The sequence below is a fragment of the Gordonia sp. GONU genome (assembly GCF_024733855.1).
Taxonomy (GTDB): domain Bacteria; phylum Actinomycetota; class Actinomycetes; order Mycobacteriales; family Mycobacteriaceae; genus Gordonia; species Gordonia amicalis.
The window spans coordinates 1-57,215 of sequence record NZ_JANRHB010000024.1 but is presented as its reverse complement, the minus strand read 5'-3'; the positions used below and the strand labels follow the sequence as shown (position 1 = coordinate 57,215).

At 67.3% G+C, this 57,215-nt stretch carries 52 protein-coding genes, 4 tRNA genes and 1 riboswitch (1 of these 57 running past the window's edge); of the genes, 38 read left to right on the top strand and 18 right to left on the bottom strand.

Annotated features, from left to right (window positions below; all coding sequences use genetic code 11):
- Both menD and NWF34_RS18495 read left to right on the top strand, forming a co-directional pair.
- Positions 1-1,652: the 3' portion of a 2-succinyl-5-enolpyruvyl-6-hydroxy-3-cyclohexene-1-carboxylic-acid synthase gene (gene menD, locus NWF34_RS18500; protein ID WP_258325737.1), read on the top strand. The gene continues 25 nt to the left of window position 1, outside the view; 1,652 of the gene's 1,677 nt are visible here — the last part of the coding sequence; its start codon lies beyond the left edge, outside the window; it ends in the stop codon at positions 1,650-1,652.
- A gap of 53 nt (positions 1,653-1,705) precedes the next feature.
- Positions 1,706-2,311, top strand: a complete 606-nt coding sequence (locus NWF34_RS18495) for a hypothetical protein (RefSeq protein ID WP_006435283.1) — start codon at positions 1,706-1,708, stop codon at positions 2,309-2,311.
- Here NWF34_RS18495 and NWF34_RS18490 read toward each other — a convergent pair.
- Entirely contained in the window at positions 2,298-2,915 is a 618-nt protein-coding gene (locus NWF34_RS18490) for a Type 1 glutamine amidotransferase-like domain-containing protein (RefSeq protein ID WP_006435284.1), read from the bottom strand. The genes NWF34_RS18495 and NWF34_RS18490 overlap by 14 nt on opposite strands.
- A gap of 113 nt (positions 2,916-3,028) precedes the next feature.
- Here NWF34_RS18490 and NWF34_RS18485 point away from each other — a divergent pair, with 113 nt between their 5' ends.
- Together NWF34_RS18485 and NWF34_RS18480 are read left to right on the top strand one after the other, a co-directional pair.
- Positions 3,029-4,183, top strand: a complete 1,155-nt coding sequence (locus NWF34_RS18485) for a glycosyltransferase family 1 protein (RefSeq protein WP_258325736.1) — start codon at positions 3,029-3,031, stop codon at positions 4,181-4,183.
- 81 nt (positions 4,184-4,264) lie between these two features.
- Complete coding sequence (locus tag NWF34_RS18480) at positions 4,265-4,972, top strand: demethylmenaquinone methyltransferase (RefSeq protein ID WP_258325735.1); 708 nt, start codon at positions 4,265-4,267, stop codon at positions 4,970-4,972.
- 231 nt (positions 4,973-5,203) lie between these two features.
- Here the strand turns inward: NWF34_RS18480 and NWF34_RS18475 are convergent, their stop codons facing one another.
- Together NWF34_RS18475 and NWF34_RS18470 are read right to left on the bottom strand one after the other, a co-directional pair.
- Positions 5,204-6,238, bottom strand: coding sequence for an oxygenase MpaB family protein (locus NWF34_RS18475; protein WP_258325734.1), 1,035 nt, complete (start codon positions 6,236-6,238; stop codon positions 5,204-5,206).
- A gap of 162 nt (positions 6,239-6,400) precedes the next feature.
- A complete protein-coding gene (locus NWF34_RS18470) occupies positions 6,401-7,675 on the bottom strand; it encodes a geranylgeranyl reductase family protein (protein WP_258325733.1) in 1,275 nt (424 codons plus the stop codon).
- 119 nt (positions 7,676-7,794) lie between these two features.
- Between NWF34_RS18470 and NWF34_RS18465 the strand changes: the two genes are divergently transcribed.
- Positions 7,795-8,811, top strand: a complete 1,017-nt coding sequence (locus tag NWF34_RS18465; RefSeq protein WP_258325732.1) for a polyprenyl synthetase family protein — start codon at positions 7,795-7,797, stop codon at positions 8,809-8,811.
- 199 nt (positions 8,812-9,010) lie between these two features.
- Here NWF34_RS18465 and htpX read toward each other — a convergent pair whose 3' ends face one another.
- Both htpX and NWF34_RS18455 read right to left on the bottom strand, forming a co-directional pair.
- On the bottom strand, positions 9,011-9,868 hold the full coding sequence (gene htpX / locus NWF34_RS18460) for a zinc metalloprotease HtpX (protein ID WP_258325731.1): 858 nt from the start codon (positions 9,866-9,868) through the stop codon (positions 9,011-9,013).
- 199 nt (positions 9,869-10,067) lie between these two features.
- On the bottom strand, positions 10,068-10,559 hold the full coding sequence (locus NWF34_RS18455) for a YajQ family cyclic di-GMP-binding protein (RefSeq protein WP_006435294.1): 492 nt from the start codon (positions 10,557-10,559) through the stop codon (positions 10,068-10,070).
- 150 nt (positions 10,560-10,709) lie between these two features.
- Between NWF34_RS18455 and NWF34_RS18450 the strand changes: the two genes are divergently transcribed.
- From NWF34_RS18450 to NWF34_RS18385, 14 genes are all read left to right on the top strand, one after another.
- Positions 10,710-10,790, top strand: a tRNA-Tyr gene (locus NWF34_RS18450).
- Positions 10,791-10,908: 118 nt separating this feature from the next.
- Positions 10,909-10,981, top strand: a tRNA-Thr gene (locus NWF34_RS18445).
- A gap of 21 nt (positions 10,982-11,002) precedes the next feature.
- Positions 11,003-11,076: transfer RNA gene (locus NWF34_RS18440), tRNA-Met, on the top strand.
- 93 nt (positions 11,077-11,169) lie between these two features.
- Positions 11,170-11,337, top strand: a complete 168-nt coding sequence (gene rpmG / locus NWF34_RS18435; protein ID WP_003929651.1) for a 50S ribosomal protein L33 — start codon at positions 11,170-11,172, stop codon at positions 11,335-11,337.
- A gap of 239 nt (positions 11,338-11,576) precedes the next feature.
- Entirely contained in the window at positions 11,577-12,674 is a 1,098-nt protein-coding gene (locus NWF34_RS18430; RefSeq protein WP_258325730.1) for a fused (3R)-hydroxyacyl-ACP dehydratase subunits HadA/HadB, read from the top strand.
- A gap of 378 nt (positions 12,675-13,052) precedes the next feature.
- Positions 13,053-13,125: transfer RNA gene (locus NWF34_RS18425), tRNA-Trp, on the top strand.
- Between the two features lie 39 nt (positions 13,126-13,164).
- Entirely contained in the window at positions 13,165-13,647 is a 483-nt protein-coding gene (gene secE / locus NWF34_RS18420) for a preprotein translocase subunit SecE (protein WP_258325729.1), read from the top strand.
- Between the two features lie 67 nt (positions 13,648-13,714).
- Positions 13,715-14,563, top strand: coding sequence for a transcription termination/antitermination protein NusG (gene nusG, locus NWF34_RS18415; RefSeq protein ID WP_258325728.1), 849 nt, complete (start codon positions 13,715-13,717; stop codon positions 14,561-14,563).
- Between the two features lie 178 nt (positions 14,564-14,741).
- Positions 14,742-15,176 carry a 50S ribosomal protein L11 gene (gene rplK, locus NWF34_RS18410; RefSeq protein ID WP_258325727.1) on the top strand — a complete coding sequence of 145 codons (435 nt, stop codon included), beginning with the start codon at positions 14,742-14,744 and terminating at the stop codon, positions 15,174-15,176.
- Positions 15,177-15,276: 100 nt separating this feature from the next.
- Entirely contained in the window at positions 15,277-15,993 is a 717-nt protein-coding gene (gene rplA / locus NWF34_RS18405; RefSeq protein WP_006358216.1) for a 50S ribosomal protein L1, read from the top strand.
- A 108-nt stretch (positions 15,994-16,101) separates the two neighbouring features.
- On the top strand, positions 16,102-17,001 hold the full coding sequence (locus NWF34_RS18400) for an ABC transporter substrate-binding protein (protein ID WP_258325726.1): 900 nt from the start codon (positions 16,102-16,104) through the stop codon (positions 16,999-17,001).
- A gap of 1 nt (position 17,002) precedes the next feature.
- Positions 17,003-18,025 carry an iron ABC transporter permease gene (locus NWF34_RS18395; RefSeq protein ID WP_258325725.1) on the top strand — a complete coding sequence of 341 codons (1,023 nt, stop codon included), beginning with the start codon at positions 17,003-17,005 and terminating at the stop codon, positions 18,023-18,025.
- The gene (locus NWF34_RS18390) at positions 18,022-18,810 is read left to right on the top strand and encodes an ABC transporter ATP-binding protein (RefSeq protein ID WP_258325724.1); all 789 of its coding nucleotides are present in this window, start codon (positions 18,022-18,024) and stop codon (positions 18,808-18,810) included. Before NWF34_RS18395 ends, NWF34_RS18390 begins: the two co-directional genes overlap by 4 nt.
- Positions 18,807-20,138, top strand: a complete 1,332-nt coding sequence (locus NWF34_RS18385) for a bifunctional adenosylcobinamide kinase/adenosylcobinamide-phosphate guanylyltransferase (protein ID WP_258325723.1) — start codon at positions 18,807-18,809, stop codon at positions 20,136-20,138. The genes NWF34_RS18390 and NWF34_RS18385 overlap by 4 nt, the downstream gene beginning before the upstream one ends.
- Before the next feature lie 40 nt (positions 20,139-20,178).
- On the opposite strand, the gene NWF34_RS18380 is transcribed toward NWF34_RS18385, so the two are convergent.
- Genes NWF34_RS18380 through NWF34_RS18370 form a run of 3 tightly spaced genes read right to left on the bottom strand, consistent with a single transcriptional unit; the run spans position 20,179 to position 23,125 of the window.
- Entirely contained in the window at positions 20,179-21,252 is a 1,074-nt protein-coding gene (locus NWF34_RS18380; RefSeq protein ID WP_258325722.1) for an ABC transporter substrate-binding protein, read from the bottom strand.
- Positions 21,249-22,073 carry an ABC transporter ATP-binding protein gene (locus NWF34_RS18375; RefSeq protein WP_258325721.1) on the bottom strand — a complete coding sequence of 275 codons (825 nt, stop codon included), beginning with the start codon at positions 22,071-22,073 and terminating at the stop codon, positions 21,249-21,251. The genes NWF34_RS18380 and NWF34_RS18375 overlap by 4 nt, the downstream gene beginning before the upstream one ends.
- Positions 22,073-23,125, bottom strand: coding sequence for an iron ABC transporter permease (locus tag NWF34_RS18370; RefSeq protein ID WP_258325751.1), 1,053 nt, complete (start codon positions 23,123-23,125; stop codon positions 22,073-22,075). Before NWF34_RS18370 ends, NWF34_RS18375 begins: the two co-directional genes overlap by 1 nt.
- Positions 23,126-23,196: 71 nt before the next feature.
- Positions 23,197-23,379: riboswitch (cobalamin riboswitch) on the bottom strand.
- A gap of 120 nt (positions 23,380-23,499) precedes the next feature.
- Here NWF34_RS18370 and NWF34_RS18365 point away from each other — a divergent pair.
- The 4 genes from NWF34_RS18365 (at position 23,500) to NWF34_RS18350 (ending at position 26,918) form a co-directional block, all read left to right on the top strand.
- Entirely contained in the window at positions 23,500-24,453 is a 954-nt protein-coding gene (locus NWF34_RS18365; RefSeq protein WP_258325720.1) for an L-lactate dehydrogenase, read from the top strand.
- Between the two features lie 137 nt (positions 24,454-24,590).
- Complete coding sequence (locus NWF34_RS18360; RefSeq protein ID WP_096273232.1) at positions 24,591-24,863, top strand: excalibur calcium-binding domain-containing protein; 273 nt, start codon at positions 24,591-24,593, stop codon at positions 24,861-24,863.
- Between the two features lie 161 nt (positions 24,864-25,024).
- On the top strand, positions 25,025-25,855 hold the full coding sequence (locus NWF34_RS18355) for a DUF2786 domain-containing protein (RefSeq protein ID WP_258325719.1): 831 nt from the start codon (positions 25,025-25,027) through the stop codon (positions 25,853-25,855).
- Between the two features lie 145 nt (positions 25,856-26,000).
- Positions 26,001-26,918, top strand: a complete 918-nt coding sequence (locus NWF34_RS18350; RefSeq protein WP_159405520.1) for a LysR family transcriptional regulator — start codon at positions 26,001-26,003, stop codon at positions 26,916-26,918.
- Between the two features lie 64 nt (positions 26,919-26,982).
- Here NWF34_RS18350 and NWF34_RS18345 read toward each other — a convergent pair whose 3' ends face one another.
- The 6 genes from NWF34_RS18345 to NWF34_RS18320 form a co-directional block, all read right to left on the bottom strand.
- Entirely contained in the window at positions 26,983-27,897 is a 915-nt protein-coding gene (locus NWF34_RS18345) for a carbohydrate ABC transporter permease (protein ID WP_258325718.1), read from the bottom strand.
- The gene (locus NWF34_RS18340) at positions 27,884-28,852 is read right to left on the bottom strand and encodes a carbohydrate ABC transporter permease (RefSeq protein ID WP_375295686.1); all 969 of its coding nucleotides are present in this window, start codon (positions 28,850-28,852) and stop codon (positions 27,884-27,886) included. The genes NWF34_RS18345 and NWF34_RS18340 overlap by 14 nt, the downstream gene beginning before the upstream one ends.
- A 3-nt stretch (positions 28,853-28,855) precedes the next feature.
- Complete coding sequence (locus NWF34_RS18335) at positions 28,856-29,710, bottom strand: metallophosphoesterase (RefSeq protein WP_258325717.1); 855 nt, start codon at positions 29,708-29,710, stop codon at positions 28,856-28,858.
- Positions 29,707-31,089, bottom strand: coding sequence for an ABC transporter substrate-binding protein (locus NWF34_RS18330; RefSeq protein ID WP_258325716.1), 1,383 nt, complete (start codon positions 31,087-31,089; stop codon positions 29,707-29,709). The genes NWF34_RS18335 and NWF34_RS18330 overlap by 4 nt, the downstream gene beginning before the upstream one ends.
- On the bottom strand, positions 31,086-32,216 hold the full coding sequence (locus NWF34_RS18325; RefSeq protein ID WP_258325715.1) for an ABC transporter ATP-binding protein: 1,131 nt from the start codon (positions 32,214-32,216) through the stop codon (positions 31,086-31,088). The genes NWF34_RS18330 and NWF34_RS18325 overlap by 4 nt, the downstream gene beginning before the upstream one ends.
- Before the next feature lie 179 nt (positions 32,217-32,395).
- On the bottom strand, positions 32,396-33,295 hold the full coding sequence (locus NWF34_RS18320) for a YhjD/YihY/BrkB family envelope integrity protein (RefSeq protein WP_258325714.1): 900 nt from the start codon (positions 33,293-33,295) through the stop codon (positions 32,396-32,398).
- 48 nt (positions 33,296-33,343) lie between these two features.
- On the opposite strand from NWF34_RS18320, the gene NWF34_RS18315 reads away from it, so the two are divergent.
- The gene (locus NWF34_RS18315; protein WP_258325713.1) at positions 33,344-33,862 is read left to right on the top strand and encodes a TIGR04338 family metallohydrolase; all 519 of its coding nucleotides are present in this window, start codon (positions 33,344-33,346) and stop codon (positions 33,860-33,862) included.
- A 6-nt stretch (positions 33,863-33,868) separates the two neighbouring features.
- Here NWF34_RS18315 and NWF34_RS18310 read toward each other — a convergent pair whose 3' ends face one another.
- The 3 genes from NWF34_RS18310 to NWF34_RS18300 form a co-directional block, all read right to left on the bottom strand.
- The gene (locus tag NWF34_RS18310) at positions 33,869-35,173 is read right to left on the bottom strand and encodes an oxygenase MpaB family protein (RefSeq protein ID WP_258325712.1); all 1,305 of its coding nucleotides are present in this window, start codon (positions 35,171-35,173) and stop codon (positions 33,869-33,871) included.
- Between the two features lie 127 nt (positions 35,174-35,300).
- Entirely contained in the window at positions 35,301-37,358 is a 2,058-nt protein-coding gene (locus NWF34_RS18305) for a CocE/NonD family hydrolase (RefSeq protein ID WP_258325711.1), read from the bottom strand.
- 221 nt (positions 37,359-37,579) lie between these two features.
- Positions 37,580-38,755: a glycoside hydrolase family 76 protein gene (locus NWF34_RS18300; RefSeq protein WP_258325710.1), complete on the bottom strand. Its 1,176-nt coding sequence runs from the start codon at positions 38,753-38,755 to the stop codon at positions 37,580-37,582.
- 276 nt (positions 38,756-39,031) lie between these two features.
- Between NWF34_RS18300 and rplJ the strand changes: the two genes are divergently transcribed.
- Positions 39,032-39,556, top strand: coding sequence for a 50S ribosomal protein L10 (gene rplJ, locus NWF34_RS18295; protein ID WP_006435322.1), 525 nt, complete (start codon positions 39,032-39,034; stop codon positions 39,554-39,556).
- 80 nt (positions 39,557-39,636) lie between these two features.
- The gene (gene rplL, locus NWF34_RS18290; RefSeq protein ID WP_005199657.1) at positions 39,637-40,026 is read left to right on the top strand and encodes a 50S ribosomal protein L7/L12; all 390 of its coding nucleotides are present in this window, start codon (positions 39,637-39,639) and stop codon (positions 40,024-40,026) included.
- Between the two features lie 144 nt (positions 40,027-40,170).
- Here rplL and NWF34_RS18285 read toward each other — a convergent pair whose 3' ends face one another.
- Positions 40,171-41,097: a type IV toxin-antitoxin system AbiEi family antitoxin domain-containing protein gene (locus tag NWF34_RS18285; RefSeq protein WP_258325709.1), complete on the bottom strand. Its 927-nt coding sequence runs from the start codon at positions 41,095-41,097 to the stop codon at positions 40,171-40,173.
- Between the two features lie 314 nt (positions 41,098-41,411).
- On the opposite strand from NWF34_RS18285, the gene NWF34_RS18280 reads away from it, so the two are divergent.
- The 12 genes from NWF34_RS18280 (at position 41,412) to NWF34_RS18225 (ending at position 57,148) form a co-directional block, all read left to right on the top strand.
- Complete coding sequence (locus NWF34_RS18280) at positions 41,412-42,641, top strand: ABC transporter ATP-binding protein (RefSeq protein ID WP_258325749.1); 1,230 nt, start codon at positions 41,412-41,414, stop codon at positions 42,639-42,641.
- On the top strand, positions 42,638-43,444 hold the full coding sequence (locus tag NWF34_RS18275; protein WP_005199661.1) for an ABC transporter permease: 807 nt from the start codon (positions 42,638-42,640) through the stop codon (positions 43,442-43,444). Before NWF34_RS18280 ends, NWF34_RS18275 begins: the two co-directional genes overlap by 4 nt.
- Positions 43,445-43,446: 2 nt before the next feature.
- Positions 43,447-44,328 (top strand): ABC transporter permease, encoded by an 882-nt coding sequence (locus NWF34_RS18270; RefSeq protein ID WP_258325708.1) that lies wholly within the window; start codon positions 43,447-43,449, stop codon positions 44,326-44,328.
- A gap of 2 nt (positions 44,329-44,330) precedes the next feature.
- Complete coding sequence (locus NWF34_RS18265; RefSeq protein ID WP_005199664.1) at positions 44,331-45,668, top strand: MCE family protein; 1,338 nt, start codon at positions 44,331-44,333, stop codon at positions 45,666-45,668.
- On the top strand, positions 45,665-46,747 hold the full coding sequence (locus tag NWF34_RS18260; protein ID WP_005199666.1) for an MCE family protein: 1,083 nt from the start codon (positions 45,665-45,667) through the stop codon (positions 46,745-46,747). Before NWF34_RS18265 ends, NWF34_RS18260 begins: the two co-directional genes overlap by 4 nt.
- 5 nt (positions 46,748-46,752) lie before the next feature.
- Entirely contained in the window at positions 46,753-47,844 is a 1,092-nt protein-coding gene (locus NWF34_RS18255) for an MCE family protein (RefSeq protein WP_024499808.1), read from the top strand.
- Positions 47,844-49,193 (top strand): MCE family protein, encoded by a 1,350-nt coding sequence (locus NWF34_RS18250; RefSeq protein ID WP_005199668.1) that lies wholly within the window; start codon positions 47,844-47,846, stop codon positions 49,191-49,193. The genes NWF34_RS18255 and NWF34_RS18250 overlap by 1 nt, the downstream gene beginning before the upstream one ends.
- Positions 49,193-50,497, top strand: coding sequence for an MCE family protein (locus tag NWF34_RS18245; RefSeq protein WP_024499809.1), 1,305 nt, complete (start codon positions 49,193-49,195; stop codon positions 50,495-50,497). Before NWF34_RS18250 ends, NWF34_RS18245 begins: the two co-directional genes overlap by 1 nt.
- Complete coding sequence (locus NWF34_RS18240) at positions 50,494-51,735, top strand: MCE family protein (protein ID WP_137809769.1); 1,242 nt, start codon at positions 50,494-50,496, stop codon at positions 51,733-51,735. Before NWF34_RS18245 ends, NWF34_RS18240 begins: the two co-directional genes overlap by 4 nt.
- Positions 51,736-51,829: 94 nt before the next feature.
- Entirely contained in the window at positions 51,830-52,474 is a 645-nt protein-coding gene (locus tag NWF34_RS18235; protein WP_210735179.1) for a hypothetical protein, read from the top strand.
- On the top strand, positions 52,474-53,313 hold the full coding sequence (locus NWF34_RS18230; RefSeq protein ID WP_024499810.1) for a hypothetical protein: 840 nt from the start codon (positions 52,474-52,476) through the stop codon (positions 53,311-53,313). Before NWF34_RS18235 ends, NWF34_RS18230 begins: the two co-directional genes overlap by 1 nt.
- A 346-nt stretch (positions 53,314-53,659) precedes the next feature.
- Positions 53,660-57,148: a DNA-directed RNA polymerase subunit beta gene (locus tag NWF34_RS18225; protein ID WP_024499811.1), complete on the top strand. Its 3,489-nt coding sequence runs from the start codon at positions 53,660-53,662 to the stop codon at positions 57,146-57,148.
- Positions 57,149-57,215 lie beyond the last annotated feature (67 nt).

Sequence of the window (57,215 nt, the reverse complement as noted above, 5' to 3'; positions counted from 1 at the left end):
CGACGCTGCAGGCGCGGGTCATCGTCGACGAGTTGATCCGGGGTGGCGTGCGGGAAGCCGTGCTGTGCCCGGGGTCCCGGAACGCGCCGCTGGCCTTCGCGCTGCACGCCGCCGACGTCGCGGGCCGACTGCGGCTGCACGTCCGCATCGACGAACGATCGGCGGGTTACCTGGCACTGGGACTGGCGGTGTCGTCGAAGGAGCCGGTGCCGATCGTCATGACGAGCGGCACCGCCGTGGCGAACATGGGGCCGGCGGTCTTCGAGGCCAACTACGCCCGCGTGCCACTCGTGGTGATCAGCGCCAATCGGCCCTATGAGCTGCTCGGATCCGGCGCCAACCAGACCGTCGAGCAGTTCGGCATCTTCGGCACCCAGGTGCGTGCCGCGATCAGCCTCGGCCTCGCCGAGCAGGACCTGGACACCAACAGCCAGTGGCGGTCGGCCGTCGGACGCGTGCTCGCCGCCGCGCGCGGTGCACGTACCGGAAACGCCGGACCGGTCCAGTTCGACATCCCGCTGCGTGAGCCCCTCGTGCCCGATCCGGACGAGGTCGGTGACGATGACCTGGGCTCGTTCGCCGGACGACCCGGCGGACTGCCCTGGACGCAGGCGCCGGTCGGCAAGCTCGACGTCCCGCTGTCCATCGACCTGTCGCTGGACACCGTGGTGGTGTCCGGTCACGGTTCCGGTGAACATCCCGCGCTCGCCGGTGTGCCGACGGTCGCCGAACCGACCGCCCCGCATCCGGCGACCCCGCTGCATCCCCTCGCCCTCGACTCGGTGCGTCCCCGCCAGGCGATCATCTGCGGTCGTCCGACCCTTCATCGCGGGGTCTCCCGGCTGCTCGCCGACCCCGAGGTCCGGGTCTACGCGCTGACCACCGGCCCGCGATGGCCCGACGTGTCGGGCAACGTCTATGCGACCGGTACCCGCATCGAGGTGGCCGGTGAACCCCGTGAGGACTGGCTCAAGGAATGTGCCGCGGTGCAGGAGCGGGTGGTCGGGGCGGTCGCCGCGGAACTCGACGAACCGGGTCCGACGACCGGCCTCCACGTCGCCCGTGCCGTCAGCGACGCGATGGCGCCGGGCGACCAACTCGTCGTCGGCGCGTCGAATCCGATCCGCGACATCGCGCTGGCCGGGCGGGTCGCCGAGCGCGTGCGCGTCCTGTCCAACCGTGGCGTCGCCGGCATCGACGGGACCAACTCGACGGCCATCGGCGCCGCGCTGGCCCTCGACCACGAACGTCCCGGGGCCCGGACCATCGCCCTCATGGGTGACCTCACCTTCGTCCACGACGCCACCGGCCTGGTCATCGGGCCGGGGGAGCCGCGGCCCGACTCGCTGCGGATCGTCGTCGCGAACGACGACGGCGGTGGGATCTTCGGTCTGCTCGAGCAGGGCGACCCGCGCTACAACACCGGGCAGTACGCCGGCGCCTACGAGCGTGTCTTCGGAACCCCGCATCACACGGACATCGCGTCGATGTGCGCGGGATTCCGCATCCCACACCGGCGGGTCGGCGTCGACGAATTACGCGCCGTACTGGCCGAGGAACCGGCGGCCGGCGGAATAGAGGTGATCGAGGTCGCCACCGATCGCGATCGGCTGCGGTCGGTGCACGCGGCGATCGCCGCCCGGCTGCGGTAGTCCCCGCGACGGCGGTCCCGTCGCGGCCGACGCCGCCGGTTACCCTGAACGGCATGAATCCGGTGATCCAGCGGCGCGTGCAGCTCGGGCTGCTCGTCGTCGGTCTGACCATCACCGCGATGGCGCTGTCGCTGATCGCCGGCTGTTTCAAGAACGACTCGGCGATCGAGGCCAGCAAGGCCACCGTGATGGCCGAGGTGGTCTCGGTGGACGCACTGCACGCCGCGGTCGACTTCCAAACCCCCGACGGCTCGTTCCACAGCCCGCGCTTCGGTCTGCTGTATCCCACCGAGCTCAGCGAGGGGCAGCGCATCAGCGTCGAATATGCCGCGTACAACCCGGATCTCGCGCGACCGACCGGGCGTACCGCGATGCTCTCGATCATCCCGGGGCTGTCGGTGGCCGTCGTCGGGTGGCTGGTCGTCGGCCTGCTGATGGTCGGGGTTGCGGAGTTCAGCCGACGCCTGGCTCGCCGGAATGCGGAGAAGTCCGGCGGTGACGATTCGGCCGGTGCCGATTCGGGCAGTGACGATTCGGCCGATGCCGACCTGGTCGGCGAGAACGCGGACTCGGCGGCTGCCGCCGAGGACCCGGTTGTCGACGTTGTCGAGGACCCCGGTCCGGGCGCGACCGACGCGGAGTCCCTCAGCCCGCGATGACCGTGGTGGTTCCTCCGGAGACCACGAGTGCCTCGTCGTCGCGCAGGAAGTGCAGCGGATGGTCGGCGAACTCCTGACGCGTCCGGTCGATCGGTCCGCGCCCTCCGACGGTTCCCTCCGCATGCGGTACGACCGTGACGTCGATCAGTTCCAGGCCGGTGGTCGAGGCCAGGGGCGCCGCCTCGGCCGGGTTGTCGAGTAGCGCGAGCGGCGCGATGTCGGGACCGGTGACGGCCGCGCCGGCACTGACCCCGATGTAGGGCAGACCGAGCCGGACCGCTGCGACGAGAGGACGGTCGGCCCCGGCGTGGCGGAGAGCACCCAGGAGATGGAAGACATTGCCGCCCGCGACGAACACCGCGTCGACCTCGCCGAGCGCGCGGGTGAACGTGGCCGCCGGGATGAGTTCCGGATCGATGTCGACGACCTCGAATCCCTGCTCGCGCAGGGAACCGCGGTCGAGGTCGAGCCAGGCCTGGTCGGGATAGATCGACGACGCGGTCGGGATGAAGCCGATGCGCGCACCGGTGCCGACGCGCGGCACGAGGAAGTCGTGCACCGGGGTCAGCCATCGGCTCAGCAGGAGTAGGTCGGTGTCGGGCACACGTCCACTGTGCATCACGCCCGGGATTCGGGTCGTCGGGTGTTCACCGGGTGTTGCGGGACGTGTCACGCACTGCGTCACTGCCCGTCAGGTCGACGGGTCAGGGTCGGGGCATGCGCGTCGCGATCGTCGCCGAGAGCTTCCTCCCGCAGATGAACGGGGTGGTCAACTCCGTCCTGCGGGTCGTCGAGCATCTGGAATCCACCGGCCACGAGGTGGTCGTCATCGCCCCGGACACACCGCGGAGATGTTCTTCTGCGCCGCGGATCGTGGGGCGGCGGACCGCGGTGCACCTGGTGCCGTCGGTGCGGGTTCCGCGGGTGACGTCGCTGCCGGTCGGGGTTCCGATGCCGCTGCTGTACCGGGTGCTGCGCGACTTCGGGCCCGACGTCGTGCACCTGGCCTCCCCGTTCGTGGTGGGCGCGGCGGGCGCGGTCGCCGCGCGCGCGCTGGGCGTGCCGGTGGTCGCGGTCTTCCAGACCGATGTGGCCGGGTTCGCGGCGTCGTACCGGCTGGGTGCGGTGGAGAAGGCGGCCTGGCGATACACCCGCCTGTTGCACGAGATGTGCGATCTGACGCTGGCGCCGTCGAGCGAGACGATGACCGCCCTCGCCGTGCGCGGCGTGCCGCGGCTCCGGAAGTGGGGGCGCGGCGTCGACCTCGACCTGTTCGCGCCGGACCGTCGGGACGAGGCTCTGCGCGCGCAGTGGCGGCAGGACCGCGACCACGCGCTGGTGTGCGGATTCGTGGGTCGGCTGGCGCCGGAGAAGCATGTCGAACGGTTGGCCGGGCTGTCCGGGGACCCGCGGGTGCGGTTGGTGATCGTCGGCGACGGTCCCGAACGCGCTCGCCTCGAACGCTTGATGCCGGATGCGGTGTTCACCGGCGAGCTCCGCGGCGACGCGCTGGCCCGGGCGTACGCCTCGTTCGACGTCTTCGTGCACGCGGGCGAACACGAGACGTTCTGTCAGACGATCCAGGAGGCGATGGCCAGCGGCCTGCCGGTCATCGCCCCCGCTGCCGGCGGACCGTGCGATCTGGTGACGCCGTTCCGCACCGGGTACCTGCTCGAGGTCGCGCGATTCGAGGCCGCCCTGCCGGCAATCGTCGACTCCCTGCACGACGACGCGGTGCGTGCCGCATTCGGCCGTGCGGCCGTGCAGGCGGTGCGGTCCCGGACGTGGCCGGCGGTGTGTGCCGAACTCGTCGAGCACTACCGCTCGGTGACCGGCGTGGGCGTCGCGGCCGAGTTCGACCGGCCCGCCTGATCACCGGGACACCGGCCGCGGTGGCGGCGTGCGGCGTACCTCACGCTCGTCGTGGCGCCGGCGCGCGGTAGCGTGAGCGGCATGGCATCGACGGGCGCGAACCCACCTCAGCGAGCAAGTCTGGAGAAGGATCCGGCCGAGGTCGCGGCCATGTTCGACGGCGTCGCCCGACGCTACGACATCACCAACACGGTGCTGTCCTTCGGGCAGGATCGCGGGTGGCGCAAGAAGACCCGCAAGGCGCTCGACCTGCGTCCGGGTGACATCGTGCTCGACCTCGCGGCCGGGACCGCGGTGTCGACGGTCGAACTGGCGTCGTCGGGCGCCCACTGTGTGGCCGCCGACTTCTCACTCGGCATGCTCAAGGCCGGCGCCCACCGCGACGTGCCCAAGGTCGCGGCCGACGCGCTCTCGCTCCCGTTCGCCGACGACTCCTTCGACGCGGCCACCATCTCCTTCGGGCTGCGCAACGTCAACGATGTCCCGACTGCGCTCGCCGAGCTGCGTCGTGTGCTCAAACCCGGTGGGCGACTGGTGGTCTGCGAGTTCTCCACGCCGACGTTCAAGCCGTTCCGCACCGTGTACATGGAGTACCTGATGAAGGCGCTGCCGGCGGTGGCGACGAAGGTGTCGAGCAGCCCGGCCGCGTATGTCTACCTGGCCGAATCGATCCGGGCCTGGCCCGACCAGTTCGCGCTGGGCGACCTGATCCGCGACGCCGGCTTCGACCAGGTGCGCTGGGAGAACATGACCGGCGGGATCGCGGCGATCCACTCCGCGCGAGCCTGATCCGGATCGGTGTCGCGTGCGACATCAATCCGGTTCCGCGACAACAGCTGACGTCGCGCTTCCCGACTGAAGTCGCGCGCGACTTCGTTTCGGCTCCCTGAGGTGCAAGCGTCCGCCGCCTCCGCTCCCTGAGGTGCGAGCGCAGCGAGCCTCGAAGGGTCGGCGACGTCATCTCACCAGGCCTTCGAGGCTCGTCGCTTGCGCTCCTCGCACCTCAGGCGGCTAGGGGGGTCAGGAACCGGTCGCCTGCGGTGCGTCCTCGGCGATCAGGTCGTGCGGGACCGGGCAGCCGGTAGGCGCGGACTGTGCTGCGCCGGAAGCCTTCTCGGGATTCGACGCGCCGGGGACGGGGCAACCGGCCCCGAAGGTGCCGAGTTCCTCGAGGCGATAACCGTTGGGGTAGCTGCGGATCTGCTTGGTCTGACGGCCGAACAGCGGCTCGGTCCGCGGCGGGAAGAACAGCCGGATCGCGAGACCGCGGGCCTTCAGTCCACCACGCACCAGGATACGTTCGACGACGGTCGGCTTCGGGTACTTGAACGCGTTGAGCAGGCGATCGTCCATGAGCGCGAACGACATCCGGCGTACGACCGCGCGGGGGAGCAGCTTGTAGGGCATGAAGGTGCCGAGCAGGTCGAGGGTCGAGTCCGCAACGGCCAGGGCGTCGGGACTGAAGGCGAAGTTGGCCGTCTCGTAGTCCTCGTAGAACTGCTTGAAGCCCTCGTAGGTCTCCGGGATGTCCTTGATGCCCATCAGCTGACCGAGCCGGCGATAGTAGTTCGTGAGTCCCCGGACCTCGTGGCTGGTGAGCTTGCGCCACTCGTAGGCGTTGACCCACTCCACCGGGCACACCACGAACGTCGCCAGCACGTAGAGGAAGTCGCCGTTGGAGATGTCGTACATGCCGTGCATCTGGTTGATGCGCCGGATGCCGGCGCGTCCCAGCGGACTGTCGACGCCGTGCTCGATCGGCGCGTCGAGCAGGAGGACCGTGTCGTCGTAGCGCTTCTGCGTCGACTCGGTGAACTGGCTCGTCTTGTACAGCAGGTCGCCGATCGACGGCACCGCGTAGGTGCGGAACAGGGCGAAGCTCAGCGCCTGGGTGATTCCCCAGGGGAACTCCTGGGTGCCGAGTGCCCGGGCGATCGCCGTTGGGTCGCTCTCGGCGTCCATCCGATCGATGTCGCCACGCAGGTGATAGCGCTGTGCCACCCGGTTCTGGACGGCGTGCTTGGCGCGGGTGGCGAGAGTGGATGCAGTGGGCATCGTGCATCTCCTGGGTCGGCGGTTGGTCATGATTGTCGCATGTGTGGCCGAGGCCACACGTGTTGGAACATTACCGCCTCTATGTCTCATTGGGCGTGTCGGGGTGGCGAGACGTCACAATTTTTCCCGCGTGGACCGCGCCCGCCGGCCGCACATCGAGGTTCAGGCGAACGGCGGCCGCGGATCGATGCGGCTGGAGATGCGACCGACGGTCCGCCAGGCGCGGGCGACGAGGTCGGCGTCCTCGTCGGTGATCAGGTTGCCCATGACGCGGACGACCAGTGACATCAGCTGCGGTGACCGGATGCCCGGACGGCCGAGCGTGGGCACTGTCTGCGGCATCGTCAGGAGTCCGGCGAGGCGTCGGGCGGCGGAGAACGCCAACCCGTAGTGGCCGACGAGGATGTCGCGCCAGCGGCCGGTGTAGTCGTCGGCGCCGAGGAGTTCGACGGCCAGCCGGGCGGTCTCCATCGCGTAGTCGATGCCCTCGCCGTTGAGCGGGTTGACGCAGGCGGCGGCGTCGCCGATCAGCATCCAGTTGCGGCCCGCGACCCCGGTCACCGCGCCACCCATCGGCAGCAGGGCCGAGGCGATACGGACCGGCGGTCCGCCCAGTGCCCATTCATCCTGCACCATGGCGGCGTAGTGCTCGAGGATCGGGCGAAGTGCCATGTGCGCCGGTCGTTTCGAGGTCGCGAGCGCGCCCACTCCGACGTTGACCAGTCCGCCGCCCGCGGCGCCCAGGGGGAACACCCATCCGTAGCCGGGGAGGAGTTCGTCCTCGGGGCCGCGCAGCTCCAGATGCGAGCCCATCCAATGGGAGTCGGCACGTGCCGATGGCGCGTACGCGCGCGCCGCGACGCCGTAGGCCGTGTCCCGATGCCATTCGCGGCCAAGGGCTTTGCCCAATCCCGACCGCACACCGTCGGCGACGATGAGGTCACCCACCCGCACGGTGTGGGTGTCGCCGCCGGCGGAGAACGTCACCGCGCCGACCCGGTCGCCGTTCATCGTCACGTCGATTGCCTTGGCGCCCTCCACCATTCGGACGCCGGTGCGCACCGCGTGGGCACGGATCGCGTCGTCGAACTCGGTGCGGGCGACCGCGCTGCCGTACGCGGGGAAGCGTCCCGAGGGCCAGCGGACCTGCTGGCGCGCGCCCCACCCGTTGAGGAGCAGGCCGTCGATGCGCGGCCGGTCGGCCACCAGAGAGCCGAGGCCCAGGGCGTCGAGCTCGGCGACGGCGCGCGGGGTGAGTCCGTCGCCGCACGTCTTGTCGCGCGGGAACACCGCGGCGTCGACCAGGACGACGTCGCGTCCGGCCGCGGCGGCATGCGCGGCGGCCGCCGACCCGCCCGGTCCCGCGCCGACCACCAACACGTCCGCGTGGTCGGGGAAGGGGGCAGCGTCCTGGGGCGTCGTCTTCTCAGGGCTCACCCGAACAGTATGTCCGTAGCCCCGACCGGATAGGCTCGGCAGGCAGGTGGGGCGACGAGGACACTCGGGCATCCGCCACCACGAATTTGCCGGATCAGACGAGATGGGGCGGCGTAGCTGTGAAGTCCACATTCGCCGGGTTGGACCTGGTATCGGATGAGTTCGCCGAAACGGTGCGCTCCTCGTTGCAGAAGGTCGAGGACCTGCTGCTGAGCGAGCTCTCGTCCGGGGACGACGTCATGACGGAGGCGGCGACCCACCTGGCCAAGGCCGGTGGCAAGCGGTTCCGGCCGATGTTCGCCATTCTCGCCTCGCAGTTCGGGCCGCGTCCCGACTCGCAGGACGTCATCACGTCGGCGACCGTCGTCGAGATGATCCACCTCGCGACGCTGTACCACGACGACGTCATGGACGAGGCCTCGATGCGCCGCGGCGCTCCGAGCGCCAACGCGCGCTGGACGAACTCCATCGCGATTCTCTCCGGCGACTTCCTGTTCGCCCGCGCCTCCCGACTGGTGTCGACGCTGGGCCCCGAGGCCGTGCGCATCATCGCCGAGACCTTCGCCGAACTCGTCACCGGCCAGATGCGGGAGACCGTCGGGGTCAAACCCGGTGCCGACCCCATCGACCACTACCTGCAGGTGGTGTGGGAGAAGACGGGTTCGCTGATCGCCGCCGCCGCACGCTTCGGGGCGATGGCCTCCGGGGCGACCGCGGACGACATCGAGCGGCTGTCCCGGATCGGCGACATCGTCGGCGTCGCCTTCCAGGTCTCCGACGACATCATCGACATCAGTTCGGTCTCGGTCGAGTCGGGGAAGACCCCGGGCACCGACCTGCGCGAGGGCGTCCACACCCTGCCCGTCCTCTACGCGCTCACCGGCGAGGACGCCACGTCGGCGCGGCTCCGTGAACAGCTCGTCGGCCCCGACGGCAGCCCGCGGCCACTCACGGACGACGCCGAGGTGGCCGAGGCCCTGGAGTTGCTCGCCTCGTCGGCCGGTATGGCAGCGGCACGCGCGAAGCTGCAGAGCTTCGCCGACGAGGCCCACGCCATGCTCGCGGAGCTGCCGGAGACGCCGGCACACAAGGCGCTGTCGTCGTTGGTGGACTACACCGTCGAGCGCGTCGGGTAGGGGGCTTCGACGCGGTGCCTCGCTGCGCTCGGTACCGGCTCAGCCGGCAGGGGAGGTGCCTCGCTGCGCTCGGTACCGGCTCAGCCGGCCGGGGAGGTGCCTCGCTGCGCTCGCTCAGCCGGCCGGGGAGGTGCCTTGTTGCGCTTGCTCAGCCGGCCGGGGAGGTGCCTCGCTGCGCTCGCTCAGCCGGCCGGGGAGGTCAGCGACCGTTGCGGGCCATCTCCTGCAGACGCCGGATGCGTTCGGCGGTCGGCGGGTGTGTCGAGAACATGCGTGCCATGCGGTCGCCGGCGCGGAACGGGCTCTCGATCATCATGTGCGACTGCGCGGCGATGTCGGGCTGTGGCGGCAGCGGGGCGGCCTGGACGCCGCCGGAGATCTTCGCCAGCGCGGAGGCGAGCGCCAGCGGGTCGCCGGTCAGTTCGGCGCCTGATTCATCGGCCTGGAACTCGCGTGAACGTGACACCGCCATCTTCACCAGGGTGGCCGAGATCGGTCCCAGGAAGGCGATGAGGAGCATCGCGAGCGGATTGGGCCCGTTGTCGCGGCCGCCGAACGCACCCATGAACATCGCGAAGTTGGCCAGGCCGCTGATGACGGCGGCCATCGCGCCCGCGATCGAGCTGATCAGGATGTCGCGGTTGTAGACGTGCGACAGCTCGTGACCGAGCACCGCACGCAGCTCGCGCTCGTCGAGCAGCTGCAGGATGCCCGTCGTGCAGCACACGGCGGCGTTCTTGGGGTTGCGGCCCGTCGCGAAGGCGTTGGGGTTCTCGGTGGGGGAGATGTAGAGCGCAGGCATCGGCTGGTGGGCCGAGGTCGCCAGCTCACGCACGATGCGATAGATGACGGGCGCCTGCAGCTCGGTGACGGGCTGGGCGTGCATCGCCTTCAGCGCCATCTTGGCGCTGTTGAAGTACACGTAGGCGTTCATGCCCACGGCGAGGACAACCGAGCCCCAGAGGATCAGGGGGCTCTGGAACAGCGCACCGATTCCGACGATGATCGCCGACATCACACCCAACAGGGCTGCGGTCTTCAATCCGTTGAAATGCATCGCGGGTCCTCGTCTGTCGCGCGCCGACCGGTGGATGAAAGGCGCCTCGTTCATTCAAACGACGCAACGTCCGTTTGGGTTTCCGGCGGATCCGGTGCGATCTTGCACACACATCTCCGGCGGCCGGGCGTCGTGGTTCGGCGGGGTGAACGGCGACATCCCCGCCCGGCACGGATGGCGGGCGGGGACGTCGTCGAGGTCAGCGGTAGTTGACGAACTGCAGGGCGATGCCGAAATCCTCGCCCTTGAGCAGCGCGATCACGGCCTGCAGGTCGTCGCGCTTCTTGCTCGAGACGCGCAGCTCGTCGCCCTGGATCTGAGCCTTGACGCCTTTCGGGCCCTCGTCACGGATCTTCTTGGAGATCTTCTTGGCGTGCTCGGAGTCGATGCCCTGGACCAGCTTTCCGCTGATCTTGAAGGTCTTGCCCGATCCGACGACCTCGCCGGCGTCGAACGCCTTCAGCGAGATGTCACGGCGGATCAGCTTCTCCTTGAACACCTCGAGACCGGCCTGCGCGCGCTCTTCGGCGTCGGAGGTGATCACGATCGTCTCCTCGCCGGACCACTCGATACCGGTGTTGGTACCGCGGAAGTCGTAGCGCTGCGACAGTTCCTTGGCAGCCTGGTTGAGGGCGTTGTCGACTTCCTGGCGGTCGACCTTGCTCACCACGTCGAACGATGAATCAGCCATGTCCGACAGGTTATGCCATCGCCGCCGCGGGATCGGTGACAGCCCGCAGATACCCGTCCCTGACCAGCCGGTTTGCATGCGGCCGTATGGTTCGTTGTATTCTTCACCGCGTTGTTCGAACGACCGTCACGGCGGCCGTGGGAGCAGCACGGCAGGTTGCCCGAGCGGCCAAAGGGAGCGGATTGTAAATCCGTCGCGCAAGCTACATAGGTTCGAATCCTATACCTGCCACGGCGTGGTCGATGTTCACGAAAACTGCCCGACAGACGGTCTCTGACCAGCGATTTGTCTAGCACGGACGTGAGTGTGTAACCTCGTTAAGGCTCTCGGACAGAAATGCCCGGGGCACGCCCCCTTAGCTCAGTCGGCAGAGCGTTTCCATGGTAAGGAAAAGGTCGACGGTTCGATTCCGTCAGGGGGCTCGCTGGACGAGAAGTCCGCGGGGCGGTGTAGCTCAGCTGGTTAGAGCGCACGACTCATAATCGTGAGGTCGAGGGATCGAGTCCCTCCACCGCTACACATCGGGTCCGACCGGAACCGAGCGCAAGGGTCGCCAGCCCTGAGGGAACTGCCGAACCCGACCACGTACCACCCGAAAGAAGGCAATCAAGTGGCCTCCTCAACAGATGTTCGCCCCAAGATCACCTTGGCCTGCGAGGTGTGCAAGCACCGTAACTACATCACCAAGAAGAACCGCCGCAACGATCCCGATCGCCTCGAGATCAAGAAGTTCTGCCCGAACTGCGGCAAGCATCAGGCGCACAAGGAATCGCGCTAGACAACGCCTGTCGGCGATTCCGGTACAAGAACCAGCACACGGGCTGCCTCTGCGAAGAGGCGGCTCGTTTTGCTTGTTACCGGGTAGGGGGGTCGCCCGGTCACGAGGTGCTTCGCACAACTAAATAGACTCAATCGAGACAACACGCGCAGCGCGGCGCGGGTGGGTCGTCGACACACGGCCCACGTAGTCCGGTCCGGGCCCTCCCCGGATCGGTCATGCGAAGGGAGTAGTAGTCAATGTCAGACGCGAGTGGAACAGACCTCCAGGAGCGGGTCGCCGAGTCGAGGAACGGTGGCGCCAAGCTCACCCCCGAGGAGATCGCCGCGCACACCCAGTCGCTGGTCGGCTTCCATTACACCGTCGACGACTACTACGAGATCGGCCGCGAAGAGGTCCGTAAGCACGCCATGGCCGTGCAGGACGCGCATCCCACCCACTGGAGTGAGAAGGGTGCCCGCGAATTCGGACACGAGACCCTGATCGCCGCGCCCACATACGTCTCGGTCCTCGGCATCATCGCGCAGCGGAAACTGTTCGAGGACGTGATCACCGGCTACGACATGTGGCAGATCATGCAGACCGATCAGCGCCTCGTCTACCACCAGCCGATGAAGGTCGGGGATCGCCTGATCTGCGACGTCTCGCTCGAGTCGTTCCGTCACGTCAGCAGCCCCGAGATGATCGACCTGATGGTCACCAAGAACGTCATCTGGAACCAGCACGACGAGCCGGTCATGACCACCTGGACGTCGCTGGCCGCTCGTCCCGGCATGGACGTCGATCCCGAGCTCGAGGCCTCGCTCGACCACGTGATGATGAAGATCGACGCGATCGGGCATCCCGGGCACACCGTCGAGCCCAAGGCCGGTCGGTATGACCTGCCCGACCCGACCCAGTCGCCCGGCGCCTACGCCGCGGTGAACTTCGACACTCTCTCCGTCGGGCAGGAACTCACGCCCAAGCGGTACTTCCTCACGCGCGGAAACCTGTCCAACTACGCCGGTGTCGCCGGCGACCCGAACCCGATCCACTTCTCCGACCATGTGATCAACGCGGCCGGGATGGACGACGTCGTCGCCCACGGCATGCAGACGATGGGGCTCGGTGCGAGCTTCGTCTCCGAGTTCATCGGTGACCCGGCCGCCTTCTGCGAGTACAACGTGCGTTTCACCAGTCCGGTGTACGTCCCGGCCGACGACAGCGCCGCCGTCGACTTCACCGGCAAGGTCAAGTCCCTGGACCCGGAGACCCGGCGCGGCACGATCGCGATCACCGCGAAACAGGGCGACCGCCGGATCTTCGGCCGCGCCACGGTGGTCGTCCAGTTCAACTGACGCTCTCGACACCGACGGGGCCGACCGAACCGCGTTCGCATGCGACATCGTTCAGGCGGTGCGACGTCGATCGAGTTCGTGCATCCGGGTGGATGTCGTTGCAGGTCGCGGCGCGATGTCAGCCATGTCGGTGGTGGTGTCTCGGGGGCTCGGCGGGTGTCGCGGGGCCCGCAGCGTGTACGGTCGTCGAGGGAGCAGATGGAGCGCGTTTTGGGTCCACAGCCCCGGTGATCTACACTGAAGTGTCTGATTGATTCAGGCTTGCGCGCTACCCATAGGGTGGCGCGTTGGTTTTGTCGGCGATGAAACGCAGGCGCCGGTCGCGAGACCGGGTTTCGATCGGATGGCAGCGGAACCACCTCGGTGGGGAAGTCGCAAAGGGGCGTAGCTCAATTGGCAGAGCAGCGGTCTCCAAAACCGCAGGTTGCAGGTTCAAGTCCTGTCGCCCCTGCCCTGGTGAAGGGCACACGTTGACGAGAGGACCGCGAAGTTGAGCAAGCGAGACCGGGCTGCCCGCGCCAAAGAAGCCGCCGAGGGTTCTGCGGCCGATTCGGCAGCGGCTGAGCTCGACGGTCGCGACGAGGCAACTGGCGGTGCAGCGGCCGACGAGACGTCGACCGGCGCCGCCAAGGAGCTGCGTCCGTCCGGCAAGCGCTCGGCTCGTGGACGTCGCTCGTCGACCGGTGTATCCGGAACCGACGGAGGCACCGACTCCGACACGGGGTCGGCGGTAGCCATCAAGGAACGCAAGAAGAAGAAAAAGGCGTCTGCTGAGGACAGTCGGAATCCGTTCGTTCGGATCTGGTTGTTCCTCACGCAGGTCGTCGCCGAGCTGAAGAAGGTCATCTGGCCGACGCGGCGCGAGATGATCACGTACACGATCGTCGTGCTCGTGTTCGTCATCATGATGACCGCGTTCATCTCCGGCCTCGACCTGGCCTTTGCCAAGGGCGTCCTCTGGTTGTTCGGCTGACCCACGCGGTGGGTGGCCGGGCGAGCGGGAGCCGACCGGAGATGAACCATAAGGAGCGTGGGCTGCAGTGAGCACCCCGGAGAACGAACTCGCATCGACCGACGCCGTCGACGTGGCTGACACCGACGTCGACGCGGCCGTGACCGACGAGGTCGACGAGGCTGCAGTCGACGAGGCCGGTGACACCGAGGTCGGTGACATCGAGCTCGGGGCGGCCGCCGAGGGCGACGAGGCTCCCGCGACCGACGTCGACTCCGAGGACGCGTCCGCCGAAGAAGCGCCTGAAGAAGAGGTCGATCCGGTCGAGGAGCTGCGCAAGCAACTGCGCCGCGCGCCCGGCGACTGGTACGTGATCCACAGCTACGCCGGCTACGAGAACAAGGTCAAGGCCAACCTCGAGACCCGCGTGCAGAACCTCGATGTCGGCGACTACATCTTCCAGGTCGAGGTCCCGACCGAAGAGGTCACCGAGATCAAGAACGGCCAGCCCAAGAAGGTCAACCGCAAGGTGCTTCCGGGCTACATCCTCGTTCGCATGGAACTCAACGACGAGTCGTGGGGCGCCGTGCGCAACACCCCGGGTGTCACCGGTTTCGTCGGGATGACCAGCAAGCCGTCGCCGCTCTCCCTCAACGAGGTGCTGCAGTTCCTCATGCCGCGCGTGGAGGCCAAGAAGCCCGCCAAGGGTGGCACCGCCGCCGAGGGCGTCGAAGCCGCAGCTGCCGCCGCGTCGAACGTCATCGAGGTCGACTTCGAGGTCGGCGAATCGGTCACCGTCATGGACGGCCCGTTCGCGACGCTGCCCGCGTCGATCAGCGAGGTCAACGCCGAGCAGCGCAAGGTCAAGGTGCTCGTGTCGATCTTCGGTCGCGAGACGCCGGTCGAGCTCGGGTTCAATCAGGTCGAGAAGATCTGACCCTTCGAGGCTCGCTTCGCTCGCACCTCAGGGAGCGGGGAAAGCAGCCTCGCTCGCACCTCAGGGAGCGGGGAAAGCAGCCTCGCTCGCACCTCAGGGAGCGGGGAGCAGGGGAAACACAAGACTTTCACGTCTCCAGCGGGCGTGGATTCGCAAGGAAACAAGCAAGGAACAGAAGATGCCTCCCAAGAAGAAGAAGCTCGCCGGGATCATCAAGCTCCAGATCCAAGCAGGCCAGGCCAACCCGGCCCCGCCCGTGGGTCCGGCGCTCGGTCAGCACGGCGTGAACATCATGGAGTTCTGCAAGGCCTACAACGCGGCGACCGAGTCGCAGCGCGGCAACGTCATCCCGGTGGAGATCTTCGTGTACGAAGATCGCTCCTTCGACTTCAAGTTGAAGACCCCGCCGGCTGCGAAGCTGCTGCTCAAGGCCGCAGGCCTGCAGAAGGGCTCCGGCGAGCCCCACACCAACAAGGTCGGCAAGGTGAGCATGGACCAGGTCCGTGAGATCGCCAAGACCAAGTCCGAGGACCTGAACGCCAACGACATCGAGCAGGCCGCGAAGATCATCGCCGGTACTGCTCGGTCCATGGGCATCACGGTCGAGGGCTAGACCCGAACTCAGGGTCAGACCAACACAGTCATCACGTGGGAGGGCCGGCTCGGCCCGCACCACACACCCCGCCGTTTCAGTGCGGAGAAGGAACAGAGCAATGAGCAAGAAGAGCAAGGCCTACGCGGCCGCGGCCGAGAAGGTCGACAAGTCCAAGCTGTACAGCCCGCTGGAGGCTGTGGAGCTGGCCAAGGAAACCTCGTCGAAGAACACCGACGCGACCGTCGAGGTCGCGATCCGGCTGGGCGTCGACCCCCGTAAGGCAGACCAGATGGTTCGAGGCACCGTCAACCTGCCGCACGGCACGGGTAAGACCGCCCGCGTGATCGTGTTCGCCGCCGGCGACAAGGCCGCCGAGGCCACCGCCGCCGGTGCCGACGAGGTCGGCGCCGAGGACCTGATCGAGCGCATCCAGGGTGGTTGGCTGGACTTCGACGCCGCGATCGCCACCCCGGATCAGATGGCCAAGGTCGGCCGCATCGCGCGTGTCCTCGGACCGCGTGGCCTGATGCCGAACCCGAAGACGGGCACCGTGACCACCGACGTCACCAAGGCCGTCAACGACATCAAGGGCGGCAAGATCAACTTCCGCGTCGACAAGGCAGCCAACCTGCACTTCGTCATCGGCAAGGCCTCGTTCGACCCGGCCAAGCTGGCCGAGAACTACGGCGCCGCGTACGACGAGATCATGCGTGCGAAGCCGTCGGCAGCCAAGGGCCGCTACATCAAGAAGGTCACCGTCTCCACCACCACGGGTCCGGGCATCCCGGTCGACCCGCAGGTGAGCCGCAACTTCGCCGAAGCGCCGCAGGCCTGATCCGGTAGTAGGCGCTCTCGCGTAGACAGAGACCACGAGGGGTCCGGCAATCACTGCCGGGCCCCTCGTGTTCTGTCTCCCCGTTCTTTCATCGGAGGTCATTGGCTCGTGGTGAGAATCCCTGCCGGAACCCGTCGTCGTGGTGGTGCGGTGACCGCCGTGCTGCTGACGATGTTGCTGGTGGTCGTCGGCTGTGGTGCCGACGGGGGCCGGAACGACGACGCGGCGGGGTCGGGGACGCCGTCGAAGATCGTGTCACTCAGTCCCACGACCACCGAGATGCTGTACGCCGTCGGTGCGGGTGATCAGGTGGTCGCCGTCGACGACCAGTCCGACTATCCGGCCGAGGCGCCGCGAACCACACTGTCCGGGTACACCCCGAACCTCGAGGCGATCCTCGCCCACGACCCCGATCTCGTCGTCCTGACCGACGACAACAACGACATCATCGCCGGTCTGGACCGGGTGGGCGTCGAGGTGCTGCGGCTCCCCGCGGCGAAGAACCTCGACGAGACGTACGCACAGATCCAGCAGGTCGGTGAGGCCACCGGCCACGCCGAGAAGGCCGATCAGCTCGTCGCGTCGATGCGCGACGAAATCGAGCAGATCGTCCGGACCGTCCCGCTGCGCGAGGTGCCGCTGACCTACTTCCACGAGCTCGACGACACGTATTACACAGTCACCGACGACACCTACCTCGGCCAGATCTACGGGCTTCTCGGCCTGCGGTCGATCGCATCCGGGCAGAACGGCTATCCGCAGCTGTCGACCGAGTACATCCTGGAGAGCGATCCCGAGATCATCTTCCTGGCCGACTCCCAGTGCTGCGCGGTCACACCGGAGAAGGTCGCCGCGCGTGCCGGCTGGAGCGACCTGCGTGCCGTCGTGAACGGTCAGGTCCATGTCCTCGACGAGGACATCGCGAGCCGGTGGGGTCCGCGCGTCGTCGACCTGGTCCGGGACATCGCCCAGATCGTCTCCGCCGTCGACGGACAACCCTCGAACTGAGATGGTGAGCCGTCAGGTCGGGGTCATCTGCGGGGCCGTCGCGGTGTTGCTGGGCGCATGTCTGCTCGCAGTCCTCGTCGGCCCGGCCGGACTGACACCGAAGGGCGTTCTGCTCGACCTTCTCGACCGCCTCCCGCTCGTCGACGTCGAGTCCGGGCTCACCCGACGTCAGCAGACGATCCTCTGGGAGGTGCGGATGCCGCGCGTGGCCCTGGGTGCGCTGGTCGGTGCGATGCTCGCCGTCGCCGGTGCCGCCTATCAGGGCGTCTTCCGCAATCCGCTCGCCGACCCGTATCTCCTCGGCGTGTCCAGCGGCGCCGGGCTGGGCGCGACCGTCGCGATCGTCCTCGGCGGCGCGGCCGGCACGATCGGCCTGCCGCCCGCGGCGTTCGTCGGCGGCATCGTGGCCGTCGCCGCGACGTATGCGCTGGGCCGCACCGTCGGCGGTGGACGCACCGAGGTGGTCATCATCCTCGCCGGCGTCGCGGTCGCGGCCTTCGCGAACGCCATCCAGACCTTCCTCATGCAGCAGCACGACGACACGCTGCGTCAGGTCTACAACTGGATGCTCGGTCGCCTGGCCACCGACGGCTGGTCCGAGGTCATCACCGTACTGCCGTACGTCGTCGCGTGTGTCGCCGTCATCGTGCTGTTCGGGCGCACACTCGACGTCATGGCCGTCGGCGACATCGAGGCGTCGAGTCTGGGGATCAGACCCGAACGGGTGCGACTGCTGCTCGTCTGCGTGGCGACCCTGGGAACCGCGGCCGTGGTGTCGGTGAGCGGGTTGATCGGTTTCGTGGGCATCGTGATCCCGCATGCGGTCCGGCTTCTCGTCGGACCCGGACATCGACTACTGCTGCCGCTGTCGTTGCTGGTGGGCGCGGCGTTCCTGGTGCTCGCGGACGTGGTCGCGCGGACGGCCATGTCGCCGTCCGAGCTGCCGATCGGCGTGGTCACCGCGGCCATCGGGGCGCCGTTCTTCCTCGTCGTCCTACGGCGCAGCGGTCGGAGTCCGGAATGACCGCCTCGATCACCTGCCGCGGTGTCTGCGCATCCCGCGGGGGAGTGGAGGTCCTCCACGACGTGGACCTCGAGATCGGCTCGGGCGCCTGGGTTTCCCTGGTCGGCCCCAACGGTTCGGGCAAGACGACGCTGCTACACGCACTCGCCGGTCTGGTGGCCTCGACCGGACGGATCGACGTCGCGGGCGTCGACCCCGGTCGCGCCCGTCGCCGCGAGATTGCCCGCGCCGTGGCGCTGATGCCGCAGCGGCCGATCGTGCCGGAGGGCACGTCGGTGCGCGAGCTCATCGGGCTGGGCCGCACCCCGCACATCGCCCGGTTCAGTGGCGAAACCCGCTCGGACCGTGAGGTGGTCGACGACGTCATCGAGCGCCTCGACCTCCAGGAGTTCGCGAACCGGTCCGCGTCCGCGCTGTCGGGTGGTGAGCTGCAGCGGGTGGTGCTCGCGCGGGCGCTGGCCCAGCAACCGCGTGTGCTGCTCCTCGACGAACCGACCAGCGCCCTCGACATCGGCCATCAGCAGCAGGTTCTCGACCTCGTCGACTCCATGCGGCGGGCCAGTGAGCTGACCGTCATCGCCGCGATGCACGACCTGACGTCCGCGGCTCAGTACGGGCAACGACTCGTGCTCCTCGACCGGGGGCGAATCGTCGCCGACGGTCCGCCCGCAGAGGTGCTCACCGCCGAACGCCTGCGGGACGTCTATGCCGCGAAGGTGGAGGTACTCGACCGTCGTGACGGCCCGGCCGTGCTGCCGGTTCGGGATTCGGGAACATCGCGATGAAGGTCACGCTACTGGGCACGGGCGCCGCCGGGGGTTGGCCGAATGCGTTCTGCCACTGCGTCTCCTGTGACGATGCACGCCGTCTCCGCGACTTCCGTGCCCAGACCGCGGCACTCGTCGACGACGTGCTGATGCTCGACTTCGGGCCCGACGCGCCCGGCGCGGCGGTACGCCACGGATGTTCGCTCGCCGGGGTGCGACATGTCCTGGTCACTCATGCACATGCCGATCACCTTGCGCCGCAATCGTTGTTGTTCCGGTCATGGGTCGAGCGCGCCGGCGATCTGGAGGTGATCGGTCCGGCTGATGCCCTCGACGCCTGTCGACCGTGGGTGGGTCCCCGCGACCCGGTGCGGTTCAGTCCCGTCGTCGCCGGTGATCAGGTGCGGGTCGGGGAGTATGACGTGCGAGTGCTTCCCGCACGCCACAAGGTCTTTCGCGACGGGGACGCGGTCCTCTACGACGTCACCGGCCCCGACGGCACGCGGTTGCTCTGGGCGAGTGACACCGGCGTCTGGCCGGGCGAGTGGTTCGGGGCGGTCGCGGGCGCCGCATTCGACGCGGTCTTCCTCGAGGAGACCTTCGGCGACCGCGAGGACCTCTCCGACGGTCATCTGGGATTGACCGGTTTCGCGACGATGGTCGAGGGCTTGCGGGAGGTCGGTGCCGTCGTCGACTCCACCGATGTCGTGGCAGTTCACCTGGGACATCACAATCCGCCGGTCGGCATGCTGCGCGAGCGGCTTCGAGATCTGGGTGCGCGCCCGGGACGAGACGGGGAGGTGCTCGACATGGGTGGGCCGGTGCGGCGTCGGGTGTTCGTCACCGGCGGAGCGAGGTCGGGGAAGTCTCGGTACGCCGAAGGCCTGCTGGCCGGCGTCGACGATGTCGTCTATGTCGCTGCGGGCGGTCCGCGGACCGGCGATCCCGAATGGGAGCGGCGCATCGAAAGCCACCGCCGGCGCCGGCCGGCGTCGTGGACGACGGTCGAGGACACCGACGTCGCCGGTGTCCTGCGGTCGGCGGCTCAGCCGGTCCTCGTCGACTGCCTCGGTACCTGGCTGACCGCCCGGATCGATCACCACAATGCGTGGGAGAAGGGCGATCTGGACACCGTGCGAGCCGACGTCGACGATCTCCTGGACGCTTGGCGGACCTGTGCGGTCCCGGTCATCGCGGTCAGCAACGAGGTCGGCAGCGGTGTTGTCCCGGCCACCGCGTCGGGCCGGTTGTTCCGCGACGAACTGGGCCGTCTGAACGCCGGAATCGCCGACCTCGCCGACGAGGTGGTTCTCATGGTCGCGGGGCGACCGGTCACCATCCGCTGAGCCTCCCGCAGAATCGCCACTTCCGGGATGGGGTGACGGCTCAGTTCAGCCAGTCGTTGCCGCTGAGACCCAACTGCCGGACGTCGAGGGTGGGGGTGATCCCCGACGCGGGGACGAGATCATGTGCCTCGAGGACCGACCGCAACGTCTCGGCCGCATCGATGTTGAGCGGACTCGACACCCACATCGCATAGGGAAGGTTCACAAAGCGGTTCTCGCGCACGGCCTTCAGGTTGCGGCCGGCCGGATTCGCGCGCAGCGCCTCGATCTTCTGCTCGACGGACTGACCGGGGTAGTCGACGAAGACGATCAGATCCGGGTCGGCCGTGGTGATCCGCTCCCAGCTGACCGCGGTCCAGGTGTCCTTGACGTCCTCGGTGGCGTTCCGCGCGCCCGCGGCGTCGATGATGCCCTGCGGTCCGCCGAAAGCGCCCGACGAGAAGATGGTGTCGGAGACGCTGTCGAAGACGAAGACCGTCGGCTTCTCCGCCGGTTGCGGTGCGCTGCGGAGGCTTTCGAGGCGGTCGGCGATCTCGTCGGCTGCTTTCGCCCCCTGCTCGGGATTGCCGGTGATGGTGCCGATGTTGCGCAGGTCGGTGTCGAGCGCGACCCATGGATCCATCGTGCCCCGCGGTGCCTGACCGTCGGCCTGACGGCATGCCTCCGAGAGCTGGTACACATCGATGCCGTGCGAGGCCAGGATCTCCGGGGTGATCCCGCGGGACTCACTCATGCCGTAGTTGTATCCGGCGTACAGGACCTCAGGTTTGGCGCCGACGATGTTCTCGAGCGTGGGCGGTTCGGTGGCGACCTCGTCGAGCGTGTCGACCTGCGGACCGTATTCGAGTCGGAGAACATCCTTGTCGCGCGCGAGCGAGCTGACGGCGACCATCTTGTCGCGTGCGCCGGCCGCCAGCGCGATAGCGATCATCCCGCCGTCGTTGGCGAACAGCCGATCGAGAGGCTGGTCGAAAGTGACCTCGGCGCCGCAGTTGGTGACGGTCACGGTGTCGGATGCGGTGGCGTCGGACTCGGTGCCGCAGCCTGCGGCCACCCCTAGGAGAACGGTTACGGGGGCGAGTGTGGGTGCGACTCGGGTGATGGTGCGGTTCATCGGTTTTCCTTGCTGGTGTGGGCCTGCTGCGCAGTGATGGGAGAGTTCAACAGGAGATGCGGGAGACCGGTCTCGGGGTGCGACACGACGGTGCCGGACACATCGAAGACCGAGGTAAGCAGATCGGGTGTCAACACCTCGACCGGCGGGCCGTGCGCGGTGATGCCGCCGTCGAAAACGACAGCGACGGAGTCGAAATGGCGGAGGACGAGGTCCAGGTCGTGCATGGCGGAGATGACCGTGGCGTCGAGGTCGTCGAGGATCTGCATCAACCGCAGCCGCCAGGCCGCGTCGAGATGGTTCGTCGGCTCGTCGAGAACGACGATCGGCGTCTGCTGGGCGATCGCGCGGGCGAGCACGACTCGATGCCGTTCGCCGCCCGACAGATGCATACACGACCGGCGTTCCCAACCGCCCAGTCCCACCTGCTCCAAAGCGGACCGGATGATCTCGTGGTCGTCGGAATTGCCTGTGGACCAGGCAGACCGGTACGGCGTGCGTCCGAGGCCGACCGCTTCGGCGACCGTGAGTTCGGCCGACGGATGTTCATCCTGACCGACGACCGCGATCGACAGCGCACGACGCCGCGCGGGAAGACGATCGAGATCGTCGCCGGCCAACCGGATACGCCCGGTCGCCGGTCTCTCGAGACCGCACAGGGTCCGGAGCAACGTGCTCTTCCCCGCCCCGTTCGGGCCGACGATGGCGAGGCGGGTTCCGGCCGGGACGTCGAGGTCCACCTCGCGCAGGATCGTGCGGCCCCCACGACGACAGCTGACGGCGCTCGCGCACAGGGTCATCGAACGTGTGCCGGAGCTCATCAGGACCCGCCGCCGAACACGTACTGGCGTCGTCCCATCAAGAACAGGAAGATGGGTGCGCCGATCAGTCCGGTCACGATGCCCAGCGGCATCTCGCGTGGTGAGGCCGCCACTCGTGAGATGACATCGACCCACACGAGGAACAGGGCACCGCCGCAGACCGCGACGGGGATCATCGCCCGGTGCGTCGCGCCGACCAGCAGCCGAGCGGCGTGGGGGACGATCAATCCCACGAATCCGATTCCGCCCGCGACCGCGACCAGGACTCCGACGACGATGCCCTGGACCGCGAACAACGCGTTCCGCATGGCACGCACGGGAACCCCGAGAGACGTCGCGGTGTCGGTGCCGGCCGCGTAGGCGTCGAGCCAGGAGTGGATCGCCAGCATCGCGAACGCCGTGACGGCGACGACGACGCCGGCGATCTGGACTTTCGCCCAGGTCGCGCCGGCGACGCTGCCCAGCATCCAGAACATCACGTTGTCGGCGGCATGCGGGTCCGCGGCGGTGAACACCAGCAAGGAGGACAGCGCCATGAACGCCGACGACAGCACCACCCCGGAGAGGATCAGGCGCAAGGCGGTCAGTCCGCCCTGCGACCGGGCCACCGCGTACACCGTGACCGACGCCACGAGTGCGCCGACCAGGGCGCCGCCGGACAACGCCCAGACGCCGAGGGCGGCAAACGAACCGAGCGTGATGACGGCCGTCGCGCCGACCGCGGCTCCGGCGGACACGCCCAGAAGGTACGGCTCGGCGAGCGGATTGCGGACGAGGGCCTGCATGACTGCACCGGCGAGGGCCAGACCGGCGCCGACGATCGCCGCGAGAACCGAACGCGGCACACGGAGATCCCAGATGATCACGGAGTGCGCGGTGTCGAGCTCGTCACCTCGGAGATGCCCGGCGACGGTACGCCAGACATCACCGATGGGTATGGTCTCGGCGCCGAAAGCGGTGGCGACAGCAATGCTCACCAGGGTGAGAACGAGAAGGATCAGGGCAAGAGGCATCGACGGAAGTCGCCGTACCGACGTGTCGGTGGCGATCATCGTCGTGCCGTCGGGAGGACGGGGCACGGGTGGTACTGCCTTCGGTCTGGGTATCTGTGCGCGAGATACCGGGTGGACTCGACGAGAACGGCAGGTATTCGGACTCGGGTTCGTCCGGACCCGACGCCTTCCCGGGTTGCCCCAGTGGCTTGATGTCGGGTCCGTCCCCCATACCGCTGCGCGCCAGTCCTGGATTCGCACCAGGTTCCCCGGCACCCGCTTGTGCAGGTGCGACCGATCTCTCCGGTGAGGTTAGCAATACGGACACCGAGGCCCAACGTGCGTAGCCGGGCGAGTGCTGCCCGGAGGTCGTAGGCTTGGGGCCGGCAGAGCAACGACCAGACGCGAATCGAACCGAGGCGGACGGTGATCCGATGGACGGACGGCCCACGAAACTGGCCATCATCGGCGCGGGCGCGGTGGGCACCGCGATCGCCTACTCGGCACTGATCCGGGGGGTCGCGCGGACCGTCGCCCTGCTGGACATCAAGGCGACGAAGGTCACCGCGGAAGTGCTCGACCTGTCGCACGGTCTCGAGTTCGTGCCCCGTGCCGACATCATCGGCTCCGACGACGTGTCGGTGTGCGCCGACGCCGACGTCGTCGTGTTCACGGCCGGTGCCAAGCAGAAACCGGGTCAGTCGCGTCTCGAATTGGCCGAGGCGACAATAGGTTTGACACGATCGATCCTGCCCGGGGTGCTCGAGGTCGCGCCGAATGCGATCTACCTCATGGTGACCAATCCGGTCGACGTCGTCACCTACGCCGCCCAACGGATCACCGGCCTGCCGTCGAATCGGCTGTTCGGTTCCGGAACCGTTCTCGACTCGTCGCGCCTACGGTTCCTCGTTGCGCAGCACTGCGGTGTGGCGGTCCAGAGTGTGCATTCCTATATCGTCGGCGAACACGGCGACAGCGAGATCCCGCTGTGGTCTTCGGCGACGATCGGCGGGGTGCCGCTGACATCCTGGACGGCCTTGCCCGGCCGGCCGGCCATGGATTCCGTTGCACGCGAACGCATTCGGAATGAGGTCGTGCACGCCGCCTACGCGATCATCGAGGGCAAGGGTGCCACCAACTACGCCATCGGCCTCGCCGCCACCCGGATCGTCGAAGCTGTGCTCGGCGACGAACACCGGGTGCTGCCCGTCTCGACGGTCGCCTCCGGGTTCCCCGGGCTCGAGGACGTATGTCTGTCCCTGCCGACGGTCGTCGACCGCGGTGGTGCGCAGACGCGACTCGAGGTGCCGCTGTCGCCGGACGAGGAGGCGGGTCTGCTCGTATCGGCCGAGACCCTGCGCGGGATGCAGGCGCGATTCGGGTTGTAGCGCGCTCCTTCGGTCCCGTGACGACCTTGCATGGCGCACTGTCCATCGGCCGGACCAATCTCGCGACACAACGCGGATACCGACGACGCTGCCGGGTTAGCTTTGCCTGGTCACATCGGTCTAGGGAGAGTTCGACGATGAGTGCTTCGCGAAAGATGGTTCTGGGGTTCGTCGCTGCGGCGTCGATGGCAGTCGCGCCGCTGATGGTCGCGGCACCCGCGTCGGCCGCGACCGACTACGCCAACTGCACGGCACTCAACGCCGACCACCCGCACGGCGTCGGCGAGCCCGGTGCCGTCGATTCGACCTCCAGCACCCCGGTCACGAACTTCACCGTCGACCAGGCCCTCTACGACGCCAACGACGAGAGCGATCGCGACAAGGACGGCATCGCCTGCGAGAAGCAGTGACCGCGATTCCACTCCGGTGACGTGTTCACCCCGCGTCGTGTTCGGCGAGACCCGCGCGACATCGCCCGCTGGTTGTCCGCGGGCGGAGCTCCCGACCCTGGCCTTTCCGGCCCGTCGGCGGCCCGATGGAACCGATCGGGCCGCTGGATAGTCTGAAATACATGCGCGACGACAAGCTGCTCACCCGGATCTCCGCCCTCCTGCGACAGGCGGAGAACACCGACAACGAGCACGAAGCCGAGACGTTCATGCAGGCCGCACAGCGTCTGGCCACGGCGTCGTCGATCGATCTCGCCGTGGCCCGCGCGCACGATCCGGCCGCCCGCAAGAAGGCCACCCCCATCTCGCGGCAGATCAAGATCGGCGAGCCGGGCAAGCGCGGCCTGCGCACCTACGTGCAACTGTTCGTGGCCATCACCGCGGCCAACGACGTGACCGTCGACGTCGCGAGCAACTCGACCTTCGTCCTCGCCTACGGCTACGAGGCCGACATCGACGCCTGCGAGGCGCTCTACACGTCGCTGATCATCCAGATGGTCGCCGCCAGCGACGCCTACCTGAGGTCGGGGGCGTACAAGGGCGAGACATTCGCGCGGGTCGTCACGAGGGGCAGCGGATGGCGTGCCCGTCGGGTGATCGAGGAGAAACCGCTGTCGCCCATCACGGCGCGACTCAACTTCCAATCGGCCTTCGCCGAACGCATCGGCAAGCGGCTCACCGAGGCGCGCGACGCCGCCCGCGAAGAAGCCCTCGCCGCCGAGCGGAGGTCCGGTGAGCCCGAACGTTCGACGGCGCTGGCGTTGCGCAACAAGGAACTCGAGGTCACCGACTTCTACAAGACCGAGTCCACCGCACGCGGCACGTGGCGACCGTCGAGTGCATCGGCCGGCTACTCCGAGGCCGCACGGAAGGCGGGCGACCGAGCGGGGCGTCGGGCCAAGATCGGTGCCGACCGCGAATTCGGCGGTGCCCGAGGGGCTCTGGAGGCCTGACGGCGCTCGACCCCCCCACCGATCGAGGGTGCTGCGGACCCGGGAACCGTCCGACAGGTGGGCTTCGCCCGGAGTTCACCGCACGTTACCCGGTGTCGATAGCGTGATCACTCGACCGCATCACGGCTTGACCAAGGGGGAATCCGTGGAATTCAGGCACCTGGTTTCGTTCCTCGCGATAGCCGAGGAACTCCACTTCGGCCGGGCCGCTGCCCGTCTCCACCTCACCCAGCCGTCATTGAGCGCCCAGCTCCAGAAACTGGAACGGTCGTTGGGAGTGCAACTCGTGCAGCGCACCTCGCACGAGGTCAAACTCACCTCGGCCGGTGAGGCCTTCGAGTCCCACGCTCGGCTCATCGTCCTGCAGATGGAGAAGGCGGCCACCAGCGCCAAGTCCACCGCCGAGGGGCTGTCCGGGTCGCTGAACGTCGGATACAACCTGCCGGCCGGACACCACGTCCTGCCGACGGTGATGACGCGGATGAGCAAGGACTACCCGGACATCTCGATCTCGCTGTGGGAGAAGCGGACCGGACCGCAACTGGCGGCACTGTCGGACGGCACGCTCGACGTCGCCCTGGCGTACGGGCGTCCGCACACCCGACAGTTCCGGTCGCGCCGGTTGCTCGCCGACATCCCCATCGTGGCGATCGTCGGCCGCGGCCACCGGTGGGCCGGGCGGTCCGGGGTGCGCTTCGCCGAACTCGCCGCCGAGCAGTGTTTGCTGTTCCAGCGCGAACAGACTCCCGCGATGTACGACTCGATCGTGAGGGCGGCGGCCGAGGCGGGTATCGAGATGACCCTCGCCGGCACAGCGGACGATCCGGGCGCGGCGGCCTACATGGTGGCGGCCAAACCGTTGGTCGGTTTCGCGTCGCTGCCGCGTGCGGTGGCTGTGGGACGGGGTGTCCCGGGGCCGGGACCCGTCGCGGTGAAGCTGTTCGACCCGATCCCGGTCATCGACCTGTACGCCGTGTGGCGTGCCGACGACACCAGCCCGGTGGTCGCCCGCTTTCTCGACTGCCTGGGCGACGAGGCCGACTCCCGGCGTCTGGTCGGCTGACGCGGGCGACTCGCGTGCTCGTCGGGATGACGCGAATGCGGGCACCTCGAGCAAGACCCGACGCCTACTTCAGTCCGGAGCGCACGAACGCGTTGACGATGTGGCGCTGCATGAGGAGGTACAGGACGAACACCGGCAGGCAGGTCATCCCGGCAAGGGCCATCATCGCGCCCCAGTTGGTGCCCTCGGCGGTCATGAAACTCCGCAGGCCGATCTGCACGACCGAACCCGCCCGCTGCAGGATCATCGCGGGCCAGAAGTACTCATTCCACGCGTTGATGAACAGCAGGATTCCGAGCGCCGCGAGCGCCGGCCGCAGGTTGGGCACGATCACGGTCCACAGGATCGACCACGATCCCCGGCCGTCCATCTCGGCGGCCGCGACCAGCTCCTTGGGGAAGGACTCCAGGTGCTGGCGCAGCATGAGCACGGCGAGAGCCGAGCACATCGTCGGCATCACCACGCCGGCCAGCGTGTTGAGCAGACCGAGCTGCTGAAGCAGAACGTAGTTCGGCAGCATCGTGACCTGGAAGGGCACCAGCCAGGTGCCGACGAAACCGAGGTAGAGCAGTCCCTTGAAACGGAATTCGAAGACGGCGAATGCGTAGGCCGCGAGCAACGCGACGAGCAGCTGCGCGATCATCGAGCCGGTGGCGACCGCGCATGTGTTGAACAGCAGGCGGACCACATCGGTCTGTGCCGCCGCGTCGGCAAAGTTCTGGAATGACAGCGGCCACGGCAGCGGGGCCAGCGAGTACTGGTCCTCGGGTCGTCGCAGCGCGGTCGCGACCATCCAGTAGATCGGAAACCCGCAGGCCACCGCGATGGTGGCGAGGACGAGGTGACCGCGGATCCGCGCACCGCGGGTGACGCCGCGGGAGCGTGACTCGCGGGCGGGAACCGCGTTCACCCCTACCGCGGCGTCGCGCGTGGCGGCGGCGCCGGTCACGTCGTGGGTCAGCAGGTCACTTGTCGTCATGGAAGGTCACCCGTTCCGATAGGCGGACCAGCCCGGCGGCGAGCAGTCCGAACAGGACGAAGACGACGATGCCCATCGCCGCACTCATACCGGCATCGAAGGTCTGGAAGCCGTACTCCCACAACAGGTAGTACACGTTGGTGGTGGCACCGGACGGACCGCCCTGGGTGAGGGTGTCGATCAGTGGGAAGGTCCACTGCGCGCTCAGGAGCACGGTGAGCAGCGTCAGGAGCACGAGGGACGGAGAGAGCAGCGGCAGCGTTATCCACCGGTCGATCTGGGCGTTCGTGGCGCCGTCCACGCGGGCGGCCTCGTGGTAGTCGGGGTTGATGCCGGCGATGCCGGCCGTGACCACCAGGACGGCGAACCCGACGACATGCCACCCGGTGATCACGATGATCGCGAGCTGCGCCGTCCGGGTGTCGTTGATCCAGTTGACGTCGAGACCGAGGACGCGATTGATGGCACCGTCCTCCGGCTCGGCCAGCCACCGCCAGGCCGCCGCCGATGCCACGGGCGCGACGAGGAACGGCGCAAAGATGACGCTCTGGTAGAGCACCCGCATCCGGCCGGTGACGCTGCGGCTCGCAAACGCGATCACGACCGGGGCCAATACCGCGAAGGGCAACAGTCCCACGATGACCTCCACTGTGTGCCAGAGTGATTCACCGACCTCGGGGAGCTCGGTGAGCCGCCGGTAGTTGTTCCCACCGACCCCGACCATCGGGTTGTCCGGCAGCAGGTTCCACGAGTGGAACGACAGCTGTACGGCCTGCGCCAGTGGCCGGTACGTCCAGATCACCAGCAACGCGATCGCCGGTGCGAGATACATGTACGGTGTCGCGCGTCGGAGGAGGCGCCCACGCGATGGTCGTCGTACGCGGGCGGGCGCGGCAGCGAACACATCCCGGGGCGTCGTACCGGACGGAGAGGGATCGCCGAGGGGAATCAGCATGGGTCAGTCCTGACGTGCCGGCTCACGCAGTGCCGCCAGCGTCTGTGATTCGTCCGCGTCGTACACCGTCTCGGTCGGGGTGGCCTCGACCGCGGTCGCGACCACGGTGCCGTCCACAACGTCGATGCGACTGAAGCCGTATCCGATGTGCCCCCGATGCCGTCCCACGGGGGCGAGGGTGTCGAGACGGTAGGCGAGTGCCGGACCGACCCACACCGGGATCCCCGCCAGAGAACCGCCTCCGGTCAGATGCGAGTGCCCGCAGACGATCATCCGCACATCGGACCCGGCAAGGACCTCTGCCAGCCGGTCGGCCTCGCGCAGGCGCAGCAGGTCGATCGGCGCGATCGCCGATCGCAACGGCGGATGGTGAAGCGCCAGCACCGTGGTGCCCGACGGTGCGGGCGTTGCCACCTCGTCGCGCAACCAGGCCAGCTGCTCGGGCTCGAGCCACCCGTCATGCCGGCGCGGACGGGTGCTGTCCAAGGTGATCACCCGGGTTCCGCGGAGTAGATGCACGGTGTCGTGCGGCGCATCGGGATCACCCGGCTGGTCGAACAAACCGATCCGGAATGCTTCTCGTGCATCGTGATTGCCCATCGCGTAGATCACCTGCGCGCCGATCGACCCGGCCGCGGGCTCGACGAGGTCGCGCAGCCTGCGGTAGGCCCGGACGTCCCCGTTGTCGGTGAGATCACCCGACAACAGCAGCGCATCCACGCGCCTGCCGGAGGCGACGATCCGCTCGAGCACCTCACCGAGGTTGCGGGCGCTGTCCACGACGCCCCGCAGCAACTGTCCCGGAGGCACGATGTGGGTGTCGGTCAGCTGCACGATGGTGCAGTCCGTCGTACTCATCGAGCCGGCATCAATCGGGTCGACTGGCGCTGCGCCTCGCTCAGGGCGGCCTGCGGGTCGGCACCCTGGTAGACGACCTTCTCGACGGCTGCCATCAGGTTGCTCTGGATCTGCTTGTAGCTGTTGCCGGGCATCGACCGCCAGGGTTCGAGTCGTTGCAGCTGATCCAGATTCGGATCGATCAGCCCGCGGTTCTCGCGTGCCCATTCGCCCAGGTGAGCCGGATCGTCGACCAGGCCGGTACGGAGCGGCAGGTATCCGATGCCCTTGGCGATCGTCGTGAACGCGTCGTTGCCGGTCAGATAGCGGATCAGCTCCCACGCCGCCCGCTGCTTGGCTGGGTCTTTGGCGAAGATGTACAGTGCCACACCGGAATTGGTGGGTACCGTGGGATGCCCACCGAAGGCCGGCATCTGTGCCGCGCGCAGTTCCCACTTGTCTTTCGCGCCCCCGAGGAACGTCGCCTGCATGGAACTGCTCTCCAGGATCATGCCCATGTCGCCACGCGTGAAAGCCTCGTAACCCTGCTTCTGCGTGAATGCCGGTGTGCCACCGGACTTCACGAGCTGCTGGGCCATCGAGGTGACCGCGATCGCGGCGGGATCGGCGAACGACAAGGTGGTGCGGTCCGGGGAGATGACCTGTCCGCCGGCGGAACGGATCAAGCTCTGATAGCACCAGTCGGTGGCCGATTTGGTCAGGCAGTCGATGTAGACGCCGCCCTTGCCGGTCCGGGCGGCGATCGCACGAGCTGCTCCGGCGACCTCGTCCCACGTGGCGGGAGGCTTGTCGGGGTCGAGGCCGGCGCGGCGGAACAGGTCGGCGTTGTAATAGAACACCGGGGTCGACATCACGAACGGAATGCCGAAGGTGACGCCGTCGGACACACCGAGCGTTCGCACGCTCGACGCGTAGGGGTGGCGCTCGCCGAAGTGCGCTTCGACGGCGTCGGTGCCGAACAGCGTCGAGAGTGGCTGGGCGCCGAGCTGGTCGACGACGAAACCGAAATCGCCGAAGCCCAGCTGTGCGACGTCGGGGGCCGAGCCGGCCACCGACTGGTTCTGCACGCTCGAGATGGCGTCGCGGGCGGGGTTGGGGCTGTTGCCCTGCGGTTTCTGGGCCTTGACGGTGATGTTGGGGTGTTTCTTGCTGAAATCGGCGATCAGTGTGTTGAAGGTGTCGGTCCATGCACCGGCCAGACCGTAGTTGTAGCTCTCGAAGACGATCGTGACCTTCTGGGCCGGATCGAGTTCGGGCACCGCGCCGGCGGTTCCCTCCCCGGCGGTCGAACCCATGCTGCAGGCGGACAGTACGACGGCGGTGGTGGTGAGCGCGGCGACGATCGCCACCGCTCTGCGACGCAGGGACCTGCGACTCATGATGCTGCTCCTTGTCGGATGAGGGTGTTCTCGCGGGTGCTGGAGGTGTGCGGCTTCCACTGCAGACGCCGGCCGCTGGACCGGTCGAAGAGATGGATGTCGCCGGCAGCGACGGACAGGCGGATGTGGTCGCCCGCTCGCGCCGTCGGGCGTCGGACGCGGGCCTGCAATGTCGTGGTGTGGGCGCGCAGGTGCAGGACCTCGTCACTGCCGACGTTCTCGACGGTGAGGACCTCCGCGGCGATCTGGCCGCGCGGGTCGAGCACCATCCGTTCCGGCCGGATTCCGGCGGTGACCTCGTGCGGGGCATATCCGCCGACCGGCGTGGGGAGGTCGATCGGTAGGTGAATCCCGGGTGCGCGCACCACCATCCGGTCGTTCTCGGAGGCCACCACAGCGTCGAACAGGCACATCGGCGGGGCGCCGAGGAACGCGGCCACGAACGTCGACGCGGGTCGGTCGTACAGCTCGTCGGGCGCGCCGACCTGCTCGACGTGGCCCGAGTCGAGCAACACGATGCGCGTCGCCATCGACATGGCCTCGATCTGGTCATGGGTGACGTACAGGAACGTGGCGCCGATGCGATCGTGCAGGTCGACGAGTTCGGTCCTGGTGGCCGCACGCAGTCGGGCATCGAGATTCGACAGCGGTTCGTCCATCAGATAAGCGCCCGGTTCCTGCACCATCGCGCGGGCGAGGGCCACACGCTGGCGTTGTCCGCCCGACAGGGCGGCCGGGCGGCGTGCGAGCAGTTCCGTGAGTGCGAGCGACGACGCCACCCGCTCGACCCGACCGGTGATCTCGGAGCGCCGGACAGACCGGGCCCGCAGCGGGAACGCGACGTTCTTGGCGACAGTGAGATGCGGATACAGGGCGTAGCTCTGGAACACCATCGCGAGACGCCGGTCTCGGGGCGGCAGATCGGTGACGTCGTGGCCGTCGATCCGGATCTCACCCGCGGTCGGCTCGGCGAGACCGGCGATCATCCGCAGGAGCGTGGACTTGCCGCATCCGCTGGGGCCGAGGAAGACGATGAACTCGCCGTCGGCGACGTCGAGGTCTATCGAATTCAGCGCTCGTGTGGACCCGTAATCCTTGGTGAGTCCGGAAAGCTCGATCCGGCTCACGACGAGATCGCCTCCGGCAGCGACCGATCCGGGCGGTCATCTGGATGATGTCGTGCGGTTCCTGCGGTCATGGTGTCCCCTCCGGTTCACGATCTGCGCAGACACAGTGTCGGCCGCGGACGGTGACGAGGGGGGATGGATAGGCAGCGCCTATCGTGCGAGAGCGGGCGGCCCGGAGCTCACACCGGCGGGCGGTACCAGGAGGCGGTCGGCACGGTGAACGGTGCAGGCGTTCCCGCCCACCGCTGAACCCGGCGTCCCACGCGGCCCCCGTCGGTGACCACGGCATGCACGACGATGGCGGTCACGACCAGGATCGCAGCGAAGACGAACAGCCAGCCGATCGCGACGAAGACGATGCCGAGCGTGCCGAAGTAGCGGATGGTGCTCGACGCCAGCGTGGGCAGCGCGACGCGGCTCCCGGCCAGCAGCACCGTGATCAGCAGGCCCGTGCCCACGCCGTTGAGCACCAGGAGGCGGAGCGGGACCTGGGTGGAGACCAGCAGTCGCGGGATCGCGGTGAACGTGGCGGACCAGATCACGACCGTCACCACGAAGATCAGCACGATGCCGAGCAGCCCGCTGCCCCCGAGATAGATGCCGAAGAGCGATTCGGCCCGCAATCCCGTCGACAATCCTTGCGCGGTCACGGCGGCCGGGATGAGGAACAACACGACCACCCAACGCCAGAACGCTCGCCATGGCAGTTTGGTGACACCCCAGATCGAGACATACATTCGGCCGAGTGCACGTGACAGGGAGGTGGCGCCGACGATGGTCATCAGTGCGCCGATGACCCCGAAGGTGGCGAAGGACTGCGGGTCGTCGACCGACGTGTGGTCGAGGCGGCTCACCGGGATGCCGAGTTCGGTCAGCGCGTCGTCGACGACGTCCGTGCCCGGCAGGGTGAGCACCAGGATGACGATGGGCAGGATCGAGGTGAACGCCTGCGCGGCGAGGGTCATCGCCCGGTCGGTCACGTCACCGCGGGCGATGTCGGTGAGGATGCGCAGGCCGAGCGTCGCACCAGGGAGTCGGAGCACGCGTTCGGCGAACGCACGCACGTCGGGACGGCGCATGAAGACTCCCATCGGGTACAGCGGACCCTCATCATCATTGGTGATGCCGTGAGCCCCCGTGACACCGGGCGTGCCCGGTACTACGACGCCGAGCGACTCGTGTTCCGGCTTTTCGACACCGCGTCGTCGTCGCGCACCGTGCAGCTGGCCGGGACCGAACTCACCTTGCCGGCCGAGGCCCGGTTCGCCTCGATCGAGGCGGTGCGTGACTACGTGCGAAGGGTCTTGGAGCTGCCGAGCGTACGATCGCGGTTCCCGCGCGCCGCCGAGCCCGTGTCGGTACGCGAGCGCCGAGGTCAGAGCTCGGCGCACTACGCCCGGTCGACGACGGCGTCCGGAAACGAACTCGTGCGCGCCGAGATCGCGATCCCGTCGTCGGCCGAGGGGCGGTGGGCATTACGGGAGCTGGTCGTTCTGCACGAACTCGCCCATCATCTCGACGACTCCAGGGGCCCGGGACACGGACGCGGCTTCGTGCTCACCTTCATCGAACTCGTGGGTCTGGTCCTCGGACCCGAGGCGGCGTTCGTCTTCCGCGTCGTCCTCGCCGACTCGGGGATCGGCTGATCGGGTTCAGTGGCCGGTGATCCCCTTGGCCGCATGGCCGATCGTCGCATCGCCCCCGGCCATGATCCGCATGAACTCGCGCTGTTCGGCCATCCCACGCTCCGCGGCCCGCTCCCGTCCTCCCGGCCGCTGGGCGGCGATCGAACGGATGATGTTGACGGGGAACCGGATCGCCGGATACCACGGCAGGACGAACGGCAGTCCCAGGGTGCGCATCGCACCTCGTCCGAGGAATGCGCTGGTGATCGAGAGATGTTGCGAGCGCGCGATCTTGCGCCGCAGACCCGCGAACCGGGAATAGTCCCACTGGAGTGGGTCGTCGGCCATCGGAACCGAGAGCTGCCTGGTCGTCTCATCCGGGGTCGAGAGGACGTACGAGGTTTGGTGGAGCACACGGATCGCGTGGCGAAAATCCCTGGGCAGGAACTCGTCCCGGACGCCGAGAAGCCAACCGGTGTACCGCGTGAGGTGTGCGACGGCGTCGTACTCGCCGGGCCGATTGACGAGTCCCATCATCACCGCTCCGAGGCTGGGCGAGACGAGCGCCCCGATCAGCGTCGCGGCCATGTCGGTCTGGTTGATGGGAAGGCCCCAGGCGTCGGAATCCCAGTCCGGGAGGGCGGCGACGTGGCGTCGGACGAATGCATGGATCAGCCGGACGTGCAGCGTCGATCGATAGCCGACTCCCTGTGGCAGCAAACCGTTCTCGGTGATGACGTCGGTGGCCCACTGGGTGGTCTCGGCAAAGCGCTTGTTCGAACCCTTCTCCAATGCGCCGGTGCGCAACAGGGTCTGGTTGAAGCCGGAGAACTGGTAGCCGCCCAGCAACGCGACGTCACGTGCGACGTACAGACCGTCGGCGCCGCCGCTGCGCATGATCCGGGCACCCTCTTCGATCAGGTCCCGGTCGACCCAGTCCGGGGTCTTCTCGTAGACCTCGAAGAACTCGCGGAGCGGAGCCGGGGCGTCGGTCACCGAAGCGATGCCGTTCTCCAGCGCCTGCTCGAACAGCGGACGCGCCTGCGTCATCCCGGCCGTGTGCATCCACTCGACCAGGCGATCGGCCGGTTCGTCGCCGACGGTGAGGAGCTCGCCGAGGTGACGGAAGAGTTCTCGGTCGGGTTTACGCAGGCCCAGCAGAAGGCCGACGGCCCACAGGCCGGCCGGGATCTTGCACGGACCCGAGGGGTGCCGCGTCGGGATCGTCGTCGCGGTGGGGATCGGTGCGGTGGGGATCGGTGCAGGGGGGATCGGTGCGGCGGGGCCCGGGGGCGCCTGCGGTGCGGTGGAGGCGACCCGTGAGGTGGTCATCGGACGTGCACTCCGATCGGAGACGTGTCGAACAGGGCTGTCATCGAAACGTAGGTCTCCGGCGACGCAGAGTCAATGGGACGGATGAAAACATTCGTCCCAAGTGGCTGGTCGCAGGATCGGGATGTCAGATGGAGGCGGCGTCCTCCAGGCCGGATCGCAACCCCTCGCCGGCGAGCAATGTGAGGTAACTCGGATGCGCGGGGTCGAGGACCAGGCGCTGCTTGCGGCCGCGTGCCTTGATCAGGTCGGGCACGACGGTGAGGTACCGCGGCAGGCTGGCCGCGTAGACGTCCACGCGCAGGCGGTGGCCGGGTTGCAGTACCGCGTCGGTGGGGACGAGGTCGACATCGATGCGGACCGGTTCGTCGGCCGGGACCGGCAGTTTGCGCTTGTGGGACAGGTAGTGGTGCGCCGACAGCAGGCTGCCGTCGGTGGCGTACGTCGACTTGCTGCGGTCCAGGGCGCGATTCGACGCCGATAGTGCACCGTTGGTGAGTACGGTCGACGTGCCGTCGGGCGCAACGTCGTTCACGGTCACCGCCCAGATCGCCTCGTGCGCGGTGGTCGCGACGTTGAGTCGCAGGTTCATCGCACCGCTGACCGGGGTCGCCTCGAGAACCGGTGCCGTGGTGAACGACAGCGCACCCCGCTCCTGGAAACGAGCGTCCTTGGCGAAGTCGGCGCCGAGGATCATCGTTGCGCCGGCAGTCACCTGGGTCATGTCGCGCGACCGTAGGCCGCGGGTGTCGGGACGGATGTGCAGCGATGAAACACTTTGTGCGGGAGTGGAACCCAGCGTTCCGTCGTGGACGGCGTGATCGGCGGTGGACGAGGTGTCCGGCGTCAGGTAGAGCCGGGTCGGCGCCACGCCGGGCCGCGGGAAGTTCTGTCCGGCCGTCCACGCGCCGCCCTGCTGCAGCATGGTGACCGGACCGTAGAACTCCACCCCGTTGCGGTGCCCCTTGAGCCAACGGTCGAACCAGGCGCGTTCGAGGACGTCGAGTCGCGGCGGCGCGAACTTGCCGCCGTAGCCCGAGCCGACGTCGAGGTGATAGCCGTCGCCGACGATCATCTGCTTGCGGCCGGGCTCCATCCTCAGTCGTTCGTAGACACCGGTGGCGCTGCGGCCGAACAGGTCGTGCCATGCGCCGACCGTGAACGTGGGGGCCTCGATGCGGTCGACGATCGGGTCGCGTTCGTCGAAATACGGGTCGTCGAAGATACGTGTGTCGCGCGCGGTGAGGAAACCCCAGAGCAGCGAGGGGATCTCGGTGGCCGGCGACTTCACCCGGTCGATCGCCCACCGCAGAGCGTGGCCGCTGACGATGTCACGAACGATGTTGGCGGGGTTGGGAACCCACTTGAGCATGTTGACCGCCGACAACCACACCGGGATGAACGCCGACGGCATGCCGCCGGTGATGTAGATGTCACGCACGATGTCGTCGCAGCCCTCGACCGCGAAGACCGCCTTCAGCTGCGGCGGTCGCTTGTCCGCGGCCTGCAGCGAGTTGATCGCCGAATACGACCAGCCGGCCAGCCCGACGGTTCCGTCACACCATTCCTGCTCGGCGACCCAGTCGATGATCTCCACCGAGTCCTGCTGCTCACGCGGGCCGAGGATCTGCCACTTGCCGTGGCTGGCGCCGGTGCCGCGTACGTCGACGACGACCTGTACGTAGCCGCTGCGCACCAGGTTGCGGTTGATGCCGAAGACGTCGAAGACCCCGCCGGACAACGTCTGGGTGAGGGTGGTGAGGCCCTCGAGTGCAGTGCCGGTGGCGTCGATCGAGGCCGAGGCGGTGTGGAGTGCCTTGCCGAGCACCGGTGCATGCAACGCCTGGTCGACGAAGTCGATGGCGGCCCGGTTGTACGGGTTGATGTTGATGATTGCGGGATAGGGGGTGAGGACCGTCTGCCCGAACCGATTGGCCGGACGGATCACCGTGGCACGCAGGATGACACCGTCGCTCATGGTGATCGAGACGTCACGATCGATGACCACGCGCGGGTACAACTGCTTGCCATCGACCTGTTCACGCCAGCGGATGGCGTCGGCGCCACCCGTGGGGTCGCCGAGGGGGAGGGTGCCGAAATGGGGCGCCTCGGTGATGCGTTGCGAGGGAAGTGGCGAGGGAACCGGGCGTGCGCGTCGTTCCGCGGGATCCAGCTGATACGTCATGGTGCATCACCCTGCCTGGGGTGGGGTGCCACACCGTGTGTGCTGCTGGTCGAGATGGCCGGGTGGACACCGACGCCCCGTCGTGTCGGTCGTGGGCGCCAGGCCGGATCCGACTGCTTGGGATCCGGTGTGTTCCAGGTCACCTCACACGTTCGCTGAAGAATAGCTCAGCTTCGGTATCGGATGGCTAACCGGGTGGCGTCGGTTTGACCATCGGAGATCTACGAACGATCACGTTCGGGCAGCGACAGGTCGATCGCGGCGGCGCCCTCGAGGACCATCCAGGCCGACAACTGTACCGACAGGTCACGTTCGGGGACCTCCGACGGTGTCACGGCACCCGCCACGAACTGGGCTTTCTTGCCGGAAGCCGTGGGTACGACGGCCCTGCGGCGCCAGTCGCTGGGGAAGACGACGTGCCCGCGGATCTCTGTGCGATTGGCCCAGGCCGCGTCGGCGCTCGAGGTCACGATCCGGGCTGCCCGGGCGCGCAGTTCATCCGATCCGCCGACCTCGGGCAGATCGGTGGCGACGAGCGCCAGATAGCGGGCGAGAACCCCGTGGAACAGGCCACCGTCGCCGCCTCCGCCGCCGTTGATCACCCCGTCGGTGCACGAGTGCTTCTCGACGGCCCCGAGGAGTCGGGCCAGACGGTCCAGGTGACGCTGTTCACCGGTCTCGCGGAAGACCTCGAGTTCGGCGCCGAGTACGACGCCCTGGCAGTAGGTGTACGTGCCGGTCTCGGCCTTCAGTGAACCGTCGGGCTCCTTCTTCAGGCCGTCGATGACCAGGTGGGTCTTCGGGTCGATGAGGTTGGCGTCCATCCAGTCGCACATCGCGACGGCGCGTTCGACGTGGCCGGTGCGGGCGACCAGGATGGCCGCGGGACCGTTCGCCGGCGCGTTGAAGAACTGGTCGGTGGTGCGCCAGGGGATACCGCCGCCGTCCTCGGGGGCCCAGGCGTCGAGCATCCGTCGGGTGAGGACGTCGAGGCCCCGCCGATGGTCGAGGTCGAGGTGACGGTCGGCGCGTTCGATCGCCAGGCCCAGCCACGCCATGTCGTCGTAGTAGTTGTTGGTCCACCGCCCGAGGTTGCGGACCTTGATCCCACGCAACACCCGGTTGGCCTCGTCGGCGATGTGCGGATCGAACGAGCGGTCGCCCTCGACGCGGTGGATCGCGGCGTCGACGAGCAGATCGACCAGATGTGCGTGCCACCAGTAGTGCCAGGACCCGAGGTGCGCCGCGACGAATCCGATCGGCCAGGCGACGGCCGCCGTGCGCGTCGTCGGCAACCCGAACGCGCGCTGCAGGTGGCGCGCCGCGATGGCGTCCATGGCGGCCTGCGCGCGCTCATTGGGGTCGTGCACCTCGGTCGATTTGGATTGTTGCCCCACGACCACGTAGCCTAATCGTCGATGTGATGCACACCCGTGCGTCGTATCGGTTCAACCAGAGACCGTTGGTCGTCGGGAACTCCCGAACGAAGGCGCGACGAAGTCGCCGGCCCACGCAGGATGAACGAGGAATGTTGTCCCACACATTACGTGTGTGCGTCTTCACGCCCCGTGCCTGCGCGCCGGGGCGTTTGTCATTTCAGCCCTCGATCGCCTCCACGGCCCGTCGCTCAGTTGAACCCGACCAACTCAAGTGACGAGGAGAGGAGGCGAAGTATGGCCAAGTCCGAAAAGGTCGCCGCTGTTGCGGAGATCGCAGAGCAGTTCAAGGGCTCCACGGCGACGGTTATCACGGAATACCGTGGTCTGTCCGTCACCCAGATCTCCCAGCTGCGACGTTCCCTCGGTGAGGGTGCAACCTACTCCGTCGCCAAGAACACCCTGGTGAAGCGTGCCGCTGCTGAAGCGGGCGTGGAAGGGCTCGACGAGCTGTTCACCGGTCCGACCGCGATTGCCTTCATCGAAGGTGAGCCGGTTGTGGCCGCGAAGGCGATCAAGACTTTCGCCAAGGACAACAAGGCTCTGGTCATCAAGGGCGGGTACATGGACGGCCGCGCGCTGTCCATTGCCGAGATCGAGCAGATCGCCGACCTTGAGACCCGTGAGGTCTTGCTGGCCAAGCTCGCCGGTGCCATGAAGGGCAACTTGGCTAAGGCAGCCGGCCTGTTCAACCAGCCGGCATCGCAGGTCGCGCGTCTCGCAGCGGCCCTGCAGGAGAAGAAGAACGAAGCCGGCGAATAACTCGCCGCACCAAGCCAATCCCCGAACCGTACGGGGATGCACACCAACCCCGTACGGGGACTTACAGGAAGGACGCCACCATGGCGAAGCTCACCGCTGACGAGCTCATCGATCAGTTCAAGGAACTGACCCTGCTGGAGCTCAGCGATTTCGTGAAGAAGTTCGAAGAGGTCTTCGAGGTCACCGCGGCCGCTCCGGTCGCCGTTGCCGCTGCCGGCGCACCGGCTGCCGGTGGCGCCGAGGCTGCTGCCGAGCAGGACGAGTTCGACGTCATCCTCGAGGGTGCCGGCGACAAGAAGATCCAGGTCATCAAGGTCGTCCGCGAGGTCGTCTCGGGTCTGGGCCTGAAGGAAGCCAAGGACCTCGTCGAGGGTGCTCCGAAGGCTCTCCTGGAGAAGGTCGACAAGGACGCCGCCGAGGCTGCCAAGGCCAAGCTCGAAGAGGCCGGCGCCAAGGTCTCCGTCAAGTAAGACTCTTCTTACGCGACTCACGAGCCCGGGACAGCATTGCTGTCCCGGGCTCGTTGCTGTGTTGGCCTGACTCCCAGACTTCATTTCGACGTTGCGACCTCGATCGAAGTCGCAACGTCGAAATGAAGTCTGGGAGTGATGCGCTCAGGCGGCAGTGAGCCCCAACTTCATGAGCCAGGGTCTGAGGAGGCCGACCAGCTCTTCGCGTTCGAGTTCGGCCCACGTCCAGCGGACCACCATGATTCCCATGGCCCGGAGGGCATCCTCGCGCCGCTTCTCGCGGATCAATGCCTCGCGCGGGGTTTCTCCGGGGCGCAGACCGTATTTCTGCATCCCGTCGAACTCACCGACGAGCCGACCCTCCCAGTCGAAGTCCGCCCGCGCCTCGCCCTGTGATGTCTGGAACGTGTGCTGGAGACGGGGAAGAGGGAGCCCGGCTGCAATCATCTGGGCGCGGCTCCACGACTCCCCGACGCCCTCTGAGGACGCGTCGGCGAGCGAAAGGGCTCGTCGTGCGGTGCTGGTCCCGGGTCGCCGTAGACGCGCGTCGAGGATGGCCGTCATGACGGATGAATCGGCCTTCATCGCCAGTCCTCGGTCGAAGGCCACCAGTGCTTGCGCGAAGTTGCCGTTCGTGGCGATGTCGACCGCAGTGCGGTCGAGCGTGGTCACCTCGATCCCGTCGACCATCTTGATGTCGCCGGATGTCAGCGGGCCGTTGTGTACGTGCCGATGGCCGCGGACGAAACCGCCCGCGGTGGACTTCTTGGTGAGATGGACAGCCTCGCGGTCGGGGTGGAGTAGTTCGAGCCCGAGGACGGCTGCCGCCGAATCATGGCTCAGCGTCGCCTTGCCGCGATCACGTGCCGAGGTCGCCACTGCGATGGACTGCAGCCGATGGATCGCGGTGGAATCGGCAGCGTCGGGATCGGCCTCCAAGTAGACCCCGGGGGCCAACCGGATCAAGTCCCCGCTGTCCACCGCCGCCGCGACGGTGTCGTCGCTGATGCCGACCCGCAGCGTCGATTCGCGCCGTATGAGTCCGTATCGATCGGTCGGGAACCATGTCATGGGGATTGGACGCACGACGCGTCATCTCCGTTCAATGCGTCCCCGAAACGGACACTCCCGGAGTGACCTGGGACTCTGCGTCGGGCGTCACAACGGGGTCGGTGTCCGACTTTCCTCACCACTTAACATCAGCTAATGTCATCGACGCGGCGTGGTTACCTGCCGGTAGCTTCCGCCGCTGCCAACGCTGAGGGTGCCGGTCGCTCTGTGAGCGGTCGCTGGTCGGTTACAGTGACCCCAACCACAAATGCCACCGGTTGGTGTGCGGTCACACCGTGGCCGCCTTCGGGGGCAGCGATCGTCTGGAGGAAGTTGTGGGTGTTGAGGTCAGTGTCGAGGGGCTCACAAAGTCGTTTGGTTCGCAGAATATCTGGCGTGATGTCACGCTGACCCTCCCGGAGGGAGAGGTATCTGCACTGCTCGGTCCGTCGGGAACCGGTAAGTCGGTGTTCTTGAAGACGTTGATCGGGTTGCTGCATCCCGAGCAGGGGTCGGTGATCATCGATGGCACCGATATCACGCAGTGTTCGGCCAAAGAGCTCTATGAGATCCGCAAGCTGTTCGGTGTGCTGTTCCAGGATGGTGCCCTGTTCGGTTCGATGTCGTTGTTCGACAACATCGCGTTCCCGCTTCGTGAGCACACGAAGAAGAAGGAGAACGAGGTCCGCGACATCGTGATGGAGAAGATCGATCTGGTCGGTCTGACCGGTGCCGAGGACAAGCTTCCCGGTGAGATCTCCGGTGGTATGCGCAAGCGTGCCGGCCTGGCGCGCGCGCTGGTGCTCGATCCGCAGATCATCCTGTGTGACGAGCCGGACTCGGGTCTGGATCCGGTGCGGACCGCCTACATCTCGCAGTTGTTGATCGACATCAACGCCCAGATCGATGCGACGATCCTGATCGTGACGCACAACATCAACATCGCCCGCACGATCCCGGACAACATCGGCATGTTGTTCCGGAAGGAGCTGGTGATGTTCGGTCCGCGTGAGCAGTTGCTGACCTCGGAGCAGCCGGTGGTCAAGCAGTTCCTCTCCGGTGACCGGTTCGGTCCGATCGGTATGTCGGAGGAGAAGGACGAGGCCGTCCAGAAGCAGGAAGAGGCCATGCAGGCCGCGGGTATCTCCGGTGGTGGTACCAAGGAGGACTTCACCGAGATCATCCCGCAGGTCCAGCCCAATCCGGGTATGCCCGAACGCAAGGCGATCGCCCGTCACCGTGAGCGCGTCCACGCGATGATGCCTGACCTGCCGCAGAACGCGCAGGAGGCCATCCGTCGCAGCCAGGAGCAGGAAGACCAGATCCGCGAGGAGAGCCGCGCCCACGCCGAGGATGTGGCGAACGGACGCCACAGCGGGGACAACGAGTGGACGAGCGCTTCCTCCGGGAACCTGGCCGTCGCCGACGCCAAGACCGACGTGATCGACTACGGCGGCAGCGATGCGCCGACAGAGCAGTGGCAGACGCCCGGTGGCGGCGACGCACTGACCAAGCCCAGTCATCGTGCTTCAGACGCAAACGAAGGGCGGACGATCCAGGGATGACCAATGCCACCACGCGTGGCGTCGACCGAATCGCGCAGGCCGGAACAGGCGCCCTAGCCCAGACCGGCAATATCGTTCAGCTCTTCGTCGATGTTGCACGCCAGACCTTTGTGCGCCCGTTTCAGTGGCGGGAGTTCATCCAGCAGGCGTGGTTCATCGCCAGTGTGACGATCCTGCCCACCGCCCTGATCGCGATTCCGTTCGGCGCGATCGTCTCCTTGCAGACGGGTTCGCTGATCAAACAACTCGGCGCCGAGTCGTACACCGGTGCGGCCAGCGTGCTGGTGGTCATCCAGCAGGGGTCACCACTCGTGACCTCGCTCCTCATCGCGGGTGCGGCCGGGTCGGCGGTTGCCGCCGACCTCGGTTCGCGCACCATCCGCGAGGAGATCGACGCGATGGAAGTGTTGGGCATCAACCCCATCCAGCGACTCGTGGTCCCGCGTGTGCTGGCCATGGTCCTGGTCGCGATACTGCTCAACGGTCTGGTCGCCGTCATCGGCATCGGTGGTGGTTACTTCTTCAACGTGGTGATGCAGGGCGGCACCCCGGGCGCCTACCTGGCGTCGTTCGGTGCCCTCGCCCAGCTGCCCGACCTCTGGGTGTCGACGCTGAAGGCCGCGGTCTTCGGTGTCCTCGCCGGCGTCGTCGCCGCCTACAAGGGCCTCAATCCCAAGGGCGGCCCGAAGGGTGTGGGTGACGCCGTCAACCAGAGCGTCGTCATCACATTCCTTCTGCTGTTTCTCGCCAATCTGATCATCACTGCGGTCTACCTGCAGATCGTCCCACCGAAGGGGAGCTAGTCGTGACCGATGGTGGCGGCGGCGTGACGATCGCCAAGAGCAGGCCCGAGTACTACATGTACGAGGCCCGCAAACAGCTGGGCAAACCACTCAAGGTGCTCGACGGCGCCGGTGAGCAGATGTCGTTCTACGGCCGCACGCTCGCGTGGATGCCGAAGACGCTGGTGCACTACACCCGTGAGGTCCTGCGCCTACTCGCCGAAGTTGCCTTCGGCTCGGGCGGACTCGCGGTGATCGGCGGCACCATCGGCGTGATGGTGCTGATGTCGGGCTTCACCGGCGTCGTCGTCGGCCTTCAGGGTTATGCGGCACTCGACCAGATCGGGTCGCAGGCACTGACCGGCTTCCTGTCGGCCTATGTCAACACCCGTGAGGTGGCGCCTCTGGTGGCGGGCCTCGCCCTGTCCGCGACCGTCGGCTGTGGCTTCACCGCCCAGCTCGGCGCCATGCGCATCTCGGAGGAGATCGACGCCCTCGAGACGATGGCCGTGCCGTCGATCCCGTTCCTCGTGTCGACGCGCGTGATCGCCGGGTTCATCGCGGTCATCCCGCTGTACGTGCTCGGTCTGCTGTCGGCGTACCTGGCGTCTCGGGTGGTCACGACGGTCTTCAATGGACAGTCAGGCGGTTCCTACGACCACTACTTCAACCTGTTCCTGCCGCCGGCCGACGTGCTCTGGTCGTTCGGCAAGGTGCTGGTCTTCGCCTTCGTGATCATCCTGGTGCACTGCTACTACGGCTACTACGCATCGGGTGGACCCGCAGGTGTGGGCGTGGCCGTCGGTCACGCGGTCCGCTCGGCACTGGTCCTCATCGCGATCCTCGACTTCTTCCTGGGACTCGCGATCTGGGGCACCACGACGACGGTCAGAGTGGGAGGTTAGCGGTGTCGGTCCTGCGTAGAAGGCTGCTCGGCCTGGTCTTCTTTCTCGTGGTCGCACTGTTCCTCACCGCGACCATCACCAAGTTCAACAAGACGTTCCAGGACTTCACCGACGTCACCCTGATGACCGACTCCACCGGCAACGCGCTGCCCGCGAACGCCGACGTGAAGGCGCGCGGCATGGTCGTCGGCGAGGTCCGTGAGGTGAAGCCGGCGCCCGACGGGTCGGTCGAGGTCATCCTCGGCCTCGACCCGAACAAGGCGAAGGAACTGTCGGACAAGACCACCGCGCGGATCCTGCCGAAGACGCTCTTCGGCGAGCGGTACGTGGCGCTGCAGGTCCCCGAGGACAACACCGGACCGACGCTGACCAACGGCGCGACCATCGAGACCGATCGCAGCGGCAACGCACTCGAGGTCCAGGAGTTGTTCGACAAGCTGCTTCCGGTCCTCGACGCCATCCCGCCGCAGGATCTCAACGCCACGCTGACCGCGCTGTCGAAGGCGTTGTCGGGCCGCGGTGAGCAGCTCGGCACGACGCTCGAAGAGCTCGACCAGATCTTCGTCGAGGTCAACAAGAACCTGCCCGACCTCGAGGGCACCCTCGAGGGCCTGGCGACCTTCTCGCAGACCTACTCGCAGGCGCTGCCCGACGTCGTCGACGCACTGGACTCGTTCCGGACGACGTCGAACACCATCGTCGAACGGCAGGCAGATCTGCGGACGCTCATCGCGACCCTCGGTGTGGCATCCGACGACCTCACCGGCTGGCTGCGCCAGAACCGCACCGACCTGATCGACCTCGCTGTCGACTCGGAAGAGTTGCTCGTCGGACTCGCGAAGCAGTCGCCGACCTTCGTCTGCACGTTCCGCAACTTCGTGGGTCTGATCCCCGAGTCACGCAGAATCGTGGGCGAGGGCACCAAGAACCCGGGTGTGCGGGTGAACCTGCAGTTCATCAATCCTCGTGGCCGCTATCTACCGAACCAGGACGAACCCCGCTTCATGGATCTCGACCCACCCGCCGTCTGCTACGAGCCCCCCACCGACGGTCGCCCGTTCCCGCAGTATCCGGGTGGCAGTCTCGCCGACGGCAGCTACCAGCCGCCGTCACGCAACGCCGGTCCGCGCAACGTTCAGAAGCTGCCGCAGCCGCAGTTCAGCGGCGTGCCTGCCGGTACCGCATCGGTCCGGTCCAACCCGTTCGACGATCCGGACTACCGCAAGCAGCTGCAGGTCATCTACGGCGCCACGAGCGGCCGTTCGCCGGAGTCGGTGCCGACCTGGGTGACCATGATCGCCGGCGGTTCCCTCCAGGGAGCGCAGGTCGAGATCAAATGAGGTCGATAATCGCGCCCCTGGTCAAGCTGATCATCTTCGCGGTCGTCACCGTCGTGACGACCAGCCTGCTCGCGATCACCATCGCGAACGCCGGCGGCGGCGGAGACGCGAAGTTCAAGGCCGTCTTCGACGACGCCACCCTGCTGAACTCCGGCGACGACGTCCGCATCGCCGGCGTGCGAGTGGGACAGGTGGAGAAAGTCGAGGTCTACGACCGCAACCGGGCGATGGTCTCGTTCAACCTCGACCGCGACCGGTTGCCCGACGGGACCCAGCTCTACATCCGCTATCGCAACCTCACCGGCCTGCGGTATCTGGCGCTCGAACGCGGCGCCGGCGACCCGGCCCGGACCGTGTCGCAGGGTCACACGTTCGGGTTGGACGAGGACGACGACTCCACCCACCCGCCGGTCAACCTCACCGAGTTGTTCAACGGGTTCCGGCCGCTGTTCCAACAGCTGTCGGCCGACGACGTCAACAAGCTGACCTCCGAGATCATCGCGGTCTTCGACGGTCAGGGCGGCTCGATCACGCGGCTGGTCAGCGACACCGCGGACCTCACGAACGCGATCGCCGACAAGGACAAGGTGATCGGTGAGCTGATCGGCAACCTCACCAAGGTCCTCGACACGGTCAACCGCAACGACGAGCAGTTCACCAGCCTCCTCGACAACACCGAGAAGTTGGTGACCGGGCTTGCCGCGCAACGCGGTTCGGTGGGATCGGCGATCAGTTCCGTGTCGAATCTGACCTCGGTGACCGCGAACATCCTCGGTGCGACGCGCCCGTCGATCCAGGGCGACATCGCCGGACTGAAGTCGCTGTCCGACGAGATCAACAAGCGCAACGAGGACATCGAGGAGACGCTGACCAACCTCCCGGTCAAGCTGCGCAAGGTCGGCCGGGCCGCGACCTTCGGTTCCTGGTTCCAGTTCTATCTGTGCGGTATCGACGTCGTCGCCGGCAACGGCAAGTCGACGCTGCTGACACAGCCGCTGGTGCCGCTGCCCGACATCAATCACGTGCTCTACACCAGTGCGGCCACCCGTTGCTGGGCTGACGAGAAGCCAGGGGGGTGACCACGATGGCAGACGAGAACAACCGCGCCGACGACAACGGCGACGACGACGCCGCGAAGCAGCCGGCGCAGCACCCGCATCGCCGCTTCGGCGGACGACGCAGCCCGGTCAGCATCGGCGCCATCGGTGTCCTGATCCTCCTGATGCTCGGACTCAGTGCCTTCTACCTGACCGAGGTTCCGCTGCTGGGCGCCGGCGCCCGCTACACCGCGCAGTTCACCGAGGCCGCCGGACTCAGGGCGGGTAATGAGGTGCGCGTGGCAGGCGTCAAGGTCGGCGAGGTCGAGAGCGTGAAGCTCAACGGCGACCGCGTCGACGTCAGCTTCAAGGTGGAGAACACCTGGATCGGCGACCAGACACAGGCATCGATCCAGATCAAGACGATCCTGGGGCAGAAGTACCTGGGACTGAACCCGCGTGGCAGTGAACCGGCCGACCCCGACGTTCCGCTCACCGACACGGTCTCGCCCTACGACGTCATCGAGGCGTTCTCGGGTGCGGCGCAGCAGATCGAGGACTTCGACAACGATCAGCTGGCCGAGTCGATGCGCGTGCTGTCGGATGCCTTCTCCGGTACGGCCGGCAACACCGGACCCGCGCTCGACGGTCTCGCGCGGTTGTCCAACACGATCGCCAGCCGCGACCAGGAGGTGCAGAAGCTCCTCGCCGCGACCAAGGACACCTCGAAGCTCCTGGCCGATCGCAACGAGGAGTTCGTGCGCCTGATCGGCGGCGCGGGCCAGCTGCTCGACGAGTTGAACAACCGGCAGCAGTCCATCTCCGCTCTGCTGGCCAGCACGACGAGCCTCGGCGACTCGCTTACCGGCATCGTGCGCGACAACGAGGAGCAGATCGGCCCGGCGCTCGACGCGCTGAAGGGCGTGAACGAGCTGCTGCAGCGTCAGAACCAGAACATCCGCGACACGATCAAGAACATGGCGCCGTTCTACCGCCTGTACGCCAACGTCCTCGGCAACGGCCGTTGGTTCGATCAGGTCGTGGTGAACCTACTGCCGCCGGCGCTGCCGCAGCAGAACACCACACGGCCGCCGAACAAGACGGCGATGGAAAACAACGGCGGAACGGGGGCAGGCTGATGACCGCACCAGACCTGACACAGATCTCCGGCCCCGGCCGCTGGTTCACCCCGCGGCACATCGTCGCGCTCATCCTCGGGCTGATTCTCGCGCTCGTCGTCGCGGGCGCCCTGTGGTGGGTGTTCTCCGCGATCGGGACCACCAAGATCACCGCGACGTTCAAACGTTCGGTCGGCATCTATTCCGGTTCCGACGTCCGCATCCTCGGCGTGGCCGTGGGCAAGGTCGATTCGGTGACGCCGCAGGGTGAGACGGTGAAGGTGACCATGACGGTCGACCGCGGCATCACGCTGCCCGAGAACGTCCGTGCCGTGCAGATGATCCCATCGGTCGTCGCCGACCGTTTCGTGCAACTGACCCCGGCCTACTCGGGAGGCCCGAAGGCCGGTCGCGACATCACCCTGAACGAGGACCAGACCATGGTCCCGGTCGAGGTCGACGAGCTCTATGCCAGCGTCAAGGAACTGTCGGACGCCCTCGGGCCCGACGGCGCGAACAAGACCGACGGCACCGGACGCCAGGGCGCGGTGAGTGAACTCGTCGCAACGGGCGCCGAGAACCTCGCCGGCAACGGCGAGAAGCTCGGAAAGGCCATCGAGAACCTGTCGAAGGCCTCCACGACGCTGAGCGATTCGCGGAACAACCTCTTCGACACCGTCAAGGGCCTCAACACCTTCGTCGGCGCGCTGCGCGAGAACGACGCCCAGGTGCGGCAGTTCAACACCCAGATGGCGTCGTTCAACAGGTTCCTCGCGGGTGAGCGCGAACAACTCGCAGCCGCGCTGAACAAGTTGTCGATCGCGCTCGGGGATGTGGCCGGCTTCCTGGCCGACAACCGTGAGCAGATCGGGGAGACGGTCAAGGACCTGCAGCCGACCACGCAAGCGCTGCTCGATGAGAAGAACAACCTCAAAGAGGTCCTGACGGTCCTGCCGGTGGCCATGAACAACCTGATCAACGCCTACGACGCGGAGTCGGGAACGCTGGCCCTGCGTCTGACGATCCCGGAGCTGCAGGACCTGATCGGCGCGCAGTGCCGCCTGCTCGATCTGGGCGCGCTGATGCCGGGCAACCCGCAGTTCACGCAGTTCAGCAACACTCTGCGCCCGCTGATCAACCAATGTGAGGCCATCGGCAAGCAGATCACCGACGGGGTGCTCGAGCCGGTGTTACCGGTGCTGCCCTTCGGCATCATGAGCAACAACAAGCTGCAGAAGGCACCGGTTCCGGGCACGGTTCCGGGCAACCCCGACCCGCAGATCAACACGCCTGCACCGTCGGCGACGAAGACCCCGTCGACGAAGCCGTCACCGAGCTCGAGTGCCCCGCGACCCCGGGGAGGCAACTGATGAACCGACGCTCCGTGCGGACCACCCTGGCCGGCGCCGCGCTCTCGCTGACCGTGATGGTGTCGGGCTGTATGTCCGGCGGCATCCAGTCGATCCCGCTGCCCGGCGGCGTCGACACCGGGAGCAGCCCGCGCACATACAAGATCCAGTTCGACGACGTGCTCGACCTGGTGCCGCAGTCGATGGTCAAACGCGACGGCATCCCCGTCGGGCGCGTCACCAAGGTCGAGGTGCCGAACGACGCCTGGTTCGCGCAGGTCACCGTCGAGGTCCAGAACGACGTCGACCTGTCCGACGAGGCGCAGGCCAGCGTCCAACAGACCTCGCTTCTCGGTGAGAAGTTCGTGTCGCTGAGCGATCCGGACAACAGCGCGAACGCGCCGCGGCAGAATCCCGCCGAGCCGATCCCGGTGGACCGCACGCGTACCGCGACCGACATCGAGCAGGTTCTCGGAGCCCTGGCGTTGCTGCTGACCGGCGGTGGCATCAACCAGCTGCAGCCGATCGTCTCGGAGCTGAACAAGACGCTCGGCGGCCGTACCGACGAGGTGCGCAGCCTGATCGATCAGACGGAGAAACTCATCGCGGGGCTCAATCGTCAGCGCGACGACATCGTCGCCGCGATCGACGGTCTCGCGGATCTGTCCGCACGGACCGAGAAGCAGACCGCACAGATCGACCGCATCCTCAAGCAGCTCCCCGAGGGCATCGAGGTGCTCGAGGAACAGCGACCGCAGTTCGTCGACCTGCTGACCAAGCTCGATCAGCTCGGTCAGGTCGGTACCGATGTGCTGGGCAAGTCCCGCACGGCGCTGATCAACGATCTCAAGGCGCTGCGGCCGATCCTGAGCGAGCTGACCAAGGCCGCACCGGACCTGATCACCGCGGCGCCGCTGATGCTGACGCTCCCGTTCCCGGACTGGGTCCTCCCGGGCTTCCACGGTGACTCGGCCAATCTGTTCATGACGCTGGACCTGCGCATCCTCAACCAGCTCGAGGCCCTCGGCGTCGGGCAGGGGACACCGAAGTACTCGCCGCCGGCCCGCGTGAAGGTGCCGGTCAATCCGCGCAACCCGTACTACAACGGCAACGGGCCGCGGTACGGCTGGCCGACGATCACGCTGCTCCCGCCGGCCCCGAACTCACGGCCGGGACCCAACACCCCACCGTCGGGTGGCACCTACCCGGCCTCGGCGCCCGTACCGGCGGCGCCCGGCCAGGGGGTTCTCGACGGCCCGCTCGCGGCCATGGGTCTGGCCCCCAAGTCCCAGGCCCCTGAGTCACCGACAGGAGCAGGACGATGATCGGCAAGCTCGTCAAGATCCAGCTGATCGCCTTCGTCATCGTCGGCCTCGTCGCACTGGCCTACGTCGGCGCGAAGTACGCACGGCTGGACAAGCTGGTCGGCGTCGGCATGTACACCGTCACCGCCGAGCTGCCCGCCTCCGGCGGCATCTTCACCAACGCCGAGGTCACCTACCTGGGTGTGCCGGTCGGCCGGGTCGGTGCGCTCGACCTCACCCAGGAGGGTGTCGACGTCAAGCTCGAGCTCGACTCGGGCGGACCGAAGATCCCGGCGTCGGCGGTGGCCGTGGTGGCATCGCGTTCGGCGATCGGTGAGCAGTACGTCGACCTGCAGCCGACCTCGGCGTCGGGGCCCTATCTCGAGAACGGCTCGACCATCCGGGAATCGCGGTTGCCCGAGCCGCTCGAGGACGTGGTCAAGTCCGCGGTCGACTTCACCTCGTCGATCCCGGTCGACGACCTGCACACCGTCATCACCGAACTGGGTAACGCATTCAACGGCCAGGGGGAGAACCTCACCCGGCTCGTCGATTCCCTCGGCAAGCTCTCGCGGGCCGGCGTCGACAACCTGAGCGAGGTGGTCGGGCTGATCCAGGATTCGAACGTCGTCCTGGCGACACAGGCCGACCAGTCCGACGCAATCCTCAGCTGGTCGCGCAACCTCGACCTGATCACCGCGACCCTGGCGTCGTCGGATCCGGATCTGCGCCGGCTGCTGACCACCGGCACCTTGTCGGCGACGCAGATCTCCGAGTTGATCCAGAAGAACGGCAACGACATCTCCAAGGTGGTGAAGGATCTCGCCGAGGTGGCGCGCACGATCGAGCCGGTCACCTACACGACGTCGATGACGTTCGCGATGCTGTCGGCACTGTCTGCGGGCAGTTACTCGCCGGCTCCCGGTGACGGTCAGATCCACTTCGGTATCGTCCTGGAGACCAACAACCCGGCCTCGTGTACCCGCGGTTACGAGGGGACCCAGGAGATCATCGCGGAGATGAAGCGCAAGAACCCGAACTTCGACGTCCACTACGACGAGTTCCCGTTCAACACCGAGGCCCGATGCAAGGTGCCGTTCGGGAACCCGACGGGTGTGCGCGGCGCCGACCGTGCGCAGTACGCCAACCCGGCGTACCCGCAGCCGTGGGACAACACGCCGAAGAAGGACCCGGACAAGCTGAACCTCAACCCGCTCGCCATGCAGCTCAGTGCGCTGCTCGGCGTGCGGCCCAAGTAACGACGCGCGGCCTGCCGAGCCCGACGCCCCGCCCAGCGCGGGCCGATCGGGACTTAGGCTGTGCTCAGGAGCGATCTATACAGTGTCTTCTGCTATGACTGGCACCTCGACAATCACCGGCCCCGAGACCCCGGATTCCTCGGGTTCGACGACGACCCGCGTGGGACTACTCGCGCTGTCCGTGGTCGCGGTGATCGCGGCACTCGTGTGCGTGGCGGTCTTCGGTGTCCAGGCCATGGGTGCGTACGCCACCAAGGACGCGCGCGACGAGGCGACCCAGGCAGCCGAGCAGGCCGTCCTGAACATCACCACGATCGACCCGGCGAACATCGACGACTTCCGTCAGCGCGCGGAGGGTTCGCTTACCGGCAAGGCCAAGCAAGAGGTCCTCGGCGACGCGACGGACGGCGATGAGAAGGCCGGCGACGAGAAGGCCGGCGAGACCGGCAACGTCCTCGACGTGCTCGCCGAGGCGGGGGAGAACACCGCGAAGCTCAGTGCGCGGCTGCTGCGCAGTGCGCCGAGCGAGGTCGACGACGAGGGTGGCAAGGCGAAGGTCCTCGTCTACGTCCTCACGACTCTCCAGCGCGCCGGGGAGCCGAACGTCGACCAGACGCGCGGCTTCCAGGTCAGCATGACCCGTGAGGGAGACACCTGGAAGGCCGAGAACGTCGCCGGTCTCGAGGGCATCGAGTACGCCGACGCCGGCCAGGCGCCCGCGACGGGAGGCGGAAACTGATGGCACCGACCCCGAACCAGCCCCCGCGCAAGCGACGTCCGACGCCGAAGGTCGCCGGACACACTCGTGCCGCGCGTTCGGACGCCGACGAGGTGGCCACCGAATCCGGTGTGTCCCTGTCGAAGTCCGACGACGCGGAAGTCTCCGTGCCCGCTGAGGAGCGAGGAGCGGAGACGCCGGGCCTCGAAGGGGCCGAACCCACCCCGCCCACGACCAGGACCCGCCCGGTGTCGCGGGTTTCGACCCTGCGTCCCAGCGGAACGCAGACAGGCGCGGACGGTCCGTCGTCGACCGGTTCTGGGCCGTCTCGGCCGGCCCCCGAGCGGGGACCGGCGAAGAAGCGCAATCCGCTGCTGTTGACCGCGATGCTGGCCGGGGTGGCCGTGCTGCTCGGCGTCGCCGCGGTGATCCTGGCCTTCCGGCCGGGCCTCGGGGAGAACCGGGCGTTCGTCGATCAGAGCGCCACCACCGAGCTCATCGGCCAGTCGCAGGAGCAGATCTGCGCGGTGTGGGGACACGAGCACACCGACCTCGGCGGCTGGGCGAAACGCGCCCAGAACGCGCTCACCGGAGATGCGCGCAAGGAATTCGACGAGTCGCTGAAGACCCAGCGCGACCTGATCACCCAGACCAAGTCGGGAGCCGAATGCCGGGTCGACGCGGTCGGCGTCACCAACCTGTCCGGCGCAGGCGACGGCGCGCGTGCGACGGTCATCGCGAACCTCATCATCAGCGAGACACAGAACAGCATCGCCACCAACAGTCTCGCCCCGCGTGTCCAGTTCGCGATGGTCAAGGAGGGGGATACGTGGCGGATCCAGGGCGTCGAGCCCTTCTGATCGCCGCGTGAGCGCCATGTGGACGGGTGACTCGCGGGACAAGTTGGCGAAATTGGCGCGTACCGCTTGACGTTTGGGCGTTGTCGGGCCAGGCTGTGACCAGCGGTCGACGTGCAGGCAGCCACCCGTGCGAAATCGCTTCTTGACGGGCTTGACAAAGTACGTCTATTTTCTGCTACAGTTGGACGTTGCGCTGGCTGCCTCCTGTCCATCTACCGATCCTTCTACGGCCACTCTTAGCTGTGTGTGCTGCGGTGATCGCCGATCTCAGGGTGTCACCAGCGAACGGCCCATCAAGCCACCGCACATCTAGGTTGTGAATAACGTCGTGTTGGAAGGACGCATCTTGGCAGTCAACCGCCAGTCCACCTCAACAATCCCCGGCGCGCCGCATCGCGCGTCGTTTGCAAAGATCAGCGAGCCGCTGGAGGTTCCCGGCCTCCTCGACCTCCAACTCGATTCCTTCGAATGGCTCGTCGGGTCCCCGGAGTGGCGCGCCAAGGCGATCGCCCGCGGAGACGAGAACCCGACGGGCGGGCTGGAGGACATCCTCCACGAGCTGTCCCCGATCGAGGACTTCTCCGGGTCGATGTCCCTTTCGTTCTCCGAGCCGCACTTCGACGAGGTCAAGGCCTCTGTCGAGGAGTGCAAGGACAAGGACATGACCTACGCGGCGCCGCTGTTCGTCACCGCTGAGTTCATCAACAACAACACCGGTGAGATCAAGTCGCAGACCGTCTTCATGGGCGACTTCCCGATCATGACCGACAAGGGCAGCTTCATCATCAACGGCACCGAGCGTGTCGTGGTGAGCCAGCTGGTCCGCAGCCCCGGCGTCTACTTCGACGCCGCGATCGACAAGGCCACCGAGAAGACCCTGCACACCGTCAAGGTGATCCCGGGTCGCGGTGCGTGGCTGGAGTTCGACGTCGACAAGCGCGACACCGTGGGTGTGCGTATCGACCGCAAGCGCCGTCAGCCGGTCACCGTGCTGCTCAAGGCCCTCGGTTTCACCACCGAGGAGATCTCCGAGCGCTTCGGCTTCTCCGAGATCATGATGTCGACCCTGGAGAAGGACAACACCGCCAACCAGGACGAGGCGCTCCTCGAGGTCTACCGCAAGCTGCGTCCGGGTGAGCCGCCGACCAAGGAGTCCGCGGAGAACCTCCTGGAGAACCTGTTCTTCAAGGACAAGCGCTACGACCTCGCTCGCGTGGGCCGTTACAAGGTCAACAAGAAGCTGGGCCTGACGGCCAACCCGATGATCGGCGAGTCGACCCTGACCCGCGAGGACATCATCGCGACCGTCGAGTACCTGGTGCGTCTGCACGAGGCCGATCCGCACACGGTCACCTACATGACCGTGCCCGGTGGCGTCGAGGTGCCCGTCGAGGTCGACGACATCGACCACTTCGGCAACCGTCGTCTGCGTACCGTCGGCGAGCTGATCCAGAACCAGATCCGCGTGGGCCTCTCGCGTATGGAGCGTGTCGTGCGTGAGCGCATGACCACCCAGGACGTCGAGGCGATCACCCCGCAGACCCTGATCAACATCCGTCCCGTCGTGGCGGCGATCAAGGAGTTCTTCGGAACCAGCCAGCTGTCGCAGTTCATGGACCAGAACAACCCGCTGTCGGGTCTCACCCACAAGCGTCGTCTGTCGGCGCTCGGCCCGGGTGGTCTGAGCCGTGAGCGTGCCGGCCTCGAGGTGCGCGACGTCCACCCGTCGCACTACGGCCGTATGTGCCCGATCGAGACCCCTGAGGGTCCGAACATCGGTCTGATCGGTTCGCTCTCGGTGTACGCGCGGGTCAACCCGTTCGGCTTCATCGAGACCCCGTACCGCAAGGTCGTCGACGGTGTCGTCACCGACGAGATCGAGTACATGACCGCCGACGAGGAGGATCGCTTCCTCATCGGTCAGGCCAACACCAACTTCGACGGCAGCGGCCGTATCACCGACGAGCGTGTGCTGGTGCGCAAGAAGGGCTCCGAGGTGGAGTTCGTGGGCGCCACCGATGTCGAGTACCTCGACGTCTCGCCGCGTCAGATGGTGTCGGTCGCGACCGCGATGATCCCGTTCCTCGAGCACGACGACGCGAACCGCGCCCTGATGGGTGCGAACATGCAGCGTCAGGCCGTGCCGCTGGTGCGCAACGAGTCGCCGCTGGTCGGCACCGGCATGGAGCTCCGTGCCGCCGTCGACGCCGGTGACGTCATCGTGTCGTCCAAGACCGGTGTGGTGGAGGAGGTCTCGGCCGACTACATCACCGTCATGTCCGACGAGGGCACGCGTGACACCTACCGGATGCGCAAGTTCGCGCGTTCGAACCACGGCACCTGCGCCAACCAGCGTCCGATCGTGGACGAGGGCCAGCGCGTGGAGGCCGGTCAGGTCCTCGCCGACGGGCCGTGCACCGAGAACGGTGAGATGGCGCTCGGCAAGAACCTGCTCGTGGCGATCATGCCGTGGGAGGGTCACAACTACGAGGACGCGATCATCCTGAGCCAGCGTCTCGTCGAAGAGGACGTGCTCACCTCGATCCACATCGAGGAGCACGAGATCGACGCCCGCGACACCAAGCTCGGTGCCGAGGAGATCACCCGGGACATCCCGAACGTCTCCGACGAGGTCCTCGCCGACCTCGACGAGCGCGGCATCGTGCGCATCGGTGCGGAGGTCCGCGACGGCGACATCCTGGTCGGCAAGGTCACCCCGAAGGGCGAGACCGAGCTGACCCCGGAGGAGCGCCTGCTGCGTGCCATCTTCGGTGAGAAGGCCCGTGAGGTCCGCGACACCTCGCTGAAGGTGCCCCACGGCGAGACCGGCAAGGTCATCGGCGTGCGCGTGTTCAGCCGCGACGACGACGACGATCTCGCGCCCGGCGTCAACGAGCTGGTCCGCGTGTACGTCGCCCAGAAGCGCAAGATCCAGGACGGCGACAAGCTCGCCGGTCGCCACGGCAACAAGGGCGTCATCGGCAAGATCCTCCCGCAGGAGGACATGCCGTTCCTGCCCGACGGGACCCCGGTCGACATCATCCTGAACACCCACGGTGTGCCGCGTCGTATGAACATCGGCCAGATCCTGGAGACCCACCTCGGGTGGATCGCCAAGGCCGGCTGGAACATCAACGTGGCCGAGGGCGTGCCGGAGTGGGCGTCGAACCTCCCCGAGGACATGTACTCGGCGGAGCCCGACACCAACACCGCCACCCCGGTGTTCGACGGTGCGCGTGAGGAGGAGCTGACCGGACTGCTGTCCTCGACGCTCCCCAACCGCGACGGCGAGGTGATGGTCAACGGCGACGGCAAGGCGACGCTGTTCGACGGTCGCTCCGGCGAGCCGTTCCCGTACCCCGTGTCGGTCGGCTACATGTACATCATCAAGCTGCACCACCTGGTCGACGACAAGATCCACGCCCGTTCGACCGGTCCGTACTCGATGATCACCCAGCAGCCGCTCGGTGGTAAGGCGCAGTTCGGTGGTCAGCGCTTCGGTGAGATGGAGTGCTGGGCGATGCAGGCCTATGGTGCCGCCTACACCCTGCAGGAGCTGCTCACCATCAAGTCGGACGACGTGGTGGGCCGCGTGAAGGTCTACGAGGCGATCGTCAAGGGCGAGAACATCCCGGAGCCGGGTATCCCCGAGTCGTTCAAGGTGCTGCTGAAGGAACTTCAGTCGCTCTGCCTGAACGTCGAGGTCCTCAGCTCCGACGGTGCCGCCATCGAGATGCACGACACCGACGACGAGGACCTGGAGCGCGCTGCGGCCAACCTCGGAATCAACTTGTCGCGCAACGAGTCGGCCACGGTCGACGACCTCGCCAACTGATCCTCACCAACCCGGGCCGGCCGCCGGTTCGTTCGCCACGACCGGCGGCCCGCCCCACTGTCACCCG

Bases quoted from the DNA above. Each gene is read 5' to 3' on its own strand.
- NWF34_RS18495 (WP_006435283.1), top strand. From the start codon at position 1,706: ATGAATCCGGTGATCCAGCGGCGCGTGCAGCTCGGGCTGCTCGTCGTC.
- NWF34_RS18485 (WP_258325736.1), top strand. From the start codon at position 3,029: ATGCGCGTCGCGATCGTCGCCGAGAGCTTCCTCCCGCAGATGAACGGG.
- NWF34_RS18480 (WP_258325735.1), top strand. From the start codon at position 4,265: ATGGCATCGACGGGCGCGAACCCACCTCAGCGAGCAAGTCTGGAGAAG.
- NWF34_RS18475 (WP_258325734.1), bottom strand. From the start codon at position 6,238: ATGCCCACTGCATCCACTCTCGCCACCCGCGCCAAGCACGCCGTCCAG.
- htpX (WP_258325731.1), bottom strand. From the start codon at position 9,868: ATGCATTTCAACGGATTGAAGACCGCAGCCCTGTTGGGTGTGATGTCG.
- NWF34_RS18455 (WP_006435294.1), bottom strand. From the start codon at position 10,559: ATGGCTGATTCATCGTTCGACGTGGTGAGCAAGGTCGACCGCCAGGAA.
- NWF34_RS18430 (WP_258325730.1), top strand. From the start codon at position 11,577: ATGTCAGACGCGAGTGGAACAGACCTCCAGGAGCGGGTCGCCGAGTCG.
- rplK (WP_258325727.1), top strand. From the start codon at position 14,742: ATGCCTCCCAAGAAGAAGAAGCTCGCCGGGATCATCAAGCTCCAGATC.
- rplA (WP_006358216.1), top strand. From the start codon at position 15,277: ATGAGCAAGAAGAGCAAGGCCTACGCGGCCGCGGCCGAGAAGGTCGAC.
- NWF34_RS18395 (WP_258325725.1), top strand. From the start codon at position 17,003: ATGGTGAGCCGTCAGGTCGGGGTCATCTGCGGGGCCGTCGCGGTGTTG.
- NWF34_RS18390 (WP_258325724.1), top strand. From the start codon at position 18,022: ATGACCGCCTCGATCACCTGCCGCGGTGTCTGCGCATCCCGCGGGGGA.
- NWF34_RS18385 (WP_258325723.1), top strand. From the start codon at position 18,807: ATGAAGGTCACGCTACTGGGCACGGGCGCCGCCGGGGGTTGGCCGAAT.
- NWF34_RS18380 (WP_258325722.1), bottom strand. From the start codon at position 21,252: ATGAACCGCACCATCACCCGAGTCGCACCCACACTCGCCCCCGTAACC.
- NWF34_RS18375 (WP_258325721.1), bottom strand. From the start codon at position 22,073: ATGAGCTCCGGCACACGTTCGATGACCCTGTGCGCGAGCGCCGTCAGC.
- NWF34_RS18370 (WP_258325751.1), bottom strand. From the start codon at position 23,125: ATGATCGCCACCGACACGTCGGTACGGCGACTTCCGTCGATGCCTCTT.
- NWF34_RS18365 (WP_258325720.1), top strand. From the start codon at position 23,500: ATGGACGGACGGCCCACGAAACTGGCCATCATCGGCGCGGGCGCGGTG.
- NWF34_RS18360 (WP_096273232.1), top strand. From the start codon at position 24,591: ATGAGTGCTTCGCGAAAGATGGTTCTGGGGTTCGTCGCTGCGGCGTCG.
- NWF34_RS18355 (WP_258325719.1), top strand. From the start codon at position 25,025: ATGCGCGACGACAAGCTGCTCACCCGGATCTCCGCCCTCCTGCGACAG.
- NWF34_RS18345 (WP_258325718.1), bottom strand. From the start codon at position 27,897: ATGACGACAAGTGACCTGCTGACCCACGACGTGACCGGCGCCGCCGCC.
- NWF34_RS18340 (WP_375295686.1), bottom strand. From the start codon at position 28,852: ATGCTGATTCCCCTCGGCGATCCCTCTCCGTCCGGTACGACGCCCCGG.
- NWF34_RS18335 (WP_258325717.1), bottom strand. From the start codon at position 29,710: ATGAGTACGACGGACTGCACCATCGTGCAGCTGACCGACACCCACATC.
- NWF34_RS18330 (WP_258325716.1), bottom strand. From the start codon at position 31,089: ATGAGTCGCAGGTCCCTGCGTCGCAGAGCGGTGGCGATCGTCGCCGCG.
- NWF34_RS18320 (WP_258325714.1), bottom strand. From the start codon at position 33,295: ATGCGCCGTCCCGACGTGCGTGCGTTCGCCGAACGCGTGCTCCGACTC.
- NWF34_RS18310 (WP_258325712.1), bottom strand. From the start codon at position 35,173: ATGACCACCTCACGGGTCGCCTCCACCGCACCGCAGGCGCCCCCGGGC.
- NWF34_RS18305 (WP_258325711.1), bottom strand. From the start codon at position 37,358: ATGACGTATCAGCTGGATCCCGCGGAACGACGCGCACGCCCGGTTCCC.
- rplJ (WP_006435322.1), top strand. From the start codon at position 39,032: ATGGCCAAGTCCGAAAAGGTCGCCGCTGTTGCGGAGATCGCAGAGCAG.
- rplL (WP_005199657.1), top strand. From the start codon at position 39,637: ATGGCGAAGCTCACCGCTGACGAGCTCATCGATCAGTTCAAGGAACTG.
- NWF34_RS18285 (WP_258325709.1), bottom strand. From the start codon at position 41,097: ATGACATGGTTCCCGACCGATCGATACGGACTCATACGGCGCGAATCG.
- NWF34_RS18275 (WP_005199661.1), top strand. From the start codon at position 42,638: ATGACCAATGCCACCACGCGTGGCGTCGACCGAATCGCGCAGGCCGGA.
- NWF34_RS18260 (WP_005199666.1), top strand. From the start codon at position 45,665: ATGAGGTCGATAATCGCGCCCCTGGTCAAGCTGATCATCTTCGCGGTC.
- NWF34_RS18255 (WP_024499808.1), top strand. From the start codon at position 46,753: ATGGCAGACGAGAACAACCGCGCCGACGACAACGGCGACGACGACGCC.
- NWF34_RS18250 (WP_005199668.1), top strand. From the start codon at position 47,844: ATGACCGCACCAGACCTGACACAGATCTCCGGCCCCGGCCGCTGGTTC.
- NWF34_RS18245 (WP_024499809.1), top strand. From the start codon at position 49,193: ATGAACCGACGCTCCGTGCGGACCACCCTGGCCGGCGCCGCGCTCTCG.
- NWF34_RS18240 (WP_137809769.1), top strand. From the start codon at position 50,494: ATGATCGGCAAGCTCGTCAAGATCCAGCTGATCGCCTTCGTCATCGTC.
- NWF34_RS18235 (WP_210735179.1), top strand. From the start codon at position 51,830: ATGACTGGCACCTCGACAATCACCGGCCCCGAGACCCCGGATTCCTCG.
- NWF34_RS18230 (WP_024499810.1), top strand. From the start codon at position 52,474: ATGGCACCGACCCCGAACCAGCCCCCGCGCAAGCGACGTCCGACGCCG.